The following is a 56,233-nucleotide window of genomic DNA, read 5'->3' as shown; positions in this document are numbered from 1 at the left end:
GCGTGCCGTCGAACAGCCGCCGCCCGCTGAGCCCGGGCTTCTCCTCCGGCGGGGTCACCTTGTGCACTTCCCGCGGCGGGGTCACTACGGCGGTCATGAGTGCTCGATCCTCTCGCGGCGGGTCAGGCGCAGGGACAGGACGGTGACCGACAGCGTCACGAAGAACATCACCACGCCGATGGCCGAGGCGTAGCCCCACTTGTAGTCGCCGAACGCCTCGGTGTAGAGCCGCAGGCCGACCACGTCGGTGCTGAAGTTCGGCCCGCCCCGGGTCATCACGTGGATCAGCGCGAAGCCGTCGAGGGCGATGATGGCCAGGTACACCCAGGCGACCTGGATGGTGTCCCACAGCAGCGGCACGGTGATCTTCACCAGCGTGGTGGTGCGGCTGGCCCCGTCCAGGGCGGCGGCCTCGTAGATGTCGCGCGGCACCGACTGCATCGCGGCGCCGAACAGCACCACGTAGAAGCCGACGTTGGCCCAGATCATCACGGCGAGCACGGCCCAGAAGGCGTACTTCGGGTCGCCGAGCCACACCTGGGCCAGGCCGTCCAGGCCCACCGCCCGCAGCGCGCCGTTGAGCAGGCCGCCGCGCGGGTTGTAGACCTCCATCCAGAGCACGCCGACGATGGAGACGGACAGCATCTGCGGCGCGAAGTAGATGATCTTGTAGATGCTCGACCCGCGCACGCCGGTCACCGCGCCGCGCCCGCCCCGGCCGCCCACGTTGAGCATGGTGGCCAGGAAGAGCCCCAGCACGATGGTCAGCAGCGGCAGCAGCACCAGCAGCCACAGGTTGTTGAGCAGCGCGTTCCAGACGTACTCGTCCTTGAACAGGCGCTTGAAGTTGTCGAGCCCCACGAAGTCGTACTTCGACGACAGGCCCTGCCAGTTCGTCGTCGCGATCAGGAAGGACTGCGCGTACGGGGAGAGCACGAAGTAGCCGTACAGCGCCAGCGGCGGCAGCAGGAACGCTGCCAGCAGCGGATACTTCCCGTGTCTCACGTCGGTCCCTCCCCTTCGGGTTGCTCGTGGAGCGGCGCCCGCCCCGCCCGTGGCAGACGTGGCGGACGCCGCGTGATCATGTCAGCTGCGCTTGTACTTCTTGAAGCTGCTGTCGGCCGCGATGGTGTCCGCGCCCTTCTGGCAGGCGGCCAGGAACTCCGCCGGCGTGGTCCGCCCGGAGAAGAACTCGCCGCAGGCCGCGTCGACCAGCTCGCGCTCCAGCTTGCGGTAGTACACCGGGTAGATCCAGTTGAAGCCGTTGCTGCCCGAGGCGGCCAGCGCCTTGGTCACCGAGGTGAGACCGAACGGCAGGCTGACGCCGTCGGCCGCGCCCGCGATCACGGACAGGCTGGAGACCTTGCCGGTGAAGTCCTTGGCGCCCTTCATCGACAGCATGTGCCGCATGAGCTCCATGCCGCCGCGCTCGTTCTTGGCCTTGGCCGGCACGATGAACGGCTCGCCCGCGGTGCCGCGGATGGCCTCGAACGGCAGCTTGTCGCCCGCGCCGAGGCTCGGCGTGGGAGCGATGGACATGTTGAAGTCCGGCGGGGTGACCGCCTTCTGCTCGCTCTCCAGCCAGGAGCCGCAGGAGATGAACGCGGCCTTGCCGTTGCACCACTCGGTCTGGGACTGCTTGTGGTCCAGGCCGGGCGAGCCCTCGAGGATGTACTTGTCCTTGACGATCTGGTACCACGCGTCGGCGGCGGTCTTCATCGCGTCGGAGGTCCAGGCGCCGGGCTCCAGGTTGTCGATCGCCATGGCGACCTGCGGCCCGCCGAGCTTGATCGCGGTCGAGATGACCGGCCAGCTCATGTAGCGCGGGTGCTTGCCCTGGTAGGTCCACGGGGCGATGCCCGCGGCCTTGATCTTCTTGCACAGCGCGATGTGCTCGTCCCAGGTCTTCGCGTACTCCCAGCCCTTGGCCTCGAACAGCTTGGTCGAGTACCAGATGCCGTACGCGGTGTACGCGTAGTTGAGCACGTACATCTTGCCGTCGAAGCTGCCCGCCTCGATGGTGCCCGGCAGCAGGGTGTCGCGCACCTTCTTGCCCGGCACGTCCAGGCTCGGCGCGTCCAGCAGCGGGGTCAGGTCGGCGAGCGCGCCCTGCTCCACCAGGCCGCCGAGCGGGATCTGCCCGGCGCCGGAGTTGTTCACGAAGTCCGGCGGGGTGCCGTCCACGAAGCGCGGCTGGAGCTCGGTGTTGATCTCCACGACCGCGTTGTGCTTGACCTCCGCCTTGGGGTAGGTCTCCTTGTACATCGCCTCGTGCGCCTTGGCGTAGTCCTCGCCGAAGCCGCCGTTGAAGATGACGATGTCGAGCGGGGCGTCTTCCTTCACGCCCAGCGGGTTCTTGTCGCTGACGGTGCCCTCGTACTTGCCGGTCGACTCGCCGGAGTCGTCATCGCCGAGCGCGCAGCTGCTGAGCAGGCCTGCGGCCGGACCGGCGAGGACGCCCGCCGCGGCGGCACGCCGCAGGACGCTCCGCCGGGTCAGGTCGGACTGTGCCATCACCACTCCTTGCCAGAGACGGTCTGGTATTTCCCTACAAGATTTGGCCGTGTTCTGAAGGATTCTTACGGCCGCCGTCGGCAAGAGGCAAGATGTCGCCGCAGAAACGTTACGCAGACTTTCTACAGAACCCCCATAATTCGCCCCCAGGCCTCCATGACCACGTTGTCAGCCGTTCACTCCGGCATCCGCGCTGAAACTTTTCACCAGCGGCTCCGGTAATTCCGGCAGTTGTTCCGGCAATGGCCTCCCAGCAGCGAATACGTCAGCCTGAAGCCCGGTCACCCTACATGAGAAAGGCTCCACCCGGGCCGCCGTGCGGGCCCGGGTGAAGCCTTTCGCCGAGGTGGAACCGGGTTTCAGTGCTGGGTCGGGAAGCCCAGGTTGAGGCCGCCGTGACGCGGGTCGAGCCACCGGCTGGTGACCACCTTGCCCCGGGTGTAGAAGTGCACGCCCTCCGCGCCGTGCGCGTGGGTGTCGCCGAACAGCGACGCCTTCCAGCCGCCGAAGGAGTAGTACGCCATCGGCACCGGGATGGGCACGTTCACGCCGATCATGCCGACCTCCACCTCGTGCTGGAAGCGCCGGGCGGCGCCGCCGTCGTTGGTGAAGATCGCCGTGCCGTTGCCGTACGGGTTGCCGTTGACCAGGGCGAGCGCCTCGTCGTACGAGCCGGCCCGGACCACGCTCAGCACCGGCCCGAAGATCTCGTCCGTGTAGATCGACATCTGCGGCGTGACGTGGTCGAACAGCGTGGGCCCGAGGAAGAAGCCCTCGCCGTCGGCGTCCGGCACGACCTTGCGGCCGTCCACCACCAGCGCCGCCCCGGCCCGCTCGCCCGCGTCGACGTACCCGGCGACCTTGTCCCGGTGCACCCGGGTGACCAGCGGCCCCATGTCGCAGCCGCGGCGGCCGTCGCCGGTGCGGATGCCCGCCAGCCGCTGCGTGATCTTGCCGACCAGCTCGTCGCCGACCGGGTCCACGGCGACCACCACGGAGATCGCCATGCAGCGCTCCCCCGCCGAGCCGAAGCCCGCGTTGACCGCCGCGTCGGCGGCCAGGTCCAGGTCGGCGTCCGGCAGCACCACCATGTGGTTCTTCGCCCCGCCCAGCGCCTGCACCCGCTTGCCGTGCGCGGTGCCCGTCTCGTACACGTACCGCGCGATCGGCGTCGAGCCGACGAACGACACCGCCTTCACCACCGGGTGGGTGAGCAGCGCGTCCACCGCCTCCTTGTCGCCGTGCACCACGTTGAACACGCCGTCGGGCAGGCCCGCCTCGGCGAACCAGGACGCCAGCAGCACCGAGGCGCTCGGGTCCTTCTCGCTCGGCTTGAGCACCACCGCGTTGCCGCACGCGATCGCGATCGGCACGAACCACAGCGGCACCATGGCCGGGAAGTTGAACGGCGAGATCACCGCGACCACGCCCAGCGGCTGCCGGATCGAGTACGAGTCCACCTCCGTCGACACGTTCTCGCTGAAGAAGCCGCGCTGCGCGCTTGGGATGCCGCAGGCGAACTCGACCACCTCCAGGCCGCGCTGCACCTCGCCGGCCGCGTCGGACAGCACCTTGCCGTGCTCGGCCGTGATCGCCGCGGCCAGCTCGCCCCGGCGCTCGTGCATCAGCTGCCGGAACGCGAACAGCACCGCCGTCCGCTTGGCCAGCGACGCGTCGCGCCAGGCCCGCGCGGCCCGGTCGGCGGCGCGTACCACCGTGTCGACGTCGGCCGCCGACGCGAAGTCCACCTTCGCGCCGACCGCGCCGGTGGCGGGGTCGTAGACCTCGCCCTGGCGGGTCGCGCCGTGCTCCCATGGCTTGCCGTCGACGAAGTGGGTGATGTATCCGATGTCGTTGCTCATGCCTTGCTCCTTGCCGGGGCCGCCGGTCGCGGCGGCCCCGCTGGTTCTTCCGCTCACGCTCTGGTCGCCTGCTCGTACGCTCTGGCCAGCGCACCGGCCAGGATGTCCAGGCCCTCCTTGGCCTCCGCCTCGGTCAGCGTGAGCGGCGGGCCCATCCGGATCACGTTGCCGTAGAGGCCGCCCTTGCCGACCAGCAGGCCGTTGGCCTTGGTCTCCTCCAGCACCTTGACCGCCAGCTCCGGCGCCGGGTCCAGGCTGCCGGGGCGGACCAGCTCCAGCGCCAGCATCAGGCCCCGGCCGCGAACCTCGGCCACGATCGGCGAGTTCAGCTCCCGCAGCCCCGTGTGCAGCAGGCCGCCCACCCGGGCCGCGTTGGCCTGCAGGTCGTGCGACAGCACGTAGTCGAGCACCGCCTGCCCGGCCGAGGAGCTGACCGGGTTGCCGCCGAACGTGTTGAACGAGATCGCGCTCAGGCAGTCCATGACCTCGCCGCGGGCCACCACGCCGCCCAGGGTGAAGCCGTTGCCGATGCCCTTGGCGAAGGTCAGCATGTCGGGCACCGCGTCGTGCGCCTGGTAGCCCCAGAAGTGCTCGCCGGTGCGGCCCCAGCCGGTCTGCACCTCGTCGGAGACCCAGAGGATGCCGTGCTCGTCCAGCACCTCCTTGATCGCCTTGAAGTAGCCGTCCGGCGGCGCGACGAAGCCGCCCACGCCCTGGATCGGCTCGGCGATCAGGCAGGCCACGTCGCCCGCGGTGGTGGTGGCCAGCAGTTCCCGCAGATCCGCCACCGACCGCGCGATGTACTCGGCGTCGGACAGGCCCGCCAGCAGGCCCCGCAGCCGGTCGCCGGAGTGCAGGTAGCTGACGTTCACCGGGGACAGCGAGGTCGCCGACCAGCTGCGCTGGCCGGTCACGCCGAGGGCGGCGAAGCTGCGGCCGTGGTAGCTGTTGCGCACCGCCAGGATCTGGTTGCTGCGGCGGAACTGGGTGGCCAGCAGCAGCGCGGTGTCGTTGGCCTCGGTGCCGGAGTTGGCCAGGAACACCTTCGCGTCCGGGATGCCGGACACCTTGGCGATCTTCTCGGCAAGCTCGACCTGCTTACGGATGAGGTACAGCGTCGAGGAGTGGGCGATGCCCTTGTCGAGCTGGGCGCGTACCGCGTCGGAGATCTCCGGGATGTCATAGCCGATCATCGTGGTGAGCACGCCGCCGAAGAAATCAAGGTACGTGCGCCCGGCGGCGTCGGTGACCCGGCAGCCCGCGCCGGACACCAGCTCGATCGGCTCGGCGTACAGCGGATTGATCCAGTTGGGCAGCACGGCGCGGTGGCGGGCGAGCAGATCGTCGGTGCTCATGGGTTAACACGTCCTTCGGCGGGCGGAATCGGCTGTGTCACGGATCACCCTGGACGCTTCCAGCTCCGGAGAGCCCGGACAAGCTACATCCTGCCAGCCCCACGGGCACATGGCTGACAGGCCGTCAACCCGACGCGGCCCGTGGCGGCCCCGCCGCCTAAGAATCGAAGGCTGCGGGTCAGTTCCGCAACGCGTCCCTAGCCAGCAGCGCCACGTGCAGCGACAGGCACGCCTGCACCGAGTCCAGGTCTACTCCAAGAATGCGCTCGATCCGGGCCAGCCGCTCGTAGAAGGCTGGCCGGGACAGGTGCGCCGCCGCCGCGGCCGCCGCCTTGTTGCGCCCCTGCTCCAGGAACACCCGCAGGGTGGGCAGCAGCGCGTCGCGCGGATGCTCCGCGTCGTAGGCCAGCAGCGCTCCGAGCTGGCGCTCCACGAACGTCTGCAGCCGCGGCTCGTCGCGCAGCAGGTGCAGCAGCCCGGCCAGGCCCACGTTGGGCAGCCGGTGCACCGCCGGGCCGGCCGGGTCGTGCCGGGCCGCCTCGGCCACCTGCCGCGCCTCCACCAGCGAGCGCCGCGCCTCACGCAGGCTGTCCACGCCGGAGCCGGCCGCGATCAGCAGCGTGTCCGCCCGGCCCCGGCGCAGCGCGGCGGCGAAGGACTCCAGCGCGGGCTCCTCGTCCCCGCGTACCGCCAGCAGGGCACCCACCGCCCGGTCGTCCACGGCGCTGACCAGGGCGGTCTGCTTGGTCTCCCGGACCGCCTGCGAGACCGCGTCGGCCAGGTCGCGCAGCGCCGCCTGCGCCGCCTCGGTGCCCGCCGCCAGCGACTCGTCCCGGTGCCGCACCACCACCCCGACCAGCCGCCGCCGCTCCAGCTGGATGCCCAGCGCGGCCGCCCGCAGCGCCACCTCCGACACCGGCAGGCTGTGGTCGAGCAGCGCCGACAGCAGCGTGCCGTGCAGCTGCCGCTCCAGACCCTCGGCATCGCGCCGGATGAGCCGGCCCAGCGCCAGCGTCGAGGCTGCCCGCTCCAGCAGGATGACCAGCCGTGTCGGCGGCGTCAGCGGGTGCTCGTCACCCGCACCCGCCAGGTCCGGCTCGCCCGGAGCCGGCACAGGCGGCTCCGGTGCCGCCGTTTCGACGGTCGCGGCCCGCCCCGGCTCGCCGAGGTCGCCCGGGTCGCCGAGCGCGGCACCGCGCGCCGCGGTGAAGTCCTGCGCGGTGCCGGAGGCGGGCCAGCGCAGCAGGAGGCGGCCCCAGTCCTGGCCCCGCGCGCCGACCGGCGTCACCAGCCAGCCGGTGTCCGGGTCGTAGCCGGAGCGGCCGGTCGCCGGCTGCGCCTTGACCCGGCGGGAGTGCTGCTCCCAGCCGTCCAGCAGCAGCTCCGCGCGGTCCCCGGCGGCGTCGTACGCCAGCACCTGGCGGGCCAGGTTCTCCAGCACCACGGGGCAGCCTGCGAGCTGCGCGGCCTGGTGCACCACCTCGGCGGGCTCGGCGCCCTCGACGCTCAGCTCGGTGAACCGCTGGTGGATCTCCTCGGTGGCGCGCAGCTCGGCCAGCTGCGCGTCCACGATCAGCGAGTGCACCGCCTCGGTGATGCGCACGAAGGGGGTGGGCCGGCGCAGCTCGATCAGCGGCATGCCCGCCTTCTGCGCGGCGGCCGCCATCACCCGGGGCACGCTGGCCGTGTACCGCCGCCCCAGCTCCACGACCAGCCCGGCCACGCCCACCTCGGCCAGGTCGTTGACGAACGCGCGCACCCCCGCGTCGTCGGCGGGCAGGCCGATGCCGGTGGTCAGCACCAGCTCGCCGCCGCGCAGCAGGGTCGCGATGTCGGGCACCTCGGCCGAGTGCACCCAGCGCACCGGCCGGTCCAGCCCCGACTCCCCCGCCACCAGCCGCGGCGCGCCCACCCGCACCGGGTCCAGGGCGATCACCTCGCGCACCGTCGGGAACACCGCCGCCGTCACCGCGGCCTGCCCTGGGCGGTACGCATGCCAGGCCCTCCTCCTCGTCGGCGAGCTGAGATCGATTCCAGCGTACGGCCGCGGGCGCGGGCCGCCCTCGGGAGATCCCTAGGGTAGGGCCGCCGCGGCGGCTGCTTCCCGACACGGCCGTGCCTGGTGGATCTCTCCGCTCCAACAATGCGAGCCATGAAGATGCGTCATGTTCTCACCGCCTTCGCCACCGCCGTCGCGTTCACGCTGCTGTCCCCGGCCAGCCCGGCGCTCGCCCTCGACGACAACCTGACCTGCGTCGACTTCCGGACCAGGTCGTTCCACGAGGGCTACCACACCACCACCATCGGCTACTGCCACCGCTACCAGTGGAACCCGCCGGTCAACGTCTCCAAGGAGAGCGGTGACCTGCCCGAGGAGCCCGGCGGCCCCGGCGGCGGCGTGGAGGTGCCCAACCGGCGCGGTGACATCGAGTGCTACCAGCTGCGCAAGCAGCTCGCGGAGATGGACCGGGAGTACGAGCAGATCTTCCTCGACTGGCAGGTGAAACTCGGTGCGCTGATGAAGGCCGAGGAGGCGTACAAGCCGCAGCAGGAGGCCACCGAGGCGGCCCGCCGGGAGTGGCTCAGGAAGCGCGCCTCGTCCCGGACCTGGCTCAACATGTACCTCAAGCGCAGCGGCCTGCCCGTGCAGACGTACACCAACCCGAAGGGCGCGGTGCTGCCGAAGGACCCGCAGGACTACACCGACATCGACATGAACAAGCCCTACTCGTGGATGCTCATCGACGCCATCGCCGCCGAGCGGGCGGCCGAGGCCGCCTACCTGGCCGAGCAGGGCAAGGGAATCCCGCTGCTCAACGCGGTCATCGAGGCCCAGGAGGCCCTCGACCACGCCTTCGAGATGGCCACCGCCCACACCGAGGAGCGCGACCTGATCGAGGGCTACCTCGAGAAGAACTGCTGACCGCCGCCCGCTGGGCGGCTGCAGTTTCGGGGAAACTGCGCGAATCGCGAGCTGCGAACGTGCAGTTTCCCCGAAACTGCCTGCCGCGCGGTGCCCGCGGGTGGGGTAGATCAGGCGGGGTCGTCGCGGGTGAGTTCCCAGCAGGCGACGGCGGTGGCGGCGGCGACGTTGAGGGAGTCGACGCCGCGGCGCATGGGCAGGCGGACGCGCAGGTCGCTGGCGTCCAGGGCGTGGCGGGACAGGCCCGGCCCCTCCGCGCCGAGCAGGAGCGCCGGGCGCAGCCGCTGGGCGGCGGTGAGCTGCTGCATCGGCACCGCGTCGGGCGCGGGGGTCATCGCGAGGATGGTGTACCCGGCGTCGCGCACCTCGGACAGCGCCTTCGGCCACGGGTCGAGCTTCGCGTACGGCACCGCGAACACCTCGCCCATGCTCACCCGTACGCTGCGCCGGTAGAGCGGGTCCGCGCAGGTCGGCGAGAGCAGCACCGCGTCGATGCCGAGCGCGGCCACGCCCCGGAAGATCGCTCCGATGTTCGTGTGGTTGTTGATGTCCTCCAGGATCACCACCCGCCGGGCGGCGGCCAGCACCTCCGAGGCCGGGGGCACCGGCTGCCGGTGGAAGCTGGCCAGCACGCCCCGGTGCACGTGGAAGCCGGTGACCTGCTCCAGCACGTCCGGCTCGGCGCCGTAGACGGGCGCGCCGGTCAGGTCCGCGACCTGCGCCGCCCGCTTGGCCTCGACCAGGAACGAGCGCGGCCGGTAGCCGGCCCGCAGCGCGCGCCGCAGCACCAGCTCCCCCTCGGCGATGAACAGGCCGTGCGGCGGCTCCCAGCGCGTACGCAGCTCGACGTCGGTCAGCGCCCGGTAGTCCGCGATGCGCTCGTCGCCGGGATCCGTGATCAGCTCCACGCCCCGATTCTGCCGGACCGTCCCGCCCCGCTCCGCAGGGGCGCAGAACGGGGCCGGTGGCGTAAACCACCGGCCCCGTTCTGCCGCATCAGCGAGTCACTCCTTGGGGAGCCGGCTCGCCTCGGTCTCGATCTCCTTGACGGCCGCGGCCGCCTCCTCCGCCACGCGCTGCGCCTCGGCCTCGGCCTCGGCGCCCGACTCGCGGGCCGCCTCGGCCGCTGCCGGGTCGCTGCGCAGGCCGCCGAAGGTCGCCGCGATGCCGTCCAGCGCCTTGGTCAGCTCGACCGGGACGATCCACAGCTTGTTCGACGCGCCGGCCGCGATCTGCGGGAGAGCCTGCAGGTACTGCCAGGCCATCACCTTGTTGTCGGGCGACGAGACGTGGATCGCGTCCACGACCAGCTTGATCGCCTTGGCCTGGCCCTCGGCCTGCAGGATGCGGGCCTGGCGCTCACCGTCGGCGCGCAGCACGGCCGCCTGCTTCTCACCCTCGGCGGTGAGGATCTGCGACTGCTTGTGGCCTTCGGCGTTGAGGATCGCGGCACGGCGGTCCCGCTCGGCGCGCATCTGCTTCTCCATGGAGTCGCGGATGCTCGGCGGCGGCTCGATCGCCTTGATCTCGACGCGGGTCACCTTGACGCCCCAGCGGCCGGTGTTCTCGTCGAGCACCGCCGACAGCTGCCGGTTGACCTCCTCGCGGCTGGTCAGCGAGCGCTCCAGGTCCATCGAGCCGATCACGTTACGCAGCGTGGTGACGGTCAGCTGCTCGATCGCCTGCAGGAAGTTCGCGATCTCGTAGGTCGCCCGCACCGGGTCGATGACCTTGAAGTACAGCACGGTGTCGATCGAGACCACCAGGTTGTCCGACGTGATCACCGGCTGCGGCGGGAAGCTCACCACCTGCTCGCGCAGATCGACCTTGGTCCGGACCGCGTCGATGAACGGCACCAGGATGTTCAGGCCGGGGGTCAGCGTGCGGTTGTACTTGCCGAGCCGCTCGACCACGTCGTTGCGCTGCTGCGGCACGATCTTGACCATCTTGATCAGCGTGATCAGGACGATCAGTGCCACGATGACCACCAGGGCGGTCACGAAAGTCTCCATCAATCCCTCCAGACCAGCGCCGTGGCGCCGTCCACTTTCACTACTCTGACCCGGTCACCCGGGACGTATGTCTTCGTGGCGTCGTACGGCCGGGCCCGCCACAGCTCGCCGCCGATCTTGACGAGGCCGTTGTCCGCGTCGACGCGCTCCACGACCAGCGCGTCCTGGCCCTCGGTGACGGAGAACTCCGCCTCCGTGCTGGGGTCCCCGCGGAAGAAGCGATGCTTCATCCAGGGGCGCACCACCGCGAGCGACAGCGTGGACACCACGATGAACGCGATGCCCTGGATCCAGCCGGGCGCCCCCGCCAGACCCACCAGCGAGGCGGCAAGGAAACCGGCGCCGAGCATCAGCAGCACGAACGTGCCGGTGAACAGCTCCGCGATCACCGCCACCGCTGCGAGGAGTAGCCACCACATCCAATCTTCCACGAGCTGATCGTGTCACGCTCGCGCCAGTGATGGGGGGTGTGGATCTCCTCGTCCGTTCGGACAGATCCCGTGGTACGCGCGGGCGGGCGCGGTAACGCACTGGCCCTGGCGGCGTTGTCCGCATAGGTTGTCCAGCGCGACTGCGGCCGGGCCGTCGCGTGCGCACAGGGGTGGAGTGACGATGACGCTGACCGAGCGGACCGCGGCGCGGATCGACGAGCTGGTGGCCGGCGCGCAGGCGCAGGGGCGTACGCCGTGCCTGGTGGCCGCCGTGGTGCGGGACGGGCGGCGGGTCCACTTCAGCGCCGCCGGGGCCGACCCGGCGACCGGGGCGCCCACCCCGGACACCCAGTTCCGGATCGGCTCGATCAGCAAGACGATGACCGCCGTGCTCGTGCTGCAGCTGCGCGACGAGGGCGCGCTGGCCCTCGACGACCTGCTCTACCGGCACCTGCCCGGCACCCCCGTGGGCAGCGCCATCACGATCCGCCAGCTGCTCGGCCACGCGTCCGGCCTGCAGCGCGAGCCCGACGGCCCGTGGTGGGAGCGCCACGACGGCCCCGACCTCGACACCTTCCTGGCGGCGCTGACCCCGGACAAGCTCGCCTATCCGCCGCACCGCGCCTACCACTACTCCAATCTGGCGTACGGGCTGCTCGGCGCGGTCGTGCACCGGCTCACCGGTCTGCACTGGACGGAGCAGATCACCAAGCGCCTGCTGGAGCCGCTCGGCATGAGCCGCACCACCTACCGCGAGACCGAGCCGTTCGCGCGCGGCTACGTGGTGCACCCGTGGCACGGCACGCTGCACGAGGAGCCGCGCACCGACGCCGGTGCCATGGCGCCCGCCGGGCAGCTCTGGTCCACCGCCGACGACCTGCTGAAGTGGGCCGCGTTCCTGGCCGAGCCCGATCCGGCCGTGCTGGCTCCGGCGACGCTGGCCGAGATGTGCGCGCCGGTGGTGATGAGCGACCTGGAGTCCTGGACCACCGGCCACGGCCTGGGCCTGGAGCTGGTGCGCAGCGGCGAGCGCGTCTTCGCCGGGCACGGCGGCTCGATGCCCGGTTACCTCGCCCACCTGTGGACGCACCGCGCGAGCCGGACCGGGGTGGTGACCTTCGCCAACGCGTACACCCTGCACGGGCAGCGGATGGCGGAGCTGAGCCGGCGGCTGCTCGCCGACGTGCTCGACGGCGAGCCCGAGCGCCCGGCGCCGTGGCAGCCCGCCCCGGAGGCCGGTGAGCCGCACGAGCTGGACGGCGCCTGGTGGTGGATGGGGCGCGAGTTCGCGGCCCGCTACGACGCGGCCGCAGGCGAGCTGGTGGTCACGCCGGTCACCGTGCCCGGCACCCCGTGGCGGTTCACCACCGAGGGCGCGGACGTGTGGCGCTGCCACAGCGGCAGCAACGACGGCGAGGTGCTGCGGGTGCGCCGCGACGCCGAGCGGACGCCGGTGGAGCTGGACATCGCCACCTTCGTACACACCCGGCAGCCATGACTCAGCCGCTGACCTGCCGGTAGTTGCCCAGCCAGAACAGCGAGAAGACCGGGATCACCGCGAACGCGGTGCCGAGCACGATCAGCCCGTGGAAGTTCAGCAGGAACTCCAGGCCCAGCAGCGCCAGCGGGGGCAGCGCGCCGAGCACCACCAGCACCGCCAGGTACGCCCCGCGGGCCGCGGCCTCCTGCCACAGCTGCCGCCCGAGCGGGCCGTCGCCGCCGGTGTGCCACGCGTTCACCCCGCCGGTGGAGTCGTCGCTGAACACGTCGCCGGACTGGTCGACCCGGGCCCAGCGCACGTCGGCGCCGATCCGGCGGCCGAGCGCGGCGCGCAGCCGGGCGTCCCAGCGCCGGTCGTAGCGCACCGACAGGACGATGTAGAGCACGAGCCAGGTGAGGCTCACGGCGAGCTGGGCGCCGAGGGGGACGGTCATGGCGGGTGAGCCTAGAAGTGCCGGTGCCGTCCTGTCGAGGTCCGTCCGGCGGACCTCCGCGTCACTCGTCGGGCGTGGTGACGAAGTCGATCAGGCGCTCGACCGCGTTCACCAGCGGCGTCTCCAGGTCGTGGTAGCTGTCCACGCGGGACAGCAGCCGCCGCCAGAACGCGGCGGGCTCGCCGACGCCGAGGGCCGCGCAGATGCCCTCCTTCCACGGGTGCCCGTACGGCACCACTGGCCACTCCTCCATGCCCAGGCGCGACGGCTTCACCGCCTGCCACACGTCGACGTAGGGATGCCCGGCGATCAGCGCGTACGGGTTGTCCACGGCCTGCGCCAGGCGCGCCTCCTTGGTGCCCGACACCAGGTGGTCCACCAGCACGCCGAGCCGCCGGCCCGGCTCCGGCGCGAACTCGCGCACCGCGCCGGGCAGGTCGTCCACGCCGTGCATCGGCTCCACCACGACCGCCTCGGCGCGCAGGTCGTCGCCCCAGACGCGTTCGAGCAGGGCGGCGTCGTGCAGGCCCTCGACCCAGATCCGGCCCGCGCGGGCCACCCGGGCGCGGGCGGGCGCGGCGGCCACCGAGCCGGACGCCGTCCGCTTCGGCTGGGCGGGTGCGGACGCCTGCGGGCGGCGCAGCGTCACCGGTGTCCCATCCAGTAGGAAGGCGGCGGGATCGAGCGGGAAATGCCTGCGGCGGCCCTGGCGGTCCTCCAGGGTGACCGCGCCGTACTCGAAACCGACGACCGCCCCGCAGAAGCCGCTGCCCGCGTCCTCGACGACAAGGCCCAGCTCAGCGTCGCATTCGGGGGTCACCCGGCGGGGCTTGCGGCGGTCGAAACCGTCCAGCACGTCATCGCTGTAGCGCATGCGACGGCACCCTAGTCGCCGTTGCCCCTTCGCGCTCAATGACGCGCCGGTTCGGGACAAACCCCAGGCACAGCACGTACCCTGGTCGGCATGTCCCCCGCAGCGCAGGTGACCCTGACCGCGCGCCGCTCGGCCCGGCTGGTGACCTGGGCTCGGGCATGGCGCGCCGGGCTGGTCTCCTTCGACGAGATCCTCGACGACCTGACCGCCGAGGAGGAGCAGCACGTCCGCGACCTGCCCGGCCAGTGGCGCGAGGAGGTCGAGCTGCGCGAGGCGCTGCCCGCGCTCGCGAAGCTGCACCCGGACGAGATCCGGCTGGTGCTGCCGGTGCCCGGCGACCCGCGCGGGCTGCCCGGCCCCGGCCCGTTCACCAGCCACGCGCTGGTCGCGGGCGAGGGCGTGGTGGCCAGCCGGCTCGGCCTGGTCCCGGAGGCCCGCCAGCACACGTCCGGCTCCGGCGACACCTTCACCACGCTGCTGTGGCGGGCCTTCGAGCTGCCCGAGGCGCCCCCGGGGCTGCACCAGCCGGGCGTACGCGAGGCCGACGCCGCGCTGAGCCAGGCGCTGACCGAGGCCACCACCCGGCTCGTCCGGCTGGACGTGGCGCAGTGGCGCCCGGAGCTGGCGGGGGCGCTCGCCGCGCTGCGCAAGCCCGACGCCGAAACCGACCTGCCCCCGGGCTACGACCCGCGCGCCCGCCGCCTGTACGCCCGCGCCAGCGTGCTGGACCGCGTGCTCACCCTGGCCGGCCAGGCCGCCCCGGGCGGCGCGCTGAACAGCTTCGAGGCGCAGCAGCGCGACGAGGCGCTGCGCCCGCTCGCCGCCGCCTGCCGCAACGCCCTCGTCGCCGCCTGCAACGCACCCTTCGAGGCGTGACCCGGGCGCTCAGGCCGCCGGGGTCTCCGGCGCGTCGGCGGGGACCGGGGTCAGCGGCCCCACCTCGTCGATCAGGTCGGCGACCGAACTGATCACGCGGGACGGGCGGTACGGGTAGCGCTCCATGTCGGCCTTGGTCGCGATGCCGGTGAGCACCAGGATCGTGTGCAGCCCGGCCTCCAGGCCGCAGAGCACGTCGGTGTCCATGCGGTCGCCGATCATCGCGGCGTTCTCGGAGTGCGCGCCGATCTTGTTGAGCGCCGAGCGCATCATCATCGGATTCGGCTTGCCCACGAAGTACGGCTCGATGCCGGTGGCCTTCGTGATCAGCGCCGCGACGGAGCCCGCCGCGGGAAGCGCGCCCTCGTTGGACGGGCCGGTCGCGTCCGGGTTGGTGCAGATGAACCGGGCACCCTTGTTGATCAGGCGGATCGCGGTGGTGATCGCCTCGAAGCTGTAGTTGCGGGTCTCGCCCAGCACCACGTAGTCCGGCTCGAAGTCGGTCATGATGTAGCCCGCCGCGTGCAGGGCGGTGGTCAGGCCCGCCTCGCCGATGACGTACGCCGTCCCGTTCGGACGCTGGTCGGCCAGGAACTGCGCGGTGGCCAGCGCCGACGTCCAGATCGCCGACTCGGGCAGGTCGAAGCCCAGCCGGGTCAGGCGCGCGTGCAGGTCCCGCGGGGTGTAGATGGAGTTGTTCGTGAGCACCAGGAACGGCACGCCCGAGGCGCGCAGCCGCCCGATGAACTCCGGCGCGCCCGGCACCGGCTCACCCTCGTGGACCAGGACGCCGTCCATGTCGGTCAGCCAGGCGGCGATCGGCTTGCGCTCGGTCATCGGTTCCCTCTCTCGTCACCTGCCGCGCACCGGCGGCGGGCAGCAGTTGCTCGCGCACACATCCCAGTGGTCGAGCCTACCGAGCGCGGTCCTGGGCCGCGTGCCCGGCTGCGCCATCCGCTCCAGCACGAGATCGCGCACCATCGCGACGAAGCGCGGGTCGGCGCCGGGCGTGCCCGCCCGCGCGAACCCGAGCCCGAGGCGCCGCGCCGTGGCCGCGGCCTCCTCGTCGAGGTCCCACAGCACCTCCAGGTGGTCGGAGACGAAGCCGATCGGGCTCACCGCCACCTGGGTGGTGCCCTCCTTGGCCAGCACCTCCAGGTGGTCGTTGACGTCGGGCTCCAGCCACGGGATGTGCGGCGCGCCGGACCGGCTCTGCCAGACCAGGTCCCAGCTCAGGCCGGGCGCGGCCCGCTCGGCGACCAGGCGCGCCGTCTCGCGCAGCTGCGCCTCGTAGCGCCCGCCCTCCGGGCCGCTGCTCTCGGCCATGGACACCGGGATCGAGTGCGCGGTGAACACCACCCGGGTGGTCGCGTGCTGGGTCACGTCCAGCGTCGACAGCGCCGCGGCGAGCCCGTCGGCGAACGGCTCGACGAAGCCGGGGTGGTCGTGGAAGTGCCGCAGCTTGTCCACCAGCGGTGCGCGCGGGCCCACCGCGGCCCGTGCGGCGGCGATGTCCTGCAGGTACTGCCGGCACGAGGAGTACGAGCCGTAGGCGCTGGTCGCCAGGGCCACCGCGCGGCGGATGCCGTGGTCGCGCATCTGGGCCAGGGTGTCGGCGAGCATCGGCCGCCAGTTGCGGTTGCCCCAGTACACCGGCAGGTCCACGGCGTTGGCCGCGAAGTCGGCGCGGATCGCGGCGACCAGCTCGCGGCACTGCTCGTTGATCGGCGACACCCCGCCGAAGCGCTGATAGTGCTCGGCGACCTCGGCGAGCCGCTCGGGCGGCACCCCGCGGCCCCGCGTGACGTTGTGCAGGAAGGGCAGCACCTCGTCGGGGTGCTCCGGCCCGCCGAACGACAGCAGCAGGAAGGCGTCGTACATGGGTAAAAGGCTAGAACCCCGCGCGAGCGCCGCACACATCACCCACCCGGCGTTCCGGACACGTCACACCCCGCACATGATCAAGGCTCCTGCCTGCTGCTCTCGCAGCGCGGCAGAAGCCTTGGCCGAAATGTGAGGTCAGCCGTTGACGGCGTGGTAGCCGCCGTCGACGTGCACGATCTCGCCGCTGGTGGCCGGGAACCAGTCCGACAGCAGCGCGACCACGGCCTTGGCGGTCGGCTCGGTGTCGCTCAGGTCCCAGCCGAGCGGGGCGCGCTCGTTCCAGGACTCCTCGAACTTCGCGAAGCCCGGGATCGACTTGGCCGCCATGGTGCGCAGCGGGCCGGCCGAGACCAGGTTGCTGCGGATGCCCTGCTTGCCGAGGTAGCTGGCGAGGTAGCGGGAGGCGGACTCCAGCCCGGCCTTGGCCACGCCCATCCAGTCGTACACCGGCCAGGCGATGGTGGCGTCGAAGGTCAGGCCCACGATGGAGCTGCCCGGCCGCAGCAGCGGCAGGGTGGCCATGGCCAGCGCCTTGTACGAGTACGTCGACACGTGCACCGCCGTGGACACGTCCTCCCAGGGCGTCTCCAGGAAGTTGCCGCCCAGCGCGGTGCCCGGGGCGAAGCCGATGGAGTGCACCACGCCGTCCAGCCCGTCCACGTGCCCGCCGACCCGCTCGGCCAGCGAGGCGAGGTGCTCGGGGTTGGTCACGTCCAGCTCGATCACGGGCGCGGTGACGGGCAGCCGCTTGGCGATCCGCTCGACCAGCGACAGCCGGCCGAACCCGGTCAGCACCACGGTCGCGCCCTGCTCCTGCGCGATCTTCGCGACGTTGAACGCGATCGACTGCTCCGTGATCACGCCAGTGACCAGTACCCGCTTACCTTCGAGCAGCACGTCTACTCCTCATTCTCGTTGATCACGGTGCCGGGGTGGCGACACGCCGCCCAGCACGTCCATAAGTTCATGATCACCCCGGCGAGGGGGTCAGTGGCCCATGCCGAGGCCGCCGTCGACCGGGATGACCGCGCCGGAGATGTAGGCGGCGGTGTCGCCGGCGAGCCAGGTGACGACGCCGGCGACCTCGTCGACCGCGGCGATGCGGCCGGCCGGGATGGCCTTGCGGATCTCGGCCTTGCGGTCCTCGGTGAGCTTGTCGGTCATGTCGGTCTCGATGAAGCCGGGCGCCACCACGTTGGCGGTGAGGTTGCGCGAGCCCAGCTCACGGGTGATGGAGCGGGCCATGCCGACCAGACCGGCCTTGCTGGCCGCGTAGTTGACCTGACCGGCGCCGCCGTAGAGGCCGACCACCGACGAGATGAAGATGATGCGGCCCCAGCGTCCGCGGACCATCTTGGTCGAGGCCCGGCGGGCGCAGCGCCACGCGCCGGTGAGGTTGGTGTCGAGCACCCGGCTGAACTGCTCCTCCGACATGCGCATCAGCAGCGTGTCGTCGGTGATGCCAGCGTTGGCGACCAGCACCTCCACCGGGCCCAGCTCGTTCTCGATGGTGGTGAACGCCGCGTCGACCGCGTCGGAGTCGGTGACGTCACAGGTGACCCCGAGGATGTCGGGCGCGGCGGCCTGGTCGAAGGTGCCCCGGTGGGTGATCGCGACGCGATCGCCCTGCTTGGCGAACGCCTGCGCGATGGCCAGGCCGATGCCGCGGTTGCCGCCGGTGACCAGGACGGTACGGGACACGGTTGCTCCTTCGATGGCGATCAGGGGTTCCGACTCACCCTAGGACGTGCGCGTGAACACGGCGGGTAGGGGGCCGTGACTAAATCAGACTACAATCTTTGGAGGATTCCGCTAACGGGTGACAGCCGGGTGGACACGGAAACCCTGCCGGGAAGGCTGATGCCGACCACGATCACCCATACGGTACGATCACGGCGTTTGCTTGCTGGATCCGCGGCCTAAGGAGGTGATCGCTATGCGAGATAGCGATCCTCCGAGTCATGGCCGGGTCCTGCGAGCCGCGCGCTGACTCTCCGTAAGCGCTGCTCTCTCGCATCCCCGCGCGTCCTGCCCCGTCCGAGCCGGCTTCCGCCGCTTGGCCGGTAGGTCTGCGCCGTGACCTGGTCATGACTCGTCCCGAGTGCCCCTGTAGTTGCCCCAGGAACAACACAGTCACCGGAGCCAGTCATGAGCCGTTACCTCGCCCCGCTGGGCTTCACCCTCGCCGCGGCCTGGGTCGGAGCCGTCTTCCTGCTGGTCAGCGTCCGCTGAGCGCGGCCGGCAGCGCGCGCCCGCGACGGCGCCGGCGCGCCGTACCACCGATCACCGGACCTGCCTGGCAGGCGTGCGTGTCCCGGATACGCCCGTCTGCCAGGCAGGTCGGCTGATCAGGGCAGCCGCGACGCCCACAGCAGGCTGAGCGCCCCCGCCGCCAGGCCGAACAGCAGCGCCACCCCGGCGAACCACTGGCCGATCTCCTTCGGCACCGAGCGGTGCCCGATGGACGAGCCCATGTCCTGGTAGACCTGGGTCAGCTCGGCCGCCGACGCCGCTTCGTAGAAGAAGCCGCCGGTGGTCTCCGCCAGCTGCGCCAGCGCCTCCCGGTCCACCGGCACCCGCTGCATCTGCCCCGCGATGTCGACCACGCCGGTGTCGGTGCCGAAAGCGATCGTGGTCACCGGCACGTTCGCCTCGACCGCCGCCGCGGCCGCCTCCTCGATCGAGCGGCCGTACGTGCGATACCCGTCCGACAGCAGCACGATCCGGGCGGGCGGCGGGCCCTCCGCCCCGGCCCCCGGCACCGCCTTGATCGCGTCCAGCGAGGTCAGCACCGCCTCGCCGGTCGCCGTCGCCTCCGCCATCTGCAGCGCGTCGATCGCCTCGGTCACCGCCTCGCGGTCCTTGCCCGGCGACACCAGCACGTTCGCCGACTTGGCGAAGGACACCAGGCCCAGGTTGTACGACCCGGGCAGCTCGCCCACGAACTCCTTGGCCGCCGACTGCGCGGCCTCCATCCGGGTCGGCTCGACGTCGCCCGCCTGCATGGACAGGGACACGTCGATGGCCAGGATGATGGTCGCCCGCTCCAGCGGCTCCTCCACCTCCAGCGACGGCCGCGCCAGCGCCGCCACCAGCGCGAACAGTGCGGCGAGGAACGTCGCGGCGGCCACGTGGCGGCGCCAGCCGAGCCCGCGCGGCACCAGCGAGCGCAGCAGCTCCAGGTTGCTGAACGGCAGCGCGGTGTCCCGGCGGAACCGGCGCAGCAGGTGCCGGAAGGCGTACGCGGCGGCCAGCGCCAGCACCGGCAGCAGCGCCAGCAGCCACCACGGCTCCAGGAAACGGATCATCGGCTCCCCCCGCGGGTCCGGCGGTGCCGCTGGGCGGCGACGAAACGCACCAGGTCCAGCAGCCAGTCCGAGTCGGTGCGCAGCCGCACCTGCCGCGCCCCGGCCGTGCGTACGGCGTCGGCGACCAGCTCCCGCTGCCGCGCGGCGGCGTCGGCGTAGCGGCGGCGCAGCCCCCGGTCACCGGTCTGCACCTCGTGCAGGATGCCCGTCTCCGGGTCGAGCAGCTCCAGCACGCCCGCGTCGGGCAGCTCCAGCTCGCACGGGTCGAGCACCTCGATCGCCAGCACCTCGTGCCGGGTGGCCAGCTTGCGCAGCGGCCACGCCCACCGCTCCGGCGGATCGAGAAAGTCCGAGATGATCACCGCCAGCCCCCGCCGCCGCGGCGGGCTGTTCAACGCCCCGATCAACACCCCGAGGCTGTCCGCCCCCCGCCCCCCACCGGCCGCGCCATGCTTGTCGGCCCGCTGTTTCGGGGAAACTGCGCGAATCAGGGGCTCCTTTGTCGCAGTTTCCCCGAAACTGCGAGCCGACGCCCCGGCCGCGCCCGGCGGCTGGCGGCGGTGGGCGGAGTCGTCGTCGACGAGGCGGGCGATGGTGCGCAGGAGGCCCTGCGCCTCGCGACGGCCGGGGAGGGCGGGGCGGCGGACCAGCTCGCCGCCACCGCGGCTGATGACGGCGCCGACGCGGTTGCCGCCACGTACGGTCAGGTGGGTCATCGCCGCCGTCGCGGCCAGCACCAGATCGCGTTTGAGCATGTGGGCGGTGCCGAAGTCCAGGCTGGGCGACAGGTCGACGGCCAGCCAGGTCTCCAGCTCCCGGTCGGCGACGGTCAGCCGCACGTGCGGCACGGTGGTGCGGGCGGTGACCGGCCAGTCCATCCGGCGCACGTCGTCGCCCGCCCGGTACTCCCGTGACTCGCCCGCCTCGCTGCCCGCACCGGGCAGCAGGCCGAGGTAATCGCCCTGCAGCAGGCCGTCCAGGCGGCGGTTGACCAGCAGTTGCAGGCGGCGCAGCGCCGCCTCGCCGCCGCCGCGCGCCGCGTCCACGGCCGCCTGGCCGGTGCCGGGCATGGCCTGAGCGGCAGCCCCGCTCATCGGCTCACCCCCGGCGCCGGCGCGCCGCCGACGACACCCGCCCTCATGTCGCCTGCTGGCGCGGGGCGACCGAGGGCAGCGGCACGGCCGACAGGACCCGGCCGACCACGAAGTCGGCGGGCACCTCGTCGGCGAGCGCGTCGTAGCTGAGCACCAGCCGGTGGCGCAGGATGTCCGGCGCGATGTCGAGCACGTCCTGCGGCAGCGCGTAGTCGCGCCCGCGCAGCATGGCCAGCGCCCGGGTGGCCCGCACCAGGCCCAGCGAGGCGCGCGGGCTGGCGCCGTACTGGATGAGCCGGGCCACGTCGGGCAGGCCGTGGTCGGCCGGGGCCCGGGTCGCCAGCACCACGCGTACCGCGTAGTCGACCAGTGCGTTGTGGACGAACACCTGGTCGGCGCGTTCCTGCAGGCCCAGCAGCAGCTCCGTGGACAGCACCGGCTCGGCGCGCGGCGGCGCGACGCCCATCCGGTAGACGATCTCCCGCTCCTCGCTGTCGGTCGGGTAGCCGACCAGCACCTTGAGCAGGAAGCGGTCGCGCTGCGCCTCGGGCAGCGGATACACGCCCTCCTGCTCGATCGGGTTCTGCGTCGCCATCACCAGGAACGGGGCGGGCACCGGGTGGGTGGCGCCGCCGAGCGACACGTGCCGCTCGGCCATCACCTCCAGCAGCGCCGACTGCACCTTGGCGGGCGCGCGGTTGATCTCGTCGGCGAGCAGGAAGTTCACGAAGACCGGGCCCAGCTCGACGTCGAACGTCTCGCTGCCGGCCCGGTAGATGCGGGTGCCGACGATGTCGGCCGGGACCAGGTCGGGGGTGAACTGCACCCGGGCGAACGAGCCGCCCGCGACGGTCGCCAGCGTCTCCACGGCCAGCGTCTTGGCCACCCCGGGCACGCCCTCCAGCAGGCAGTGGCCGCGCGCCAGCAGCGCCACGAACATCCGCTCCACCAGGCGGTCCTGCCCGACGATCACCTTCTTCACCTCGAACATGGCCCGTTCGAGCAGCGTGGCGTCCTGCGCGGGGCCCGTCACGGCGCCGTCGGGCAGTCCCGGACCGGCAGGGTTGTCACAGGTGATCGGCTGCACCGCGGCTCCTCGCGTACGACGGTCCTGACCTGCCCCAGCCTCGCACGATCGGCCGACTTATGCGGCGTAGTGCACCGATTCGCCCCAACCCATTGCAAGCCGGGCGCCGATGAGGCGGCGTTCGATTTCATCCGATCGGATGCCGGACCGCTCTTCCCTCCGCGCCCGGCGCGTGGTTAGTATTCGTGCGTTGCCGGGCGGCTTCCCCCGTGGCCGCCCGGCACGCCAAACAACACAGCACCTCACCCGCCGAGCAGCAGCTCGGCTTTTTTCATGCCCGCCCCGGCTCGGTAGGCTCCAGCCCGTGACCGAGGCCGACGCACCCCTGATCTGCTCGCGCAAGGGCTGCCGCGCCGCGGCCGTCTGGGAGCTGCGCTGGAACAACCCGAAGCTGCACGACCCCGCCCGGCGCAAGACCTGGCTGGCCTGCGACGAGCACCGGCAGGTGCTGGCCGACTTCCTGTCCGCACGCGGGTTCCTTCGCGAGACGCTGCCGCTGACCTGATCGTCTATGGTCGAAACGTGACCGAGCCGCACCCCGTCCCGTACGCCGCACCGGCCCCCGGCCCGCTCGACCCGTGGCCGGGCGAGGTCACCTGGCGCCCCGTCTCGCCCCGCCTGGTCTGGCTGGAGCTGACCCGGGTCGTCATCAACACCGCCGTGCTGCTGGCCGCGTGCGCCGTCGTCGGCGTGCTCTGGAGCACCCGGTGGGCCGTGATCGGCGCCGTCGTGGTGGTCGTGCTCGACGTGACCCGCGCCGTGGTCGCGGTCCGCGCCGCCCGCTCCTACGGCTACGCCGAGCGCGAGCGCGACCTGCTGGTCCGGCACGGGCGCATGGTGCGCCATCTGTCGATCGTGCCGTATGCCCGCATGCAGTTCGTCGACGTCGTCGCGGGCCCGCTCGAACGCGCCTTCGGCCTGGCCACCGTGCAGCTGCACACGGCCGCCGCCGCCTCGGACGCCACCGTGCCCGGCCTGGAGCCCGCCGAGGCGGCCCGGCTGCGCGACCGGCTCGCGGCCCTCGGCGAGGACGCCGGTGAGGGGCTATGACCTCGCCCGCGCACCCGCCCGAGCCGGCCACCGGCGCGGCCACCCCCGTGCCGCGCACCCCTGACCCGGCGCCCGTGCCCGGCGCGCCGCCGGCCGGCGGGCCGCTGATGATCGCGCGGCAGCGGCTGCACCCGCTGAGCCCGGTCCTCAAGAGCGTGCGCACGCTGATCATCGTCATCGCCGCGGTCTCCTGGCGCGGCCTGCAGAACCTCGGCACGAAGAACTACGCCCTGGCCGTGCTCGGCCTGCTGGTGCTCGTCCTGCTCTACTCCGCCGTGGCCTGGCGCTTCACCGGCTACGAGGTGATCGGCCGGGAGCTGCGCATCCACGAGGGTGTGCTGTTCCGGCGCACCCGCGCGGTGCCGCTGGAGCGGCTGCAGTCCATCGAGGTGGTGCAGCCGGTGCTGGCCCGGCTCGCGGGCCTGGCCGAGCTGCGGCTGGACGTGGCGGGCGCGGCCAAGTCCGAGGCCCCGCTGGCGTTCCTGCCGCTGGCCGAGGCCACCGCGCTGCGCGGCCGCCTGCTGGCCCTCACCGCCCGCACCCCGGCCGCCGTCCCGGCCTCGGCGGAGACGGCCGGGGAGCCCGCGGCCGAGCAGCCCGACGAGCCCGACCTCCACCGGGTGGACGACAACGACGTGGTGGTCAGCCAGTTCCTCACCCCGCCGGTGATGTTCACCCCGCTGGCCGTGCTCTACATCGTCGGCCAGCTCATGCTGAACAGCGACTTCGGCATCTTCGCCATCGCGAGCATGGCCACCGCCGTGGCCGGCACCATCGGCGCGCCGGTCATGCGCATCCTGAACTTCTGGAACTTCCGGCTGGGCCGCACCGACGACGGCCGCCTGCGCATCCGGCACGGGCTGCTGGAGACGCGCAGCCAGCTGGTGGCCCCGCAGCGCATCCAGTCGCTGACCGTCACCTGGCCGCTGCTGTGGCGTGGCAAGGGCTGGCTGCGGGTCACCCTCGCCGTGGCGGGGCAGAACAGCGCGGTGAACGCCGACGGCCAGCGCAGCCGCGCCGAGACCGACCGGCTGCTGCCGGTGGCCACGCTGGAGACCGCCCGCGCCCTGGTCCCGCTGGCGGTGCCGGGGATCGACATCGGCGCGCTGCCGCTGTCGCCGGTCCCGGCCCGTGCCGCCTGGCTCGCCCCGCTGCGGCACCGGGTGCTGGCCGCGGGCCTCACCGACGCCGGGTTCGCCGCCGTGGACGGGCTGACCACCCGCCAGCTGACCGTGGTGCCGTACGCCCGGATCCAGAGCGTCCGCGTGGTGCAGGGACCGTGGCAGCGCCGGCTGGACCTGGCCACCGTGTACGTCGACGTGGCCGGCGCGACCCCGGCGGCCGCCGTGCACCGCACGATCGCGGAGGCCTTCGGCTGGGCCGGTGAGCTCACCGAGCGCGCTCGCGCGGCCCGCCAAGAAGTATAAGTCGAGTTACTATAAGTCGAGTTATACTTTCTGAGTGATCCGTGCCGCCCCCGCCGTCGCCAAGCCCGCGGAGCTGTTCGACCGCGAGCACGAGTGGCGTGCGCTGGCGCAGTTCGCCACGCAGAGCAGGCCCGGCGCGGCGCTGGGCCTGGTCTACGGGCGGCGCCGGCAGGGCAAGACGTTCCTGCTGTCCCAGCTGACCCAGGCCACCGGCGGCTTCATGTTCACCGCCGCCCAGCAGTCCGCCGACCAGAACCTCGCCGCGCTCAGCGCCGCCTACCACCGGTTCACCGGGCACACCCCGGCGCAGTTCGCGGCCTGGCCGGCCGCCGTCGACGCACTGCTCAGCCTCGGCGAGCGCGCACCCGTCACCGTGGTGCTCGACGAGTTCTCCTACCTGCTCGACAGCGTCGACGGCATCGCGTCCCACCTGCAGATCGCGCTGGAGCCGCATAATCGCGGCGGCAGCAGCCAGGCCCGCCTCATCCTCTGCGGCAGTGCCATGACCACCATGCGCAACGTGCTCGGCGGCACCGCCCCGTTGCGCGGGCGGGCCTCACTGGAGCTGCTCGTGCACCCGCTCGGCTTCCGCGACGCGGCAGCGTTCTGGTCCGCCACGGACCCGGAGCTGGCGTTCCGGCTGCACGCCCTCGTCGGCGGCACCCCGGCTTACCTGGCCATGTCGGAGACGGCGCCACGCGAGACCGGCGAGTTCGACGAGTGGGTGGTGGACCGCCTGCTCAACCCCGCCTCGGTGATGTTCCACGAGGGAGACGTGCTGCTGCGGCAGCAGACCGAGATCGCCGACCCGGCGCTGTACTTCGCGGTGCTCGCCGCGATCAGCCGGGGCGCGCACCGGCGCTCCGAGATCGCCAACATCCTCGGCCGGCCCGACACCGCGCTCGGGCACCCGCTGGCGGTCCTGGAGAGCGTGCGGCTCATCGACCGGACCGAGGACGCGCTGCGCCAGCAGCGGCCGTCCTACCTCGTCGCCGAGCCGCTCATCCGCTTCCACCAGCTCGTCATCGTCGGCAACGACCCGGCGTTCGCGCTGCGCCAGGGGGAACGGGTCTGGCACAGCAAGGCCGACACCGTCTCGGCCAAAATCTACGGTCCGCACCTGGAGCAGCTCGCCCGTGAGTGGACCCAGGCCCACGCCGCCGAAGCCACCCTCGGCGGCTGGCCCAATCAGGTCCGATCCGCCGTGGTGCCCTGCCGCGAGCACGGCCAGGGGCACGAGATCGACGTGGTGGCACTGCGTGAGGAGCCCTTCGAACCACGCCGGGTGCTGGCGATCGGCGAGGTCAAGGCTACCGGCAAGCAGGTCGGCGAGGCCGAACTGCACCGCCTCCGGCACATCCGGGAACTGCTGCCGGGCAACGTGACCCCGGACCCCGCACGGCTGCTGCTGTTCAGCCGCGCAGGCTTCACCCCGGCCCTGCGCTCGGCCGCCACGAGCAGTGGCGACGTGGAGCTGATCGATCTCGCCCGCCTCTACCACGGGGAGTGACCCGCCGATGCCCAGTGAGCCGACCGGATCCGACCGTCCCTGGGTGGTGTGGCGGCAGGACGACAACGGCAACCGGTACGAGGTGCGCCGGTGTGCCACCCGCGAGGAGGCTGAGGCGCTGGCCGCCGAGTTCGAGGCGCGCGGGCACAAGCAGCTCTACTGGGTCGCCGGGGTCTAGCGCAGGTCGATCGGCTGCAGGCCGACCCGCCGCAGCCCGATCCGGCCGTGCAGGTCGCGGGTGACCACCGGCACCCCCCTCGCCCGCGCCGGGCGGACCTCGAACAGCACGTTGCGCTCGTGCACGTCGCGGTAGTGCCGGTGGTAGCGGGCGTACCGGCCGCCGAGGACCAGCCGCAGGTACGCGGTGAGCGGGGCGTCCAGTGGGGAGGGCCGGTCGGGGCGCCAGCGGAAACGCGCCCACTCGTGCCCGTACACCCATTGTCTGGCCTTGACCAGGCCGGTGAAGCGCAGGCCGATGGCCGCACCCGGCGACTTGGGCACCCCGGCCAGTCCCGGCACGCGGTGATCGCCGAAGTAGGTCCCGCCGACGAAACGCCCGTTGAGGTAGGTGCGCTCGTCGAGGACCTCCAGCACGAACATGCGTCCGGCACCGTCGCGCACCCCGAAGCAGGCCTTCTCCTCGCCCGCACCCAGGTAGACGCAGCGCCACTCCGGATCGGGGAAGCGCAGCAGGCGCCCGTCGTAGACGGCCGCGCGGATCGTCGCGCCATGGTCGCCGTCCAGCGCGACAGCGGGGGTCACTGCCAGCCGCTCCCCGCCGAAGTCGACCAACATCGACACATCCTAGGGCTCCTCCGTCCCGCGCGGAGCCGTCGCGAATCCGTAAGAGTTGCGGCCGGAACGCCCTCCGGAGGGCGCGAGTCCGTAAGAGTTGCGGCGGAGGTGAGGGCGCGACGGCGATGCGTGCGGGGGCCTTGGTGAGGGCCTAGGCTGTGGCGCATGGTGCAGCAGCTCACTGCGGGGTTGACGGCGAAGGTTCAGTTGACGGTGAGTGACGCGGACACGGCGCAGGCGCTGGGCTCGGGCGACGTCCCGGTGCTGGGCACCCCGCGGGTGATCGCGCTGGCGGAGGCGGCCACCGTGGCGGCCACCGCGCGGGTGCTGGAGTCGGGCCAGACCACGGTCGGGGTACGCGTCGAGCTGGATCACCGGTCGGCGACCCCGGTAGGCCGTAGCGTGGTGGCGGAGGCGCTGCTCACGAAGGTCGACGGCCGCCGGCTCACGTTCGACGTGACCGTGCGCGACGGCGACACCGTCGCGGCGGAGGGGCGGGTCGAGCGGGTGCTGGTGGACCGGCACCGGTTCGTGGAGAAGGCGACTGGATCATGACGGAGTTCACCGAGATCGCCGACGGGGTGCACGTGCTGGTGTACCCGTACCTGCGGGTCAACTGCACGCTGATCACCGGGGAGACGGGCGCGCTGCTGGTGGACACGCTGTCCACCGGGACGCAGGCGCGCGAGCTGCACGAGGCGGTCCGGAGGGTGACCACCAAGCCGCTGGGCATCGTGAACACGCACTTCCACTTCGACCACTGCTTCGGCAACGCGACGCTGGCCGGGCCCGCCACCCCGATCTGGGGCCACCAGGAGTGCGCCCGCGAGCTGCGCGAGAACGGCCTGGCCTGGCAGCGCGTCTGGGAGCAGGAGCTGCTCGGCGACGACGAGCGGATCGCCCGCGAGGTGGGCCTGACCGCGATCAAGCCGCCGAACACCGAGGTGGCCCGCGAGGACCTGGTCGACATCGGCGGGCGGCTGGTCAAGGTGTCCTGGCACGGCCGCGGCCACACCGCGGGCGACCTGGTGGTACGCGTCGACGACGTGCTCGTCGCCGGGGACCTGGTCGAGGAGGGCGCCCCGCCCGGCTTCGCCGACGCGTTCCCGCTGGACTGGCCGGAGACGCTGCGCGCGCTGGCCACGGCGGCGGGGCCGGACACGGTGGTGGTGCCGGGGCACGGCGAGATCGTCGACGCCGAGTTCCTGAGCATCGCGCACGACGAGCTGGCCGCGCTGGACTGGCTGATCCGGGAGGCGCACGGCGACGGCGGGGACGTGGCGAAGGTGGCCGCGGCCAGCTCGCTGAGCCGCTGGGGCGCCGCCGGGCTGCGGGAGGCCGAGCACGCGGTGCGGCGTGGCTACGCCCAGCTGGACGCGGCCACGCCGAACGTGCTCAGCTGATCGCGTAGCCGCGCTTCAGCAGCTGGTACGCGTCGCCCTTGAGGCCCTTGTCGTCGGGCACGGCGAAGTCGACCGCGTCGGCGATCCGGTTGATGGTGCAGAAGATGCCGCAGACGTGGATCACGTCGCGCACGCCCTGCTCGGTGACGCCGTGGGCGTACGCCGCCTCGACGTGCTCCGGCCCGACCTCGGCCGGTCGCAGCGTGAGCACCTCCAGCAGCGCGAACGCGGCCCGCAGCGCCGGGCGCAGCGGGGCGGTGCGCCAGTCGGCGAGCACCGCGGCGGTCACGTCCGGCCCGAGCGTCACGTCCGCGATGGCACCGTGGCTGCCCTCGCAGAAGCGGCACTGGTTGAGGTGCGACACGAAGGTGGCCATCAGCTCGCGCTCGCCGACGCTCCACTCCGACGGGCCGCGCAGCACCTGGTGCACCCACTCGGTGAACGGCTCGCCGAAGAACTCCCGGCGGTAGTGCAGGATCTTGAGGATGTCGGCCGGCGGGCGGCCGCTGGCCAGCCGGATGATCTTCAGTTTGACCCGGTCGCTGAAGCGCCAGGACCGGCTCAGGCTAGGCAGCCGCACGCCGCACCTCCGCCTGGGCCGCGACGGGCGTCGCCTGCACGGCGGCGGGCAGCGACTGCGTCGGCACGGTGGCGGTGGGCGGCGCGCCCGCCGCGCGCCGGGCCTCGGCTCGCGCCAGCGCGGCCAGCCCGGCGTCGACCCGCCGCCCGCCCGCGCCCAGCGCCACCGCCACGGTCAGCTCGTAGACCTGGTCCTCGACCCAGCCGACCGCCAGCAGCTCGCGCACCTGGTCGTCGGTGCTGCGCCAGGCGTGCTCGCGCAGCGTCTCCACGTAGTCGCGCAGCTCCTGGTTCAGCTCTTCGATCTTCGCCGCGGCGACCGCCTGCCGCACACGCGACGGCGTCGATCCGGGACCGTCCAGCACCGCGTGGCGCAGCGCGGCGAGCAGGGCCTCGGCGGTCTTCTCGTTGTCGTTTTGAGGATGCAGGGGCACGAAGGCACCTTAGGCCGCGTACGCCGTATTTACTAGATCCAACCAGCCCGCTGCGTCCCACGGCACACTGCCGGCACCCAGCGCTGCCTGCAGATTCGGTAACGCGGGGGTGAACGGCAGTCCGATCACGACATCGCCGGGACCGTCCGCGCGCGGCCGCGCGTCGGCGTCGTCGCAGATCAGGATGGATGTATGCGGCCCGCACACGAGCAGCACCGCCCCGTCACCCATCGAGCGCAGTCGACGTGCGGGGCGCAGCGGCGGCACGGGCCCGTAGAGCGTGGCCGCGTCGGCGCCCGACAGCACGGTCAGGTCCGCCCGGCGCGCGAACTCCTCGGCCACCTCGCGCAGCCACGGCCACGCGGCCTCCGGTGCCTCGGCGGCGTCGGCGTGGAACAGCCGCGAGGGCCCCGGCGTGCGCCAGAGCCCCCGGGCGGCGACGAGCGCATCCGGTCTGACCAGGGACGACACTCCACACAGGATCGCCCGCTCCATCGCGCCTCCCCGAACCGCTCCACCGGTGCCGGCGACGGCGGTGGATGTCAGGGAAAGCATGTCACGGCGTTAACAGTCAGGAAACCATCGAGCCGACGACGGGTTTCGTCAGCAGCGCCGAGGCGTTGCGGCCGATACCCGGGTCGAGGGTGCGGGCCACGAAGATGGAGTGCCAGACGCAGAACACCAGCACCGTCCAGATCTTGCGGGAGTGGTCCGCCGTCCCGGCCCGGTGCTCCTTGAGCAGGCCGTCCACGTACGTCAGGTCGAGCAGGTCGTCGGCGCCGGAGGTGTGCAGGATCTCCCGGGCCCAGTCGAACATCTCGCCGGCCAGCCACACCCGGGTCGGGGTGGGGAAGCCGAGCTTGGGCCGGTTGACGATGCCCGGTGGCACCACCTGCTCCAGCGCCTTGCGCAGCGCGTACTTGGTGGCGTGCGAGCGCGGCGGCACCTTGAACTCCTGCGGGATGCGCGCCGCGACCGCGAACACCTCCCGGTCCAGGAACGGCACCCGCAGCTCCAGCGAGTGGGCCATCGACATGCGGTCGGCCTTGACCAGGATGTCGCCGCGCAGCCAGGTGTGGATGTCGACGTACTGCATGGTCGCCACCTCGTCCAGGCCGTCGGCGGCGGCCTCGGCGAAGTACGGCGCGGTCACGTCGGTGAACCGGGCCGCGGCGTCGGCGGCGTCCTTGCGGCGCAGCAGGCGGCGGATCTCGGCGTCGTCGGTGAAGATGCGCGAGTTGCCGCTGAACCGCGAGGTCAGCGGCGTGGTGCCGCGTTCCAGGTAGCTCTTGCCGCGCACGCCGTGCGGGATCGCCTTCGAGATCGCCCGCAGGCCGCGCTGGAACGGGTCGGGCAGCCGCGTCACCGGGGCCAGCGACAGCGGCTCGCGGTAGATGGCGTACCCGCCGAAGAACTCGTCCGCGCCCTCGCCGGACAGCACCACCGTGACGTGCTCGGCGGCCGTCTTCGCGACGTGGTAGAGCGGCACCAGCGACGGGTCGGCGACCGGGTCGTCCAGGTGCCAGACGATGCGCGGCAGCGCGTCCATCATGTCCTGCGCGCCGATCTTGGTGGGGATCGTGGTCACCCCGAGCTGCCGCGCCGAGTCCTGGGCGACGTCGATCTCGGAGTACCCGGCCACGTCGTATCCGACCGTGAAGGTCAGGATGTCCGGATTCCACTCCCGCGCCAGCGCGACCACCGCGGTGGAGTCGATGCCGCTGGACAGGAACGCGCCGACCGGCACGTCCGAGCGCATGTGCAGGCGCACGCTCTCGCGCAGCGTCTCGCGGATCTCGTCGAACAGCCGCTGCGGGTGCTCCACGGGGGTCGGCCGCAGCACCGGCCGGAACCAGCGCCGCCGGGTCAGCTCGCCGCCGTTGCGCGGGCCGTCGGCGGGGCCGGGCCGCCAGGTCAGGCACTCCCCCGAGCCGATGCGCTCGATGCCCCGGTGCAGCGTGTGCGGCTCCGGAACGTACTGGAAGGTGAGCAGGTGGGACAGCTCGACCGGGCCGATGCCGGCGTTGCCCGCGGTGGCGCTGGCCGCGAACGGCAGCAGCGCCTTCTTCTCGCTGGCCAGGAACAGTCCGTCGACGGTGTGCAGGTAGTGCAGCGGCTTGATGCCGAACGGGTCGCGCGCACCGAAGGCCGTCCGCTCCTGCCGGTCCCAGATCACGAACGCGAACATGCCGCGCAGCCGGTCCAGCACCGCCTCGCCCCAGTAGTGGTAGCCGACCACCACGACCTCGCCGTCGCCCTGGGTGGCGAACTTCGCGCCGTAGGTGTCGATCAGCTCCTGGCGCAGCTCGACGTAGTTGTAGATCTCGCCGTTGAAGGTGAGCAGGTAGCGCGGCTCGGCCGCCTCGGTGCCGTCCGCCTCCGGCGGCGACCAGGGCAGCGGCTCCTTGGAGAACTCGACGTCGATGATGGCCAGCCGCTTGTGCGCGAAGATCGCATCGGTGCCGACGACGTCCAGGCCGGTCTCGTCCGGGCCCCGGTGGTGCAGCCGCTCCAGGGCTTCACGGAGCGGCTCGGCAAACCCTTCAACCGTGCCCTGACTACTGAAAAAGGCCAAAAGTCCGCACACGTGGGCAATCATGCCAGCCACCGGCGGGCGATAGGCTCAGAACACACGAAGACTTGCTCGGAGGCGGCAATATGACTGAAGAGAAGAAGGGCACCGAGTCGCACGACCCTGCGTACCCGGAGAAGTTCCTGCAGTTCATGCGCACCGGATGGAGCGACACCGAGCTCCCGGTGACCCTGCGGGCGGAGGCCCCGAACCACGCCAAGCGCCGCGCGGCGCTGTCCTCGGCGTTCCCCGGCGAGACGCTGGTCATCCCGTCCGGGCACGAGATGGTCCGGGCCAACGACACCGACTTCCCGTACCGTCCCGGCAGCGACTTCGTCTACCTCACCGGCGAGCACGACCCGGAGAGCGTGCTGGTGCTGCGGCCCAACGGCTCCGGCCACGACGCCGTGCTCTACGTGCGCCCGCGCTCGCCGCGCGACACCGACGAGTTCTTCAAGGACCGCCGCTACGGCGAGCTGTGGATCGGCCGCCGCCACACGCTGCGCGAGAAGTCCGCCGAGCTGGGCGTCGAGACCGCCCACCTGGACACGCTCGGCGGGGTGCTGGACGACCTCCAGCCCGGCCGCACCCGGGTGCTGCGCGGCCTCGACCCGCACGTGGACAAGCTGGTCCGGGCGACGAACCCGGAGCGCGACCGCGAGCTGGCCTGGGTCATCTCCGAGATGAAGCTCGTCAAGGACGAGTGGGAGATCGCGCAGCTCCAGGACGCCATCGACGCCACCACCCGCGGCTTCGAGGACGTCGCCCGGATCATCCCGGCCGACCGGCCGGTCTCCGAGCGCCTCGTCGACGGCGTGTTCGGCCTGCGCGCCCGCCACGACGGCAACACCGTCGGTTACAGCTCCATCGTCGGCGCGGGCAGCAACGCCACCGTGCTGCACTGGATCCGCAACGACGGGCGCATCACGCCCGGCGAGCTGCTGCTGCTGGACATGGGCGTGGAGAACCGCAACCTCTACACCGCCGACGTCACCCGGACGCTGCCGGTCAGCGGCACGTTCACCCCGCTGCAGCGGCAGGTGTACGACATCGTGCTGCGCTCGCAGCAGGCTGGCATGGACTTCATCAAGCCCGGCGTCAAGTTCGCCGACGTGCACACCACCTGCATGCGGGTGCTCGCCGAGGGCCTGCACGAGCTCGGCATCCTCCCGGTCAGCGTGGACGAGGCGATGTCCAAGGAGTCCACCATCTACCGACGGTGGACCCTGCACGGCTTCGGCCACATGCTCGGCATCGACGTGCACGACTGCGCCCACGCCCGCCACGAGAAGTACAAGGACGGCGCCCTCGACGAGGGCTACGTCCTCACCGTCGAGCCGGGCTTGTACTTCCAGCCCGAGGACGAGCTGGTCCCCGCCGAACTCCGCGGCATCGGCATCCGCATCGAGGACGACGTCCTGGTCACCAAGGACGGCGCCGTCAACCTGTCGGCAGGCCTCCCCCGCAGCGCCGCGGATGTCGAGTCTTGGCTCGCCACCCAGCGCGAGGCGGGCCCCCGCCTCCCCGGCTGACCGCGCCCCGCGGCCGGGCGGGGTTCCCCGTTGATCATGAACTTATGGACGTGTTCGACGGCGTGTCCCAACCTTGGCACCGTGATCGACTGAACAGACGAGGGGCGGCCCGCGCGATGCGGACCGCCCCTCGGCGGGTGAGCGTCAGCGGGTGACGAAGACCGCCACCGTGCGGCCGGGGACCGTGAACGTCCCGGTGGCCGGGGCGTACGCCGACTGGCGCACCAGCGGGTCCACCGAGCCGGCCAGCACCGGGTGCAGGCCGAGGCGGGCGTACTTCAGCGACGCCACGGTCTGGTCGACCGACGACGGGGTGCCGTTGAAGACCACGACCACGGTCTTGCCGTCCTTCTTGAGCACCATGGTGATCACGCCCGGCGTCTCGGCCGCGCCGGACAGCGGGAACGTCACCGCCTGCTGCACCTCGGCCTGCGTACGCAGATCGAACAGCGGGCTCGACGAGCGCACCCGCAGCAGCTCGGCGAACCGGTCCTTGGCCAGGTCGATCGCCGCGCAGCCCGGCACCAGCGCCGGATCGGCGAGCAGCGGCTTGGCGTAGGCCCACTTGCTCTCGTTGTCCGGCTTCGGGGGCAGGCCGAGGCCGAACCCGTTGCCGCTCGCGCAGTCCCAGCGGATGGCGTTGAACCAGTCGCCGGAGTTGTACGAGTTGCGGTCCAGCGACTTGCTGCGCAGCAGGTCCGAGCCCGCCGTGACGAACCCGGTGCCCTGGCTGAACACCACCGTGGACAGCGCCAGCACCTGCATCCGGGCCCGGTCGGCCGCCGTGGTGTCCTGCGGCAGCTTGTAGGCCAGCGCGTCGAACAGGATCTCGTTGTCGTGCGCGTCGACGTACGTCACCGCCTCACCGGGCGCCTTGGTGTACCCGGCCGGCGAGCCGTTGTAGTCCACCTCGGCCCCGCTCACCTTCGCCCCGCTGGAGTCGGTGAACGTGTACCCGGCCAGGTTGCCGGCCAGCCCGACCTTGATCTGGTCCTGCTGGTGCAGCAGCCGCGCCTTCTGCTCGGCCGCCGTGCCGTTGACCGCGTCCCCGTTCGGGTCGGTGTACAGCCCCGACGCGAAGCCCTGGATGCGCGGGTTGCCGTCGAACGGCCCGCCGCCGCGTACGGCGTCGCGCAGCCGGTCGTTGAACGTGGCGATGCCGGTGCCCGCCATGTTCGCCTGCGTGGCCTGCTCGAACCGGGCGTCGTTGGCGACCTCGCCGAAGTTCCAGCCCTCGCCGTAGAGCAGGATCGACTTCCCGTCGACGCCGTCGCGGCTGAGGGTGAGCCGGTCCAGCGCCTCGCGCACGTCGAGCAGGTTCTGCTTCGGGTGGTGGCCCATCAGGTCGAACCGGAACCCGTCCACCCGGTACGTCTTCGCCCAGGTGACCAGCGAGTCGACCACCAGCTTGCCCATCATCGCGTGTTCGGGCGCGGTGTTGGCGCAGCAGGTGGAGGTGGCCACGGCCCCGTCCTCCAGCAGGCGGTGGTAGTAGCCGGGCACGATCCGGTCCAGCACCGACTTCGGGTCGTCGCCCGCCGCCGAGGTGTGGTTGTAGACCACGTCCAGCACCACCCGCAGCCCGGACCGGTGGATGCCGTCCACCATGGACTGGAACTCGGCGTTGCGCGCCTTGCCCTCTGGCTCGGTGGCGTAGCCGCCCTCGGGCACGGTGTAGTGCAGCGGGTCGTAGCCCCAGTTGTAGCCGTCCTTCTCGGCCACCGCCGCGACGCAGTCCTGCTGCTGAGACGAGTCCCGGGGCAGCGACGGCAGGTCGCAGGCGGGCTGCTGCTGGTCGGCGCGCTTCTCGGGGATGGTCGCGAAGTCGAACACCGGCAGCAGGTGCAGGTGCGAGACTCCGGCGTCGGCCAGTGCCTTGAGGTGCGTCATGCCCGCGGTCTGCGGGTCGGTGAAGGCGGCGTACGTGCCCCGCTTCTCCTGCGGCACCGTCGTGTCGGCGACGGAGAAGTCGCGCACCGACAGCTCCTGGATCTGCGCCTTGCCGGTCCAGGCCGGGGTCTTCACCGCCGGCTTGGGCAGCTTGGCCAGGTCGATGAGCTGGCTGTGCGTCGAGTTGGCCGACAGCGCGACCGAGTAGGGGTCGGTCACCGACGCGGTGACGACCTCCTTCTTGGCGGGCTGCCACACGGTGACCTTGAACCGGTAGTACTTACCGGTCCAGTCGGCCGAGCCGCTGACCTTCCACACACCGGTGCTGTCGTCCCTGCTCATGGACACGACCTGGGCGGCCGCCGACGGGGTGTCGAACAGCTCCAGCTTCACGTCCTTCGCGGTCGGCGTCCACAGCGCCAGGCTGGGCTTGCCCTTGGCGTACACCGGCCCGAGCGTCACGTCGCGAGCGGCGGCGTACACGTCGTCCAGCACGCCCGGCACCTGCACGCCCGTCGCGGAGAGCAGCTTGCCCTCGTGGTCGCTCTCGGTGACCACGAGCTGGCCGCGCAGCGCGTTCTTGAGCGTGGCGAGGGAGGCGTTCACGTCGAACGCGCCGTACGCCCACAGGTGCGGGGACTTCCTGCGCTGCGCTTCCGACAGGCCGCCGGACGCGTTGAGCCGGATCTTCGTGAACTCGCCGGCCAGCGCGCCGTCCACCACGGACAGCCCGCCGTTCGGCGCGACGACCAGGTCGTACACCTTGCCGTCGGTGTCGTGCTTGTTCCACGCGACGGTGCCCCGGTCGAGGAAGTGGGCGGACGACTTGGTCAGGTCGATGTCCAGCGCCGCGCCCTTGACCGACGGCCGCAGGTACGCCTGCTGCCCGGACAGGATCCACACCTCGTTGCCGAACGTCGCGACGTCCAGCCGCTGGTCGGCGGGCAGGTCCTTCTCGTCGCCCTTGTGCACGATGTAGTTGACCCCGGTCGCGCCCTCGACCAGCGGGATCCGCCAGTACGCGCCGAACGCGTCGGTGCCGGTGGGCAGCATCGGGCTGCCCCACTCGACCGGGTTGGCGTTGCCGTCCCACAGGTGCAGGCCCCAGCCGTCGTAGTTCCCGTCGGCGCGGCGGTAGTGCAGCACGGCGGTGCGCTCGGCGGCGGCCCGGGTCGGGTGCACGGTCGCGTCGCCGGACGCGATCCACGCCTCGCCGACACCGAGGTCGACCGCGAGATCGGCGTTCGGGTCCTTCTCGTCACCCCGGTGCACGATGAAGTTCACCGGCTTGGTGGCGTCGGCGACGGGCACACTCCAGTGTGCCCCGAACGCGTCGGTGCCGTCCGGCTGGCGCGGGCTGCTCCAGTCGGTGCCCGCCCCGGCGGCCAGGCCGTCACCCCACAGGTGCAGGCCCCAGCCGGTGTACGCCCCGTCGCCCCGCCGGTAGTGCACGTCCGCCCTGCCGGTGGCGGCGGCACGCGAGGGGTAGATCGTCGCGTCGCCCGACTTGAGCCAGATCTCGCCGACCCGGCTCGGGTCGACGCTGCGGTCGGCCTCCACGTCCTTGTTCCCGGACCCGTTGACGACCAGGAAGCCCATGTTCGTCGCGCCCGGCTTGACCTTCACCCAGGCGAACCGGCCGTAGGAGTCCTCCCCGGCGAACGGCTGCCCCTGCGGCCACGGGTGCTGCATCGAGCCGTCGACGTCGCCCCAGGTGTAGAGCCCCCACGGGTCGTAGTCGCCGTCGGCGCGCTGGTAGTGCACCAGCACGTACTCGCGCTGCGCGGCCTGCGCGGGCGAGGCCACGGTGATGGCGCTGACGGCGCTCGCGGTGCGGCCCTGCCCGTCGCGGACCACGGCCTTGTAGCGCACGGTGGTGCCCCCGGCCAGGCCGGTCAGGTCGTGGTGCACGGTGTACGGCGCGCTGTTCGCGGTGCCGAGCAGCTTCCACGCCCCGTCGCCGACCTGCGCCGCGAAGCTGACCGTCGCGAGGGGGTCACCGGTGACCTGCGCGGTGATCGCGGCCCGGGTGGCCACCTTGGTGCCGTCGGCCGGCACGATGCTGACCTGCGGGTCCCCCGCCTGCGGCACGGCCCGGTCGGCCCGCAGCACGATGCTGGACAGCGCCGGGACCGTGATGGTCACCCTGCCGTCGGCACCGGCCGTGACACCGCTGCCCACCGCCGGGTAGAGCTGCCCGAACGCCGCCCCCGCCGTCGCCGTGTCCACGGTGACGGTCTTCGGTGCGGTGCCGCTGTTGGCCGCGACCAGGTACTCCGTACGGGAGGTCCGGTCCAGGCGGGAGAACGCGAACACGCCGTCGCCCGCGTGCCGGGTCAGCTGCACGCCGTCGCGCAGCGCCGGGTGCGCCTGGCGCAGCGCGCCCAGGTCCGCGATGGCGCGGTAGAGCGGGTGTGCGGTGTCGTACTGGTCGGCGGCGTGGGTGCGGTCGGTGCCGAGCAGGTCGTCGTCGAGGTAGTCGGCCACCTGGGTGGCGAACATGTCCTGCCGGGCGTCCTTGTCCCCGCCGTTGCCGGTGAAGCCCTGCTCGTCGCCGGAGTAGACGACCGGCTGGCCGCGGGTGAGGAACATCAGCTCGTGCGCGAGCCGGTCCCGCTGCAGCGCCGCGTCCGCGTCCGCGCCGGAGTTCCTGATGAACGTGCCGATGCGGCCCATGTCGTGGTTGCCGAGGAAGGTCGGCAGCGTGTACGCGTCCGCGCCGCGCGCGGTGTACATGCCGTCGGCGGCGTACAGGTCGGCCAGGCCCTGGCCCGAGCCGCCGGTGACGAAGCCCTGCGCGGCGGCCTGGAAGCCGAAGTCCAGGGTGGCCTGGAGCTGCCCCTGCCGCACGTAGCTCGACATGATCGCCGGGTCGGCCGAGTACACCTCGCCGAACATGAAGAAGTCCGGCTTGCCCGCCTTCCTGGCGTTGCTCGCGATGCCCTGGCTGAACTGCGGCCAGAACTCCATGTTCACGTGCTTGGCGGTGTCCAGCCGGTAGCCGTCGATGCCGGTCGACGCGATCCAGTCGGAGTAGATCTTCGTCATGCCGCGCACCACGTCGGGGCGCTCGGTCCACAGGTCGTCCAGGCCGAAGAAGTCACCGTAGGTGCTGTTCTCGCCGGAGAAGGTGGAGTCGCCCCGGTTGTGGTACATCGTCGGGTCGTTCAGCCACGCGGGCACCTTGGCCTTCGCGTCGGCCGCGTTCTTGAAGACGGGGGTGTACGGCATCGACGTGCGGTCCACCTGCGGGAACCCGTTACGCCCGTCGGCGTAGTTTGCGTCCTCGAAGGCCCGGCCCTGCGCGTCGGCGTACGGGCTGGTCTTCTTGTCCACGTAGGAGTACTGGTTCTCCTCGTACGCGATGACGTCGGCCGTGTGGTTGACGATCACGTCGAGGTAGATCTTGATGCCGCGCTCGTGCGCGAGCTTGACCAGCCTCTTCAGGTCGGCGTTGGTGCCGAAGTGCGGGTCCACCTGGGTGAAGTCGGTGATCCAGTAACCGTGGTAACCGGCCGACGCGTCGGCCCCGGTGCCCTGCACCGGCCGGTTCTTGAACACCGGCGCGAGCCAGATCGCGGTCGTGCCCAGGCCCTGGATGTAGTCCAGCTTGTCGATCACGCCGGCCAGGTCGCCGCCGTGGTAGAAGCCCTTGTCGGTCTTGTCCAGGCCGGTCTTGAGCCGGTCGCCGCTCAGCCCGCCCCTGTCGTTGCGGGCGTCGCCGTTGGCGAACCGGTCGGGCAGCACGAAGTAGAACTGCTCCGCCTGCCGCTGCGGCGTCGCGGCACCGGCCAGCGCGGCCTCGGCGGGCTCGTCCTGCCAGTACGTCTCGCCGGCCTCCACCCACTGCGCGGGGCCGTCGCCGGACAGGACGCGGACCACCACGATCGGCGCGGCGGTGAGCACCAGCGCCAGCAGTCCGATGAGGAGGATCCTGAGGTTTCTCGGTTTCCCGCGTAGCGGTGCGGCGGTGCGCACGAGGGCGCGAAGGGCTGCCATGGGCCAACTCCTGCGGAAGGGATTCGGGGGCGTCACACGAGCATCAGCGGCAACATACGGGTAACTGAAATGTTTACGCAAGACCTTGCAACGCTTGCCGTGTTGACAGCATCCCTATGAAACGCACGCCAGCGCCACCCGTCCGGCGGACACCCGGAAGCAGGCTCATCCTTGCCGTAAGTCGGATATCGGCTATCAAATAGACCTAATCGGCCGATTCCCCGCAACTCCCGGACCGAGAGGCGGAACCGATGGAAGCCATCACCGAACTGCTGGGCAGCATCCACGATCTGCTCGCCAGTCTCATCACGATCCTGACCGGCGGCGGCGCCGTCCCGGGCCTCCCCGTGGACCCGAGCCTGCCGCCCATCCCCGAACTCCCCCTCCCCCCGCTCCCACCGATCCCGTGAGAGCAAGGAAGGGCACCTTCTTAACGCTTCGCGTATAAGAAGGTGCCCTTCTTAACCGTGGCCACGCCGACGGGCCACGAGATGGGCCGTCCGGCGCCGCTGGGCCGGCACCGGACGGCGGCTGACGGTCAGAGCACGTCGTGCCCCGGGTGGTCGCCCTTGCCGACGTCCACCTTGCGCGGCTCGCTCGGGATCACGCCCAGCTTGCCCGCCTGGTAGTCCTCGAACGCCTGGATCAACTCGGCCTTCGTGTTCATCACGAACGGCCCGTACGCCATCACCGGCTCGCGGATCGGCAGGCCGCCCAGGATCAGCACGTCCATGCCCGCCGCGTTACGGCTCTCCTGCGCCCGGTCGGCCTCGACCGTGATCACGTCACCGGCCCCGAACACCGCCAGGTCGCCCAGCTTCACCGGCCGCCGCTCGGCGCCCACCGAACCCGCGCCCGCCAGCGTGTACACCAGCGCGTTGAAGTCGGGCCGCCACGGCAGCCGCAGCTGCGCCCCCGGCGCCAGCGTCGCGTGCACCAGGGCGATCGGTGTGTGGGTGATGCCCGGCCCGCTGTGCCCGGCGACCTCACCGGCGATGACGCGCAGCAGCACGCCGCCGTCGGGCGAGCTGAGCAGCGACACCTGACCGGCCCGGATGTCCTGGTAGCGCGGCGGCGACATCTTCTGCTTCGCGGGCAGGTTCACCCACAGCTGGAAGCCGTGGAACAGGCCGCCCGACAGCACCAGCTCCTCCGGCGGCGCCTCGATGTGCAGCAGGCCGGACCCGGCCGTCATCCACTGGGTGTCGCCGTCGCTGATCAGGCCGCCGCCACCGTGCGAGTCCTGGTGCCGGAACGTGCCGTCCAGCAGGTAGGTCACGGTCTCGAAGCCGCGGTGCGGGTGCCACGGGGTCCCCTTCGGCTCCCCGGGCGCGTACTCCACCTCGCCCATCTGATCCATGTGAATGAACGGGTCCAGCGCCCGCAGGTCCACCCCGGCGAACGCGCGCCGCACCGGGAAACCCTCGCCCTCGAACCCCGACGGCGCGGCGGTAACCGACGCCACCTTGCGCTCGACGGCGGCCTCACCGGGCACAGCCACCCGCGGCAGCACCAACAGGTCTTCAACGGTAACGGCAGGCATGACACCCTCCTCTGCTCACTTACTCCCTGACACAATAGTTGAACAGTCAACGACCGTCCACCATTCCCACCACCCCACCCCACCGCCATCCGACCCCGTTGATCATGAACTTATGGCAAGGTTCGACGGCGTGTTTGTGGCACAACCTCATGATCGACCTTCGTGACATGCGGGAGCGGGCTGATGGCCAGGGCTGGGATCCGTGACGGCCGGTGGGACGGGCCGGGAGGAGCTGAGGCGCGGTTCGCGGAGGCCGAGGTGAGCGGCGTCGACTTTCGGGAGGCGCGGATCGGGCTGTTCGCGGCGTACCACTCGACGTTCGAGGACTGCGATTTCACCGGTGCGCGCTTCGCCGCCACGCACTTCGGGCTGACCGGCGCCGGAGAAGGCCAGTGGGACGGCAGGCGGTGGCCGCAGACGGTCTATCGCCGCTGCGACTTCACCCGGGTCCGGTTTCCCACCGGCAACACCTTCTGGGGCAACGCGCGGTTCGAGCAGTGCCTGTTCGACCGGGCCAAGCTGCGCGGCATGAGCTTCACCCACGAGGCCGAGTTCGTGGCGTGCACGTTCCGGGGCAAGATCCAGGACGTCAACTTCTGGGGGCGGCCCACCGACCGGATCGAGGCGCTCGGACGCGATCGCAATGAGTTCACCGGGAACGACTTCGCCGGTGCCGAACTGGTCGGCGTCGCCTTCCGGCACATCGACCTGCGGGCGCAGCGGTTCCCCGGGCCACCCGGGCACGCCGTGCTGGACCACATGTCAGACCGGGTGACGGCGACGCTGGCCGTCGTGGAGACCTGGCCCGATTCGCCGGCGAAGCAGGACATCCAGTTCCACCTCCGCTTCGGCCGCGAGCGCGCGCTACAGGACAACGCGGACATGGCGCTGGTCACCGACTGGTGGATCGGGCGCGAGGTGCCGCCCGCGTTGCGGGCCGAGGTGTTCGCCCTGCTGACCGGCTACCAGATGGAGTAGCAGTAGAGCTCGCGGCCGGTCGCCTGCGCGTGCCGGGCCAGATCGCGGATCGCGGCGACCCAGCGCGTCTCGAACTCGTCGAGCAGCTCGTCGTCGGCGTACTCGGCCAGCCGCTCGTCGGGCACCTCGGCCAGCGCGAGCCTGGCGCCGGCGGGCACACCCAGCAGCAGCGGGCCCTCGTAATCCTCGTCCTGCGGGCTCAGCGGGATCTCCCTGCCGAACTCGCTGCGGTCGCGCCCGGTCAGCTCGGCGGCCAGCGACGGCAGCCCGTCCAGCCAGCCCTTGCGGTGGACCACCAAAAGATCCTGCTGGTACGGCGAACCGTCGAGCCCGAGCGCGGCGAACTCCGCCTCGGTCGCCGCGAAGTAGTCCACCACCACACCCATGCGCGGGAGGGTAGCGGCCTGCACCGACACCGGACGGCTCAGGCGGGAGCGGGGCGGGCGTTGTCGGTGGCCATGCGCACGGCGAGCAGGCCGAGCACGGAGCCCATGAGGTAGCGCTGGGCGCGCAGCCATACCGGACGATCTGCCAGGAACCCGGCTATGGCACCGGCCGCCAGGACGATCAGGCCGTTGACGGTGACCGCGACGGCGATCTGCACCGCGCCCAGCGCGAAACCCTGTACCAGCACATGCCCGGCCTCAGGCCGGACGAACTGCGGGATCAGCGAGAGGTAGATGATCGCGACCTTGGGGTTGAGCAGGTTGGTGACCAGGCCCATGGTGAACAGCCGCCGCGGCGAGTCCGGCGGCAGCGCGGCCGGTGCGAACACCGACACCCCGCCCGGCCGCAGCGTCTTGAACGCCAGCCAGCCCAGGTAGCACGCACCGGCCAGCTTGACCGCGAGATACAGCTGCGGCACCGCGAGGAACATCGCCGACAGCCCGAGGTTCGTCGCCGACAGGTACACCAGGAACCCCACCGCCACCCCGGCCAGCGAGATCAGCCCGGCCCGCCGCCCCTGCGTGATGCTCCGCGACACCAGATACATCATGTTCGGCCCCGGCGTCAGCACCATCGCCAGCGCGACCGCGAACACCCCCAGCACCGCACCCCACGTCACCATGCCCCCACCCTCCCGCAGCGCCAACCGTGCAGCGAGATCCAATCCCCACCCGGTGGCCTGCGGCGCTCAGCGCACGGCGCAAGGCTCGTCGATCATGAAGTTATGGACACGACACACCGTCGAACCTGCCCATAAGTTCATGATCAACGCAGTCAGGGGGCGAGGGGGAGGACGAACTCGAGGCGGTTGGCGTGGGGGTCTTCGGTGTGGAAGCGGCGGAGGGCGGGGACCTCGTCGTTGCCCCAGGTGACGGGGTAGCCGGCGGCCTGCAGGCGGTCGGCGAGGGCGTCGAGGTCGGGGCGGAGGAGGGCGGGGTGGGCCTTGCGGGCGGGGTGGAAGTCGTCTTCGACGCCGAGGTGGAGTTCGCTGCCGTAGTCGTCGACGAACCAGCAGCCGCCGCGTACGGCGAGGGCGGGCGGTTTGGGCTTCTCGGTCATGCCGAGGACGCCGACGTAGAAGGCACGCAGGACGTCCTCGCTGCCCCGGGGGCAGGCGACCTGTACGTGGTGAATCACGTCTCGGAGTCTGGCACGGGCTTGCGCCCAAAACAAGACGGACGTACGGTTTAGTTCGTCGAGCCGTGGCGGAGTAAGTCTTGCCTTACCTGCCCAGGCTCCAACCTCTGCGAAAGACTCAGGCTGTAACAGACCCGCTGTGAAGGAGTACGACGTGGCGAGCCTCGACACGTTCGGTGCGAAGAGCGAGCTGCGCGTCGGAGACGCGAGCTACGAGATCTTCCAGATCAACAAGGTGGAGGGCCACGAGCGGCTGCCCTTCAGCCTGAAGATCCTGCTGGAGAACCTGCTCCGCACCGAGGACGGCGCCAACATCACCGCCGATCACATCCGCGCGCTGGGCGGCTGGGACCCGGCCGCCGAGCCGAGCGTGGAGATTCAGTTCACGCCCGCCCGCGTCCTCATGCAGGACTTCACCGGCGTGCCGTGCGTGGTCGACCTGGCCACCATGCGCGAGGCCGTGCGCGACCTGGGCGGCGACGCCTCCAAGGTCAACCCACTGGCCCCGGCCGAGCTGGTCATCGACCACTCGGTGATCGCCGACGTGTTCGGCCGCCAGGACGCGTTCGAGCGCAACGTCGAGATCGAGTACGGCCGCAACCAGGAGCGCTACCAGTTCCTGCGCTGGGGCCAGACGGCGTTCAACGAGTTCAAGGTCGTGCCCCCGGGCACCGGCATCGTGCACCAGGTGAACATCGAGCACCTGGCCCGCGTCGTCATGCCGCGCGGCGGCCAGGCGTACCCGGACACCGTCGTCGGCACCGACTCGCACACCACCATGGTCAACGGCCTGGGCGTGCTGGGCTGGGGCGTGGGCGGCATCGAGGCCGAGGCCGCGATGCTGGGCCAGCCGGTCAGCATGCTGATCCCGAAGGTGGTCGGCTTCAAGCTGTTCGGCGAGCTGCCGTCGGGCGCCACCGCGACCGACCTGGTGCTGACCATCACGCAGATGCTGCGCAAGCACGGCGTGGTCGGCAAGTTCGTCGAGTTCTACGGCTCCGGCGTGACCTCGGTGCCGCTGGCCAACCGGGCCACCATCGGCAACATGAGCCCCGAGTTCGGCTCCACCTGCGCGATCTTCCCGATCGACGCGGAGACCATCGCCTACCTGGAGCTGACCGGCCGCAGCGCCGACCAGATCGCGCTGGTCGAGGCGTACGCCAAGGAGCAGGGCCTGTGGCACGACCCGTCGGTCGAGCCGTCCTACTCGGAGTACCTGGAGCTGGACCTGTCGACGGTGGTGCCGAGCATCGCCGGGCCGAAGCGCCCGCAGGACCGGGTCGAGCTGACCAACGCCAAGACCGCGTTCCGCGCCGCGCTGCCCGACTACGTGGACGAGGACGACGTCGACGAGGCCGGCAAGGAGAGCTTCCCGGCCTCCGACGCCCCGGCGCAGTCGGCGGCCCGCGCCAGCAAGCCGACCCCGGTGACCGCCGCCGACGGCACGGTCTTCCACCTCGACCACGGCGCGGTCGTGATCGCGTCCATCACCTCCTGCACCAACACGTCGAACCCGCAGGTCATGCTGGGAGCGGCACTGCTGGCGAAGAAGGCGGTCGAGCGGGGCCTGCACGCCAAGCCGTGGGTGAAGACCACCCTCGCCCCCGGCTCCAAGGTCGTCATGGACTACTACGCCAAGGCCGGGCTCGTGCCGTACCTGGAGAAGCTCGGCTTCCACCTGGTCGGCTACGGCTGCGTGACCTGCATCGGCAACTCCGGCCCGCTGCCGGAGGAGATCAGCGCCGCGGTCAACGCGTCCGACCTGGCGGTCGTCTCCGTCCTGTCCGGCAACCGGAACTTCGAGGGCCGGATCAACCCGGACGTCAAGATGAACTACCTGGCGTCCCCGCCGCTGGTCGTCGCGTACGCGATCGCCGGCAGCATGGACATCGACCTGGCCAACGACCCGCTGGGCGTCGACACCGACGGCCAGCCGGTGTACCTGCGCGACATCTGGCCGACCCCGGCCGAGGTGCAGGAGACCATCAACCACGCCATCTCGGCGGAGATGTTCACCAAGGACTACGCCGACGTGTTCGCCGGCGACGAGCGCTGGCAGGGCCTGCCCACGCCGACCGGTGACACGTTCGCCTGGGCCGGAGACTCGACGTACGTGCGCAAGCCTCCGTACTTCGAGGGCATGGCGGCGCAGCCGTCTCCGGTGAGCGACATCGCCGGTGCGCGGGTGCTCGCCAAGCTCGGCGACTCGGTGACCACCGACCACATCTCGCCCGCCGGTTCCATCAAGGCGGACTCGCCGGCCGGAAAGTACCTGGCCGAGCACGGGGTGGAGCGCAAGGACTTCAACTCGTACGGTTCCCGCCGGGGCAACCACGAGGTGATGATCCGGGGCACCTTCGCCAACATCCGCCTGCGCAACCAGATCGCGCCCGGCACCGAGGGCGGCTTCACCCGCGACTTCACCGTCGCGGACGCCCCGGTGACGACGATCTACGACGCGAGCGTGAACTACCAGGCCGCGGGCGTGCCGCTGGTGATCCTGTCGGGCAAGGAGTACGGTTCCGGCTCCTCGCGCGACTGGGCCGCCAAGGGCACCGCGCTGCTGGGCGTGAAGGCCGTCATCGCCGAGTCGTACGAGCGCATCCACCGCTCGAACCTCATCGGCATGGGCGTGCTGCCGCTGCAGTACCCGGCCGGGCAGACCGCCGACTCGCTCGGCCTGACCGGCACCGAGACCTTCACCATCACCGGCGTGGAGGCCCTCAACGCGGGCACCACCCCGAAGACGGTCCAGGTCACCACCGACACCGGGGTCTCCTTCGACGCGGTCGTCCGCATCGACACCCCCGGCGAGGCGGACTACTACCGCCACGGCGGCATCCTCCAGTACGTCCTCCGCAAGATGCTCGAGAACTGACCTGTAAGCAAGGAAGGGCACCTTCTTAACGCTATGCGTAGAAGAAGGTGCCCTTCTTAACGTCTGCGGTCAGGGGCGCACGCGGTCCGTGGCGCGCGGTCCGGCGCGGCGGTGGGCAAGATCGGTACCTCGTGTCCAAAGCTCAGCTCCCACCTCACTTTCTGACACGAAGCAGCGATCTCCCCCCGGAACACCGTGGCGGGAGGGGTTAAGAAGGTGCCCTTCCTCTACGCATAGCGTTAAGAAGGTGCCCTTCCTTCGTGGGCGGCTCGCGGCGCGGCGGGCTAGGGTCGTTGCATGAGCAACGTTGAGGCGGCGCCGGTCGAGACGCCGTGCGGGCACGAGCAGGTGCCGGACGGGCCGACGCACGAGCTGATGCCGGGCCGCGAGGTGGTGCTCGGCGGCACTCGCGGGATGGCGGTCAGCCGGACGCTGCCGCACAAGGAGCGGCGCATGGTCGGCGCCTGGTGCTTCGTCGACCAGTACGGCCCGGCCGACCACGACATGCGCGTCGCGCCCCACCCGCACACCGGCCTGCAGACCGTCAGCTGGCTCGTCGCGGGCGAGATCCTGCACCGCGACAGCATCGGCAGCGTGGCGCTGATCCGTCCCGGGCAGCTCAACCTGATGACCGCCGGGCACGGCATCGCACACTCCGAGGAGTCCCCGGCCGTCCGGACCGGCCCGCTGCACGGGGTGCAGCTGTGGGTCGCGCTGCCCGAGCACGCCCGCGCGGTCGCGCCCGCGTTCGCGCACCATGATGATCTGCCGGTGCTGGCCCGGCCGGGGGCGACGGTCACCGTGCTGCTGGGCGAGCTGGACGGGGCCGTGTCGCCCGCGACGGCGTACACCCCCATCGTCGGCGCGGAGGCCGCGCTGGACGCGGACGCCACCCTCACGCTGCCGCTGCGGCCGGACTTCGAGTACGCGGCCCTCGTGCTGGACGGCGCCGCCCACGTCGACGGCGTGCCACTCACCCCCGGCACCCTGCTCTACCTCGGCCGTGAGCGCACCACGCTCGACCTCTCCAGCCGCGCCCCGGCCCGGGTGCTGCTGCTCGGCGGGGAGCCGTTCGAGGAGGAGATCGTGATGTGGTGGAACTTCGTCGGCCGCAGCCACGACGACATCGCCGCCGCGCGTGAGCAGTGGACGGCGGCCGACGCGCGCTTCGGCGAGGTCCACGGCTACGACGGCGACCCGCTGCCTGCTCCCGTCCTCCCGAACGCCCAGCTCAAGCCCCGCGGCCGCCGCCGCTGACCGACCCCGCCCAGGCACAGCGCCCGGCCACGCCGCCCAGACCGGCCGACCCAGCCCGGCCCGCCCCGTCCGGCCCGCCATGATCGTCCGACTTGCCTGGCAAACGGGCGTATCTTGCGCCCGCATTCGCCCATGTGCCTGGCAAGTCGGACGATCATCGTCGGGCGCGGCGCGGGCGGGGGCGCGGGCGCGTGGACGCGGGTCAGGCGGTGGGTGGGACCTCGCGGAGCTGGCGCTGCATCGGGGCGGCCTCGGTCAGGTCGACGACCGGCACGGACGGGGCGAAGTAGCCCGCCGCAGCCGTCAGCGCGGCCTTGTCCAGCCGCCAGCCGAACGCGGGGCGGCTGGACAGCACCACCTCCGTCGGCACGTGCCAGATGGTGGCCGCGACGCTCGCGGGCATGGACGGGCGCAGCGGCGCGACCCCGTCCCGGCCCTGCACCCCGACGTACGTGGTGATGAACAGGCCCTGGTGCACCCGGAACAGGTAGATCTCGCTGATCGCCGGCCACGGCACGAACGCCGACGTGCGGGCGTAGATCAGCGGCCGCCCGCCGAAGAGGATCCCGTCCGCGTCGACCCGCAGGCCGGGCTTCCGGCCCAGGATCAGCGGCAGGTACAACGCGAGCAGCGTGACCGGCAGCGCGGCGCCGCCGGCGACGAGCACGACCCGGGCGTCCTCACCCAGGTCGAGCAGCAGGCCCGCGAGCACCGCCAGCGTGCCGACGGCGAGCATGGACAGCGTGAGCCGGCCGAACCGGAACGGGGCGACGTAGGTGAACGAAGACATCGCGCGATCATGACGACCACCCCGGCACCCCGCAAGACCCGGAACCGGACACGTCCACCCGCCTCACGATCATCCGATTTGCCTGGCAGACGGGCGTATGCGGCCGCAAGATACGCCCAGATGCCAGGCAAGTCGGGCGATCATGGACGGGCCGGGCCCGGCCGCGCGCCATGGAGGTGGGCGCGGCCGGGTGGGGGCGGGTCAGCGGACGCCCGCCTCGGCGAGTAGTTCGGCCGTGAGGGCCTGCTCGTCGAGGCCGGTCAGGCCGCGGGCGGTGAACCAGGACGCGACGTTGTGCACGTCCCGGGCCAGGAAACGCTTGCCCTGCGGGTTGGCCACCACGTCCACGATCTGCGGCAGGTCGATGATGACCAGCCGCCCCTCGTGGACCAGGATGTTGTACGGCGACAGGTCCCCGTGCGCGTACCCGGCGCGGGCCAGCACGGTCAGCCCCAGCACCAGTTGCTGCCACAGGTCGGCCAGCTCGGCGTCGTCCGCGCGCACCTGCGCCAGCCGCGGCGCGGCGGTGCCGTCCGGCGCGCCGATGAACTCCTGCAGCACCTCGGTGCCCAGGATCTGCACCGGGTACGGCGTGAACGGCGCGACGTTCAGCTGCTCGGCGATCTCCCACAGCCGGACCAGCGCGCCGAACTCGGCCGCCGCCCACGTTCCGGCGATGGCCTCCTTGCCGAACGAGCTGCGGCTGGCCATGGCCCGGTTGACCCGGGACTCGCGGACCCGGCGGCCCTCGAGGTAGCCCGCGTCGCGGTGGAACATGCGGTGGTCGTGGCTGCGGTAGCGCTTGGCGGCCAGCAGGCAGCCCCGCTGCGTGCCGGGGATGTGCCGGTGCAGCAGGAAGACGTCGGCCTCCTTGCCGGTCTTCAGCACGCCGCGCTCGACGTCGACCGCGGCCAGCTCGGTGACGAGCCAGTCGGGATGCGGTGCGGGCCCGCGCTCGGTCGGGGTCGACAGATCCCAGGTGGACCAGCGGTCGCCGAACTCAGGCTTGTCGGGAGTCTCGTCCCATTCGATCTCTTCGGCGTACGACTTCTCGAAGGTCAGTTCGTCGTCGTCGAAACGGTTCCGGCGGTTACCGCGACCGGCGCGCGGAAAGTCGTGCTCTCGCACTGGAGGTGCTCCTTGGTCGGAGAGAGGAAGAAGAAGAAAGAGGCGATCTGCGGGCAGCGCACAGCGACAGCGGCAACCATTCGGCTCATCTCCCTTCTCTCTCCGCCCACGGCGATCCCGGGGGCACGAAACAACGCCGCCGAGTCTGGCGAACGCGGCGGGCATCTGTCAACCGATTTATTCAGCGCATCATGCGGTGAGGCGGGTCGGCGGCCAGCACTGCGGCGACGGCCTGAATGGCGCCCTCGGCGATGCGGGTCGGGCCGAACCGGCGCTCGCTCCACTGGCGGCCGCGGTGTATCCACACGCTGGGGATGCCGATGGTGGTCGCGCCGCCGATGTCCGCCTCGGGGCTGTCACCGATCATCCAGGCGCCGCGCAGCCGCATCCGGGCCCGCTCCGCGGCGATCTCGAAGATGCGCGGGTTGGGCTTGCGGCAGTCCACCTCCTGCGAGACCACCCAGTCGGCGACGAAGCGGTCCAGGCCGGTACGCCGGATCTTCGCCTCCTGCTGGCGGGTCTCGCCGTTCGTGACGATCACCGGCACCCAGCCGGCGTCGGCGGCGATGCGCAGCGCCGCGCCGACCATCGGGTCCAGCCGCGTGCACTCGATCTGCCCCTCGTGCAGCTCCTCGACCAGGTCGATCACGGAGTTGCGCAGACGGTAGCGGTCGCGGATCGCGTCGGCCAGGTCCCAGCGCGACGTGAGACCGTCCGCGTCGGCGTCCACCAGCCAGTCGATGTCGTACGTCGGGGCGCTGATCTCGGACAGGAACCGAGCACCCCACATCCGGAAGGCGCCTGCGCGGTCGACCAGTGTGTTGTCGAGGTCCAACAGCAACAAAGGCACGCGGGCACGATACGTGACTCAGGACACGCTGGTGAAGCCCCCCGTGTGCCGGAAACCGAGCCGAAACGAAAACGATCTCGCGTTTACCCCAGATCCGCGTCGACGCCGATGGTGTCGCGCTGGCGAGCGGCCTTGATCTGGTTCTTGGCCCAGTTCTCGGACGGGGTCCGGCCGTACTCCCTGGCCGCCCACTCGCGCACGCCGCTCGGCGTGATCTCCTCGCCGCGGGAGAGAACGTCCGCGATCATCCGCTGGACCGGCTCCACGATGTGGTTGAGCATCCCGCGCGAGGTGATCTCGCTGGTGTCGGACAGCGGACGGTGGCCCATCGGCTCCCGGCCGCCGCCGCCAGGTGCGCTCCACACGGACTCGAGCGTGGCCCGCAGGGCGGGGTCCAGGACCGTGCCCCGCTCGTCGCGCTCGGGCACCTGCGGCATCAGGGCGGCCGGCTCCGGCTGGCGCGGCTGCGGCGGCTCGGCCGGGGTCGGCTGGTACGGCACGGTCTGCGGCAGCTCCTGCGACGGTGTGACGAGGTGCTGCCCCGGATAGTGCGATCCGTTCTGGTGCGACCCGTTCGCGGCGGAGCCGTTCTGGTGCGCACCGGCCTGGTGCGGCATCGGCTGGTGCGGCGCGAGCGGCGTGGCGCCCGGCACCTGTCCCCCGCGCCAGCTCGCCGTGCGGGCCCGGCGCACCTCCGCCTTCGCGTGCACCTCGACGAGCTTCGCCTGCTGCTCCTCGCGCACCAGCAGCGCGCCGTGCAGGCGGCGCTGGCGCTTGGCCTCGCGTACGTCCTCGCGGTGGGCGAGCGCGTTGCGAACGGTCGGGCGGGTGCCCTCGGCGGGCGGGTACACGATCCAGGCGCGGCGGGCCGCGAAGGTGGACAGCGGCGCGTACAGCCAGCGCTGGCCGAAACGCGGGTAGCGGGTCTTCAGCGCCACCTCGTCGTCGTAGCCGGCCATGAACTGGTCGAGCAGCTCATGGAACATCGCCATGCCGGCGAAGGAGAGGAAGGCCAGGTAGAGGCCGGCCCAGATGGACCACTTGTCCCGGCCGTGCACGAAGTTCAGGGTGGCCGACACGGTCGCGGCGGCGAGCACGATCTTGTACGCCCGGCCGGGGTGGCGGCCGCGCTTGACCGCCACGAACGCCCAGGCGCCGAAGGAGATGCTGATGCCGTCCAGGCTCAGCGGCACCAGCACGTTGGTCCAGTGGTCCCAGCCCATCACGTCGGCGGCGAAGCCGGTGAGACCGATGAAGGACACGCCCATCACGGCGAGCCAGACCAGCAGGGTCGGGATGAGCGCGGCCAGGAACAGGCTGGTGTCCTTGGCCCGCTCCTTGCGCGTGCCGTACGCCTCCGGGTGGGCCAGCCGCCGCCCCCGCCGCATGCCCGCCGACCGGGCCAGCGGCACGCCGATCAGCAGTGACGCGGTCAGCACCGACACCACCAGCACCATCACCCAGGTGGGCACCCAGGTCGTGGTCAACTGCCCCAGATCCACAGCTCGTTCCTCCCCGGCCCGCCGCGGACCCGTTGGCCCGCAACCGATCCGCCCGGTGTCGCCTACTGCCCCCGGCGTTCAACGCGCCGGTGGACGCGGAGGATTCTTCCATGCGGCGGGGACACGCGCGATGCGTCGCAGATCTGTCACGCATGGTCAAGCCGTACGTACGGATTGCATGTGACCGGCCGACCTGCGAAGATCGGCATGTGCCCAGGGTGAGTCAGGACCAGCTCGACGCGCGCCGCCACGAGATCCTCGCCGCGGCCCGAGCCTGCTTCGCCCGCTACGGCTACGAGGGCGCCACCGTGCGCCGGCTGGAGCAGGCCACCGGCCTGTCCCGGGGCGCCATCTTCCACCACTTCCGGGACAAGGACTCGCTGTTCCTGGCCGTGGCCGAGGACGACGCGGTCGAGATGGCCGCCACCGTCGCGGCCAACGGCCTGGTGCAGGTGATGCGGGACCTGCTCGCGCACGCCGCCGACCCGGACGCGGCGGGCTGGCTCGGCACGCAGCTGGAGGTGGCCCGGCGGCTGCGCACCGACCCGGCGTTCGCACAGCGCTGGGCGCAGCACTCGGAGGCGATCGACACCGCCACCCGGGAGCGGCTCAAGCGCCAGGCGTCGGCGGGCGTGCTGCGCGAGGACGTGCCGCTCGACGTGCTCACGCACTTCCTGGAGCTGGCGTACGACGGGCTGGTCAAACGCCTGGCGATGGGCGGCTCGGCCGACGACTTCGGGCCGGTGCTGGACCTGATCGAGGAGACGGTCCGCCGCCGCTGAACCGGTCATCCGGTCCCAGAAAGGAACAAACCCCAGGGTTCCGCACGGGTGTGCGGGCCGGCTGGACAAACCGGACAACCCCTGGGGTTCGGGTGGCTCCCGTGGATTCGCCAAGCCGCTGACACACGGCCTCGACGCTCCAGTCGAACCTTAGGTATCGACAGAAGTGCAGTCGATGACAGCCGCTTAGCGGGCAGCCACCTCACGTGTCCTGTAGCTACTCAAAGCTGGACCACCTCCTTTCCCGTGTACCGCCGACACTATCCACGCGATCACGGGATCGACAAGATATTTTCTCCGCGAGCTTCGGGGCGCTACAGTGCCGCACCATGGGCGCGCTCAAACCGTGGCATCTTCTCTTCGGCAGCGTCTGCTGCCTGGCCGTCGTGGCGGTGGTCGCGCTGGTCGTCGTGCTGGTAATGCGTAAGAGATGAGCAACCGCACCGTCGCGCTGGTCCGCGAACCCGGCCCGCGCCTGCCCGAGGGCATCGTCACCCACATCGGCCGCAGCGAGGTCGACCTGTCCCTGGCCCGCGCCCAGCACATGGCGTACGCCGACGCGCTGGCCTCGGCCGGGTGGGAGGTCTATCCCGCGCCGTCGGCCGACGACTGCCCCGACGCCGTCTTCGTCGAGGACGCCGTGGTGGTCTGCGAGGACCTGGCCGTGCTGACCCACCCCGGCGCGCCCGAGCGCCGCCCCGAGATCGCCGGCGCCGAGACCGCGGTACGCGAGCTGGGCCTGCGCGTCGCGCACATCACCGGCCCGGGCACCCTCGACGGCGGCGACGTGCTGCAGGTCGGCTCGACCGTCTACGTGGGACGCGGCGGGCGCACCAACGGCGAGGGCATCCGCCAGCTGCGCGAGCTGCTCGCCCCGCTGGGCCGCAACGTGATCGCGGTGCCGCTGGGCGAGGTGCTGCACCTGAAGTCGGCGGTCACCGCGCTGCCCGACGGCACCTTCCTGGCCCTGCCGCACCTGGTGCCGGTGGAGCTGTTCCCCGCGGTGCGGCCGGTCGAGGAGGAGGGCGGCTGCCACGTGGTGCCGCTCGGCGGCGACCGGGTGCTGCTGGCCGCGTCCGCGCCGCGCACCGCCGAGCTGCTGGCCGATCTGGGCTTCACGCCGGTCGTGGTGGACATCGGCGAGTTCGAGAAACTCGAAGGCTGCGTCACCTGCCTGAGCGTCCTGATCCGCCGTTAGTGGCGGCGATGGTCCATCATGGGGGCACCCTCGACGAAGGAGCTCCCATGGCGGACACCTGGGGCATCCCCGGCCCCACGTTCCTGGCGCTGTACGCCGCCACCGCGGCCGTCGTGCTGGTCGCCACGCTGATCCTGCGCTCCCGGGCGTTCGCGGGACCGGAGCGGGTGCGCATCGACCAGCTGACCCCGCAGCACACGGCCTACCTCGCCGGCGGCCCCGCGCGCGCCGTGTACGCCTCGCTGGCGTTCCTGCGCCAGCACGGCGTGCTGGAGAGCGAGAGCTCGGGCAGGCTGCGCCGCACCGGCGGGCTGCCGCCCGGCGCAAGCCCGCTCGACGCGGCCGTGCTGCACGCGGCGGGCAACGGCGTACGCTCCGCCGACCTGCGCACCGACCACAGCGTCGCGTCGGCCCTGAACACCATCAGCGCCGACCTGGAGCGCAACGGCCTCGCGGTCAGCGCCGAGACGGTCGCCCGCGCCCGCCGGGGGCCGCTGCTGCTGCTGGCGCTCGCCGCGCTGGGCGTGGTCCGGATCTTCGCGGGCCTGTCCAACGACCGCCCGGTCGGCTTCCTGGTGCCGCTCACGATCGTGGTCGCCGTGTTCGGCCTGATCCTGGTCTCCCGGCGGCCGGTGCGCACCCGCTCGGCCGACCGCGCGCTGGCCGACACCCGCCGGCACCACGCCCACCTCATGCCCCGCAGCAAGCCCGCGTTCGCGACGTACGGCCCGGCGCAGACCGCCCTGGCGGTCGGCCTGTTCGGCGCGGCGGTGCTGTGGGCCGCCGACCCGGCCTTCGCCGGCGACTCCGCCATCCCGGAGGAGCGCGAGGACAACGGCACGAGCGGCGGCTGGACCGACGGCGGCTCGTCCAGCGGCGACGGCGGCAGCGGCGGCGACAGCGGCAGCTCGTCCTGCGGCGGCGGCAGCAGCTGCGGGGGCGGCGGCTGCGGCGGCGGGTGCGGGGGATGATCCCCTTGGCGGAGCGGGGCGTCGGCATCGGCTGGCGCCCCGAGATCGCCGGCTTCGTCGCCGGGCTGCCCGGCCTGCGTTTCGTCGAGGTGATCGCCGAGTCGCTGCCGCACTCCGGCGAGCTGCCCGACTCCCTGGCCGCGCTGCGGGCCGCGGGCGTCGCGGTGGTGCCGCACGGGGTGAAGCTGTCCCTCGGCGGCGCCGAACCGGTCGACCCGCACCGCGTCGAGCACCTCGCCCAGGCCGCCCGCGCCACCGGCGCTCCCCTGGTCAGCGAGCACATCGCGTACGTGCGCGCGGGCGGCGTGGAGGCCGGGCACCTGCTGCCCCTGCCGCGCTGCCGGGAGGCCGTCGACGCGGTCGTCGCGAACGTGCGGCGTACCACCGCCGAGCTGGACGTGCCGCTGGCGCTTGAGCCGATCGCGGCGCTGTTCGACTGGCCGGACGACGAGCTGACCGAGGCGCAGTTCCTCACCGAGATCCTGGAGCGGACCGGCGCCGGGCTGCTGCTCGACATCGCCAACGTGTACGCCAACGCGCGCAACCGGGGCGAGGACCCGCTCGACCTGCTGGACCGGCTGCCGCTGGAGCGGGTCGCGTACGTGCACGTCGCGGGCGGCCGGGTGCGCGACGGCCGCTACCACGACACGCACACCGACCCGGTGCCCGTGGAAGTGCTGGACCTGCTCGCGGCGCTGTGCGAGCGGCAGCGGCCGCCCGCGGTGCTGCTGGAGCGCGACGGGGCGTACCCGCCCGCGGCCGCGCTGCGCGCCGAGCTGGACGCCCTGGCCGGCGCGACCGGATACCCGGCGATCACGTGACCGGCCCCGCCCGCCGACCGGGCCCGGCCGGTCACACCAGCAGCGGCGGCGAAGCCCGCCAGCCGGATCCCGCCGATCAGCCGGGCGGCCTCGCCCGGCGCCAGGAGGAGCTGGTCCGCTCGCTCGTCGCGGGAGCGGTGACCCCGCAGGGCTTCGACCCCGGTGCGGTGGCGGCGACCCGGGACGCGCTGCTGCGCAAGCGCGCCGAGGAGGTGGCGCGGCACTGGCCCCGGCTGGCCGCCTCCGCCGCGTCCCACCAGGGCGGCTGGCCCGCCGCGTTCGGCGCGTGGGCGTCCGGGCGCGCGCCGCAGGGCTCGCTGCGCGACGGCTGGGACTACTCCCGCGCTCTCCCGCCGCGTGATCCCGCCGCGGCGCGCGAGCTGGCCCTGCGCGAGCTGCTGTGGGCGTACGACGGGCTGACCGCGCCGAAGCCGAGACGCGGCCCCGCACTTCGCCTCCACGCCGGGGAACTCTTCGTCCGCTGGCGCGGCCGCGCCCTCACCCGCCCCCTGCGCCGCGCCCGCTGACCTCCCGCCCCGCCCCGTCTCGGGCGGGCCGCCGCAGCGAAGATCGCTAGTTCGTGTCAGAACCTAAGCCCAGACCACA

General features: G+C 71.9%; 52 protein-coding genes (1 of these 52 cut by a window edge). 20 read left to right on the top strand and 32 right to left on the bottom strand.

Annotated features, from left to right (window positions below; genetic code table 11):
* The 6 genes from Cba03nite_RS15235 to Cba03nite_RS15210 all read right to left on the bottom strand — a co-directional run.
* A protein-coding gene (locus tag Cba03nite_RS15235) for a carbohydrate ABC transporter permease (protein WP_203746294.1) crosses the window boundary here: on the bottom strand, positions 1–97 show its 5' end (the start). It extends 812 nt beyond the left edge of the window; only the first 97 of its 909 coding nucleotides appear in the window; it begins with the start codon at positions 95–97; its stop codon lies beyond the left edge, outside the window.
* Entirely contained in the window at positions 94–1,005 is a 912-nt protein-coding gene (locus Cba03nite_RS15230) for a carbohydrate ABC transporter permease (protein ID WP_203746293.1), read from the bottom strand. The genes Cba03nite_RS15235 and Cba03nite_RS15230 overlap by 4 nt, the downstream gene beginning before the upstream one ends.
* Before the next feature lie 81 nt (positions 1,006–1,086).
* On the bottom strand, positions 1,087–2,514 hold the full coding sequence (ngcE, locus tag Cba03nite_RS15225; protein WP_203746292.1) for an N-acetylglucosamine/diacetylchitobiose ABC transporter substrate-binding protein: 1,428 nt from the start codon (positions 2,512–2,514) through the stop codon (positions 1,087–1,089).
* 359 nt (positions 2,515–2,873) lie between these two features.
* Positions 2,874–4,376, bottom strand: a complete 1,503-nt coding sequence (locus Cba03nite_RS15220; RefSeq protein ID WP_346114183.1) for a CoA-acylating methylmalonate-semialdehyde dehydrogenase — start codon at positions 4,374–4,376, stop codon at positions 2,874–2,876.
* A 53-nt stretch (positions 4,377–4,429) separates the two neighbouring features.
* The gene (locus Cba03nite_RS15215) at positions 4,430–5,731 is read right to left on the bottom strand and encodes an aspartate aminotransferase family protein (RefSeq protein WP_203746291.1); all 1,302 of its coding nucleotides are present in this window, start codon (positions 5,729–5,731) and stop codon (positions 4,430–4,432) included.
* Positions 5,732–5,909: 178 nt separating this feature from the next.
* Positions 5,910–7,688 carry a PucR family transcriptional regulator gene (locus Cba03nite_RS15210; RefSeq protein WP_203746608.1) on the bottom strand — a complete coding sequence of 593 codons (1,779 nt, stop codon included), beginning with the start codon at positions 7,686–7,688 and terminating at the stop codon, positions 5,910–5,912.
* A 195-nt stretch (positions 7,689–7,883) separates the two neighbouring features.
* Between Cba03nite_RS15210 and Cba03nite_RS15205 the strand changes: the two genes are divergently transcribed.
* Positions 7,884–8,654: a hypothetical protein gene (locus tag Cba03nite_RS15205; protein ID WP_203746290.1), complete on the top strand. Its 771-nt coding sequence runs from the start codon at positions 7,884–7,886 to the stop codon at positions 8,652–8,654.
* 110 nt (positions 8,655–8,764) lie between these two features.
* On the opposite strand, the gene Cba03nite_RS15200 is transcribed toward Cba03nite_RS15205, so the two are convergent.
* From Cba03nite_RS15200 to Cba03nite_RS15190, 3 genes are all read right to left on the bottom strand, one after another.
* Positions 8,765–9,562: a TrmH family RNA methyltransferase gene (locus Cba03nite_RS15200; protein ID WP_203746289.1), complete on the bottom strand. Its 798-nt coding sequence runs from the start codon at positions 9,560–9,562 to the stop codon at positions 8,765–8,767.
* A gap of 96 nt (positions 9,563–9,658) precedes the next feature.
* Positions 9,659–10,666, bottom strand: a complete 1,008-nt coding sequence (locus Cba03nite_RS15195; protein ID WP_203746288.1) for an SPFH domain-containing protein — start codon at positions 10,664–10,666, stop codon at positions 9,659–9,661.
* Positions 10,666–11,085, bottom strand: coding sequence for an NfeD family protein (locus Cba03nite_RS15190; RefSeq protein WP_203746607.1), 420 nt, complete (start codon positions 11,083–11,085; stop codon positions 10,666–10,668). The genes Cba03nite_RS15195 and Cba03nite_RS15190 overlap by 1 nt, the downstream gene beginning before the upstream one ends.
* Before the next feature lie 193 nt (positions 11,086–11,278).
* On the opposite strand from Cba03nite_RS15190, the gene Cba03nite_RS15185 reads away from it, so the two are divergent.
* Positions 11,279–12,595 (top strand): serine hydrolase domain-containing protein, encoded by a 1,317-nt coding sequence (locus Cba03nite_RS15185; RefSeq protein WP_203746286.1) that lies wholly within the window; start codon positions 11,279–11,281, stop codon positions 12,593–12,595.
* A gap of 1 nt (position 12,596) precedes the next feature.
* Here Cba03nite_RS15185 and Cba03nite_RS15180 read toward each other — a convergent pair whose 3' ends face one another.
* The gene (locus tag Cba03nite_RS15180; protein WP_203746284.1) at positions 12,597–13,031 is read right to left on the bottom strand and encodes a hypothetical protein; all 435 of its coding nucleotides are present in this window, start codon (positions 13,029–13,031) and stop codon (positions 12,597–12,599) included.
* A 61-nt stretch (positions 13,032–13,092) separates the two neighbouring features.
* Positions 13,093–13,905, bottom strand: coding sequence for a DUF3097 domain-containing protein (locus Cba03nite_RS15175; RefSeq protein WP_203746282.1), 813 nt, complete (start codon positions 13,903–13,905; stop codon positions 13,093–13,095).
* 90 nt (positions 13,906–13,995) lie between these two features.
* Here Cba03nite_RS15175 and Cba03nite_RS15170 point away from each other — a divergent pair, with 90 nt between their 5' ends.
* Entirely contained in the window at positions 13,996–14,781 is a 786-nt protein-coding gene (locus Cba03nite_RS15170) for an Rv1486c family protein (RefSeq protein WP_203746280.1), read from the top strand.
* A gap of 9 nt (positions 14,782–14,790) precedes the next feature.
* Here Cba03nite_RS15170 and Cba03nite_RS15165 read toward each other — a convergent pair whose 3' ends face one another.
* The 7 genes from Cba03nite_RS15165 to Cba03nite_RS15135 all read right to left on the bottom strand — a co-directional run bounded on the left by Cba03nite_RS15165 (position 14,791) and on the right by Cba03nite_RS15135 (position 22,154).
* A complete protein-coding gene (locus Cba03nite_RS15165) occupies positions 14,791–15,618 on the bottom strand; it encodes an HAD-IIA family hydrolase (RefSeq protein WP_203746278.1) in 828 nt (275 codons plus the stop codon).
* A 15-nt stretch (positions 15,619–15,633) separates the two neighbouring features.
* Positions 15,634–16,662: a ferrochelatase gene (locus Cba03nite_RS15160; RefSeq protein ID WP_203746276.1), complete on the bottom strand. Its 1,029-nt coding sequence runs from the start codon at positions 16,660–16,662 to the stop codon at positions 15,634–15,636.
* 138 nt (positions 16,663–16,800) lie between these two features.
* Positions 16,801–17,562, bottom strand: coding sequence for an enoyl-ACP reductase FabI (gene fabI / locus Cba03nite_RS15155; protein WP_203746274.1), 762 nt, complete (start codon positions 17,560–17,562; stop codon positions 16,801–16,803).
* Between the two features lie 90 nt (positions 17,563–17,652).
* Positions 17,653–18,366 carry a 3-oxoacyl-ACP reductase FabG gene (fabG, locus tag Cba03nite_RS15150; protein WP_203746272.1) on the bottom strand — a complete coding sequence of 238 codons (714 nt, stop codon included), beginning with the start codon at positions 18,364–18,366 and terminating at the stop codon, positions 17,653–17,655.
* A 647-nt stretch (positions 18,367–19,013) separates the two neighbouring features.
* Entirely contained in the window at positions 19,014–19,973 is a 960-nt protein-coding gene (locus Cba03nite_RS15145; protein ID WP_203746270.1) for a VWA domain-containing protein, read from the bottom strand.
* Positions 19,970–21,067, bottom strand: coding sequence for a DUF58 domain-containing protein (locus tag Cba03nite_RS15140; protein ID WP_203746268.1), 1,098 nt, complete (start codon positions 21,065–21,067; stop codon positions 19,970–19,972). Before Cba03nite_RS15140 ends, Cba03nite_RS15145 begins: the two co-directional genes overlap by 4 nt.
* A gap of 43 nt (positions 21,068–21,110) precedes the next feature.
* Complete coding sequence (locus tag Cba03nite_RS15135) at positions 21,111–22,154, bottom strand: AAA family ATPase (protein ID WP_373315752.1); 1,044 nt, start codon at positions 22,152–22,154, stop codon at positions 21,111–21,113.
* 304 nt (positions 22,155–22,458) lie between these two features.
* Between Cba03nite_RS15135 and Cba03nite_RS15130 the strand changes: the two genes are divergently transcribed.
* Genes Cba03nite_RS15130 through Cba03nite_RS15110 form a run of 5 tightly spaced genes read left to right on the top strand, consistent with a single transcriptional unit; the run spans position 22,459 to position 26,319 of the window.
* On the top strand, positions 22,459–22,659 hold the full coding sequence (locus tag Cba03nite_RS15130; protein ID WP_203746266.1) for an acetone carboxylase: 201 nt from the start codon (positions 22,459–22,461) through the stop codon (positions 22,657–22,659).
* A 17-nt stretch (positions 22,660–22,676) separates the two neighbouring features.
* Entirely contained in the window at positions 22,677–23,204 is a 528-nt protein-coding gene (locus tag Cba03nite_RS15125; protein ID WP_239125751.1) for a PH domain-containing protein, read from the top strand.
* Entirely contained in the window at positions 23,201–24,631 is a 1,431-nt protein-coding gene (locus tag Cba03nite_RS15120; protein WP_239125750.1) for a PH domain-containing protein, read from the top strand. Before Cba03nite_RS15125 ends, Cba03nite_RS15120 begins: the two co-directional genes overlap by 4 nt.
* A 34-nt stretch (positions 24,632–24,665) precedes the next feature.
* Entirely contained in the window at positions 24,666–26,141 is a 1,476-nt protein-coding gene (locus Cba03nite_RS15115) for an AAA family ATPase (RefSeq protein ID WP_239125749.1), read from the top strand.
* Between the two features lie 7 nt (positions 26,142–26,148).
* Complete coding sequence (locus Cba03nite_RS15110; protein WP_203746642.1) at positions 26,149–26,319, top strand: hypothetical protein; 171 nt, start codon at positions 26,149–26,151, stop codon at positions 26,317–26,319.
* On the opposite strand, the gene Cba03nite_RS15105 is transcribed toward Cba03nite_RS15110, so the two are convergent.
* The gene (locus Cba03nite_RS15105) at positions 26,316–26,936 is read right to left on the bottom strand and encodes a hypothetical protein (protein WP_203746264.1); all 621 of its coding nucleotides are present in this window, start codon (positions 26,934–26,936) and stop codon (positions 26,316–26,318) included. The genes Cba03nite_RS15110 and Cba03nite_RS15105 overlap by 4 nt on opposite strands.
* Positions 26,937–27,101: 165 nt before the next feature.
* Here Cba03nite_RS15105 and Cba03nite_RS15100 point away from each other — a divergent pair, with 165 nt between their 5' ends.
* Complete coding sequence (locus Cba03nite_RS15100) at positions 27,102–27,491, top strand: thioesterase family protein (RefSeq protein ID WP_203746262.1); 390 nt, start codon at positions 27,102–27,104, stop codon at positions 27,489–27,491.
* Positions 27,488–28,339: an MBL fold metallo-hydrolase gene (locus Cba03nite_RS15095; protein ID WP_203746261.1), complete on the top strand. Its 852-nt coding sequence runs from the start codon at positions 27,488–27,490 to the stop codon at positions 28,337–28,339. Before Cba03nite_RS15100 ends, Cba03nite_RS15095 begins: the two co-directional genes overlap by 4 nt.
* Here the strand turns inward: Cba03nite_RS15095 and Cba03nite_RS15090 are convergent.
* The 4 genes from Cba03nite_RS15090 to asnB all read right to left on the bottom strand — a co-directional run bounded on the left by Cba03nite_RS15090 (position 28,332) and on the right by asnB (position 31,939).
* Positions 28,332–28,919, bottom strand: a complete 588-nt coding sequence (locus tag Cba03nite_RS15090) for a carboxymuconolactone decarboxylase family protein (RefSeq protein WP_203746260.1) — start codon at positions 28,917–28,919, stop codon at positions 28,332–28,334. The genes Cba03nite_RS15095 and Cba03nite_RS15090 overlap by 8 nt on opposite strands.
* A complete protein-coding gene (locus Cba03nite_RS15085; protein ID WP_203746259.1) occupies positions 28,906–29,352 on the bottom strand; it encodes a hypothetical protein in 447 nt (148 codons plus the stop codon). The genes Cba03nite_RS15090 and Cba03nite_RS15085 overlap by 14 nt, the downstream gene beginning before the upstream one ends.
* Before the next feature lie 9 nt (positions 29,353–29,361).
* The gene (locus tag Cba03nite_RS15080) at positions 29,362–29,847 is read right to left on the bottom strand and encodes a hypothetical protein (RefSeq protein ID WP_203746258.1); all 486 of its coding nucleotides are present in this window, start codon (positions 29,845–29,847) and stop codon (positions 29,362–29,364) included.
* A gap of 76 nt (positions 29,848–29,923) precedes the next feature.
* Entirely contained in the window at positions 29,924–31,939 is a 2,016-nt protein-coding gene (gene asnB / locus Cba03nite_RS15075; protein WP_203746257.1) for an asparagine synthase (glutamine-hydrolyzing), read from the bottom strand.
* 71 nt (positions 31,940–32,010) lie between these two features.
* On the opposite strand from asnB, the gene Cba03nite_RS15070 reads away from it, so the two are divergent.
* Positions 32,011–33,456, top strand: a complete 1,446-nt coding sequence (locus Cba03nite_RS15070; protein WP_203746255.1) for an aminopeptidase P family protein — start codon at positions 32,011–32,013, stop codon at positions 33,454–33,456.
* Between the two features lie 144 nt (positions 33,457–33,600).
* Here Cba03nite_RS15070 and pulA read toward each other — a convergent pair whose 3' ends face one another.
* On the bottom strand, positions 33,601–39,345 hold the full coding sequence (gene pulA / locus Cba03nite_RS15065) for a pullulanase-type alpha-1,6-glucosidase (protein WP_203746253.1): 5,745 nt from the start codon (positions 39,343–39,345) through the stop codon (positions 33,601–33,603).
* A gap of 251 nt (positions 39,346–39,596) precedes the next feature.
* On the opposite strand from pulA, the gene Cba03nite_RS15060 reads away from it, so the two are divergent.
* Positions 39,597–39,755: a hypothetical protein gene (locus Cba03nite_RS15060; protein ID WP_203746251.1), complete on the top strand. Its 159-nt coding sequence runs from the start codon at positions 39,597–39,599 to the stop codon at positions 39,753–39,755.
* 128 nt (positions 39,756–39,883) lie between these two features.
* Here the strand turns inward: Cba03nite_RS15060 and Cba03nite_RS15055 are convergent, their stop codons facing one another.
* Positions 39,884–40,888 carry a pirin family protein gene (locus Cba03nite_RS15055; protein WP_203746250.1) on the bottom strand — a complete coding sequence of 335 codons (1,005 nt, stop codon included), beginning with the start codon at positions 40,886–40,888 and terminating at the stop codon, positions 39,884–39,886.
* Between the two features lie 183 nt (positions 40,889–41,071).
* Between Cba03nite_RS15055 and Cba03nite_RS15050 the strand changes: the two genes are divergently transcribed.
* Positions 41,072–41,866, top strand: a complete 795-nt coding sequence (locus Cba03nite_RS15050) for a pentapeptide repeat-containing protein (protein WP_203746248.1) — start codon at positions 41,072–41,074, stop codon at positions 41,864–41,866.
* Here Cba03nite_RS15050 and Cba03nite_RS15045 read toward each other — a convergent pair.
* The 3 genes from Cba03nite_RS15045 to Cba03nite_RS15035 all read right to left on the bottom strand — a co-directional run bounded on the left by Cba03nite_RS15045 (position 41,851) and on the right by Cba03nite_RS15035 (position 43,450).
* The gene (locus tag Cba03nite_RS15045; RefSeq protein ID WP_203746246.1) at positions 41,851–42,252 is read right to left on the bottom strand and encodes a hypothetical protein; all 402 of its coding nucleotides are present in this window, start codon (positions 42,250–42,252) and stop codon (positions 41,851–41,853) included. The genes Cba03nite_RS15050 and Cba03nite_RS15045 overlap by 16 nt on opposite strands.
* Before the next feature lie 38 nt (positions 42,253–42,290).
* On the bottom strand, positions 42,291–42,935 hold the full coding sequence (locus Cba03nite_RS15040; RefSeq protein WP_203746244.1) for a LysE family translocator: 645 nt from the start codon (positions 42,933–42,935) through the stop codon (positions 42,291–42,293).
* 152 nt (positions 42,936–43,087) lie between these two features.
* Positions 43,088–43,450 carry a VOC family protein gene (locus tag Cba03nite_RS15035; protein WP_203746242.1) on the bottom strand — a complete coding sequence of 121 codons (363 nt, stop codon included), beginning with the start codon at positions 43,448–43,450 and terminating at the stop codon, positions 43,088–43,090.
* 139 nt (positions 43,451–43,589) lie between these two features.
* Between Cba03nite_RS15035 and acnA the strand changes: the two genes are divergently transcribed.
* A complete protein-coding gene (gene acnA, locus Cba03nite_RS15030) occupies positions 43,590–46,328 on the top strand; it encodes an aconitate hydratase AcnA (RefSeq protein WP_203746240.1) in 2,739 nt (912 codons plus the stop codon).
* A gap of 297 nt (positions 46,329–46,625) precedes the next feature.
* Positions 46,626–47,585 carry a pirin family protein gene (locus Cba03nite_RS15025; protein ID WP_239125748.1) on the top strand — a complete coding sequence of 320 codons (960 nt, stop codon included), beginning with the start codon at positions 46,626–46,628 and terminating at the stop codon, positions 47,583–47,585.
* A 202-nt stretch (positions 47,586–47,787) separates the two neighbouring features.
* Here the strand turns inward: Cba03nite_RS15025 and Cba03nite_RS15020 are convergent, their stop codons facing one another.
* The 4 genes from Cba03nite_RS15020 to Cba03nite_RS15005 all read right to left on the bottom strand — a co-directional run bounded on the left by Cba03nite_RS15020 (position 47,788) and on the right by Cba03nite_RS15005 (position 51,855).
* Positions 47,788–48,375: a hypothetical protein gene (locus Cba03nite_RS15020; RefSeq protein ID WP_203746238.1), complete on the bottom strand. Its 588-nt coding sequence runs from the start codon at positions 48,373–48,375 to the stop codon at positions 47,788–47,790.
* Between the two features lie 201 nt (positions 48,376–48,576).
* Positions 48,577–49,503 carry a serine protein kinase RIO gene (locus tag Cba03nite_RS15015; protein ID WP_203746236.1) on the bottom strand — a complete coding sequence of 309 codons (927 nt, stop codon included), beginning with the start codon at positions 49,501–49,503 and terminating at the stop codon, positions 48,577–48,579.
* 181 nt (positions 49,504–49,684) lie between these two features.
* A complete protein-coding gene (locus Cba03nite_RS15010; RefSeq protein ID WP_203746234.1) occupies positions 49,685–50,353 on the bottom strand; it encodes an HAD family hydrolase in 669 nt (222 codons plus the stop codon).
* An 83-nt stretch (positions 50,354–50,436) separates the two neighbouring features.
* On the bottom strand, positions 50,437–51,855 hold the full coding sequence (locus Cba03nite_RS15005; protein WP_203746232.1) for a DUF2637 domain-containing protein: 1,419 nt from the start codon (positions 51,853–51,855) through the stop codon (positions 50,437–50,439).
* Positions 51,856–52,064: 209 nt separating this feature from the next.
* Here Cba03nite_RS15005 and Cba03nite_RS15000 point away from each other — a divergent pair, with 209 nt between their 5' ends.
* From Cba03nite_RS15000 to Cba03nite_RS14980, 5 genes are all read left to right on the top strand, one after another.
* Positions 52,065–52,637, top strand: a complete 573-nt coding sequence (locus Cba03nite_RS15000) for a TetR/AcrR family transcriptional regulator (RefSeq protein WP_203746230.1) — start codon at positions 52,065–52,067, stop codon at positions 52,635–52,637.
* 430 nt (positions 52,638–53,067) lie between these two features.
* The gene (gene ddaH, locus Cba03nite_RS14995) at positions 53,068–53,835 is read left to right on the top strand and encodes a dimethylargininase (RefSeq protein WP_203746228.1); all 768 of its coding nucleotides are present in this window, start codon (positions 53,068–53,070) and stop codon (positions 53,833–53,835) included.
* 47 nt (positions 53,836–53,882) lie between these two features.
* Complete coding sequence (locus Cba03nite_RS14990) at positions 53,883–54,806, top strand: TIGR04222 domain-containing membrane protein (protein WP_203746226.1); 924 nt, start codon at positions 53,883–53,885, stop codon at positions 54,804–54,806.
* Positions 54,803–55,627, top strand: a complete 825-nt coding sequence (locus Cba03nite_RS14985) for an MbnB/TglH/ChrH family RiPP precursor modification enzyme (RefSeq protein WP_203746223.1) — start codon at positions 54,803–54,805, stop codon at positions 55,625–55,627. Before Cba03nite_RS14990 ends, Cba03nite_RS14985 begins: the two co-directional genes overlap by 4 nt.
* Positions 55,624–56,154 carry an SCO6045 C-terminal-like domain-containing protein gene (locus tag Cba03nite_RS14980; RefSeq protein WP_239125747.1) on the top strand — a complete coding sequence of 177 codons (531 nt, stop codon included), beginning with the start codon at positions 55,624–55,626 and terminating at the stop codon, positions 56,152–56,154. The genes Cba03nite_RS14985 and Cba03nite_RS14980 overlap by 4 nt, the downstream gene beginning before the upstream one ends.
* Positions 56,155–56,233 lie beyond the last annotated feature (79 nt).

The sequence above is a fragment of the Catellatospora bangladeshensis genome, assembly GCF_016862575.1.
In the GTDB taxonomy this organism is placed as follows: domain Bacteria; phylum Actinomycetota; class Actinomycetes; order Mycobacteriales; family Micromonosporaceae; genus Catellatospora; species Catellatospora bangladeshensis.
This window is presented reverse-complemented; position numbering and strand designations above follow the sequence as displayed.

Bases quoted from the DNA above. Each gene is read 5' to 3' on its own strand.
- ngcE (WP_203746292.1), bottom strand. From the start codon at position 2,514: ATGGCACAGTCCGACCTGACCCGGCGGAGCGTCCTGCGGCGTGCCGCC.
- Cba03nite_RS15220 (WP_346114183.1), bottom strand. From the start codon at position 4,376: ATGAGCAACGACATCGGATACATCACCCACTTCGTCGACGGCAAGCCA.
- Cba03nite_RS15215 (WP_203746291.1), bottom strand. From the start codon at position 5,731: ATGAGCACCGACGATCTGCTCGCCCGCCACCGCGCCGTGCTGCCCAAC.
- Cba03nite_RS15205 (WP_203746290.1), top strand. From the start codon at position 7,884: ATGAAGATGCGTCATGTTCTCACCGCCTTCGCCACCGCCGTCGCGTTC.
- Cba03nite_RS15195 (WP_203746288.1), bottom strand. From the start codon at position 10,666: ATGGAGACTTTCGTGACCGCCCTGGTGGTCATCGTGGCACTGATCGTC.
- Cba03nite_RS15190 (WP_203746607.1), bottom strand. From the start codon at position 11,085: ATGTGGTGGCTACTCCTCGCAGCGGTGGCGGTGATCGCGGAGCTGTTC.
- Cba03nite_RS15185 (WP_203746286.1), top strand. From the start codon at position 11,279: ATGACGCTGACCGAGCGGACCGCGGCGCGGATCGACGAGCTGGTGGCC.
- Cba03nite_RS15180 (WP_203746284.1), bottom strand. From the start codon at position 13,031: ATGACCGTCCCCCTCGGCGCCCAGCTCGCCGTGAGCCTCACCTGGCTC.
- Cba03nite_RS15175 (WP_203746282.1), bottom strand. From the start codon at position 13,905: ATGCGCTACAGCGATGACGTGCTGGACGGTTTCGACCGCCGCAAGCCC.
- Cba03nite_RS15170 (WP_203746280.1), top strand. From the start codon at position 13,996: ATGTCCCCCGCAGCGCAGGTGACCCTGACCGCGCGCCGCTCGGCCCGG.
- Cba03nite_RS15165 (WP_203746278.1), bottom strand. From the start codon at position 15,618: ATGACCGAGCGCAAGCCGATCGCCGCCTGGCTGACCGACATGGACGGC.
- Cba03nite_RS15160 (WP_203746276.1), bottom strand. From the start codon at position 16,662: ATGTACGACGCCTTCCTGCTGCTGTCGTTCGGCGGGCCGGAGCACCCC.
- Cba03nite_RS15145 (WP_203746270.1), bottom strand. From the start codon at position 19,973: ATGATCCGTTTCCTGGAGCCGTGGTGGCTGCTGGCGCTGCTGCCGGTG.
- Cba03nite_RS15140 (WP_203746268.1), bottom strand. From the start codon at position 21,067: ATGAGCGGGGCTGCCGCTCAGGCCATGCCCGGCACCGGCCAGGCGGCC.
- Cba03nite_RS15120 (WP_239125750.1), top strand. From the start codon at position 23,201: ATGACCTCGCCCGCGCACCCGCCCGAGCCGGCCACCGGCGCGGCCACC.
- Cba03nite_RS15110 (WP_203746642.1), top strand. From the start codon at position 26,149: ATGCCCAGTGAGCCGACCGGATCCGACCGTCCCTGGGTGGTGTGGCGG.
- Cba03nite_RS15105 (WP_203746264.1), bottom strand. From the start codon at position 26,936: ATGTTGGTCGACTTCGGCGGGGAGCGGCTGGCAGTGACCCCCGCTGTC.
- Cba03nite_RS15100 (WP_203746262.1), top strand. From the start codon at position 27,102: ATGGTGCAGCAGCTCACTGCGGGGTTGACGGCGAAGGTTCAGTTGACG.
- Cba03nite_RS15095 (WP_203746261.1), top strand. From the start codon at position 27,488: ATGACGGAGTTCACCGAGATCGCCGACGGGGTGCACGTGCTGGTGTAC.
- Cba03nite_RS15080 (WP_203746258.1), bottom strand. From the start codon at position 29,847: ATGGAGCGGGCGATCCTGTGTGGAGTGTCGTCCCTGGTCAGACCGGAT.
- Cba03nite_RS15070 (WP_203746255.1), top strand. From the start codon at position 32,011: ATGACTGAAGAGAAGAAGGGCACCGAGTCGCACGACCCTGCGTACCCG.
- pulA (WP_203746253.1), bottom strand. From the start codon at position 39,345: ATGGCAGCCCTTCGCGCCCTCGTGCGCACCGCCGCACCGCTACGCGGG.
- Cba03nite_RS15060 (WP_203746251.1), top strand. From the start codon at position 39,597: ATGGAAGCCATCACCGAACTGCTGGGCAGCATCCACGATCTGCTCGCC.
- Cba03nite_RS15055 (WP_203746250.1), bottom strand. From the start codon at position 40,888: ATGCCTGCCGTTACCGTTGAAGACCTGTTGGTGCTGCCGCGGGTGGCT.
- Cba03nite_RS15050 (WP_203746248.1), top strand. From the start codon at position 41,072: ATGGCCAGGGCTGGGATCCGTGACGGCCGGTGGGACGGGCCGGGAGGA.
- Cba03nite_RS15045 (WP_203746246.1), bottom strand. From the start codon at position 42,252: ATGGGTGTGGTGGTGGACTACTTCGCGGCGACCGAGGCGGAGTTCGCC.
- Cba03nite_RS15040 (WP_203746244.1), bottom strand. From the start codon at position 42,935: ATGGTGACGTGGGGTGCGGTGCTGGGGGTGTTCGCGGTCGCGCTGGCG.
- Cba03nite_RS15025 (WP_239125748.1), top strand. From the start codon at position 46,626: ATGAGCAACGTTGAGGCGGCGCCGGTCGAGACGCCGTGCGGGCACGAG.
- Cba03nite_RS15020 (WP_203746238.1), bottom strand. From the start codon at position 48,375: ATGTCTTCGTTCACCTACGTCGCCCCGTTCCGGTTCGGCCGGCTCACG.
- ddaH (WP_203746228.1), top strand. From the start codon at position 53,068: ATGAGCAACCGCACCGTCGCGCTGGTCCGCGAACCCGGCCCGCGCCTG.
- Cba03nite_RS14990 (WP_203746226.1), top strand. From the start codon at position 53,883: ATGGCGGACACCTGGGGCATCCCCGGCCCCACGTTCCTGGCGCTGTAC.
- Cba03nite_RS14985 (WP_203746223.1), top strand. From the start codon at position 54,803: ATGATCCCCTTGGCGGAGCGGGGCGTCGGCATCGGCTGGCGCCCCGAG.